At 74.3% G+C, this 57,671-nt stretch carries 43 protein-coding genes and 1 rRNA gene (1 of these 44 running past the window's edge); 25 read left to right on the top strand and 19 right to left on the bottom strand.

Annotated elements, in window-relative coordinates; genetic code table 11:
• Both BTM25_RS11655 and BTM25_RS11650 read right to left on the bottom strand, forming a co-directional pair.
• Positions 1 to 449, bottom strand: the 5' portion of a protein-coding gene (locus tag BTM25_RS11655; RefSeq protein WP_103562940.1) for a hypothetical protein. It extends 415 nt beyond the left edge of the window; only the first 449 of its 864 coding nucleotides appear in the window; the start codon lies at positions 447 to 449; its stop codon lies off the left edge, out of view.
• 130 nt (positions 450 to 579) lie between these two features.
• Positions 580 to 1,863, bottom strand: a complete 1,284-nt coding sequence (locus tag BTM25_RS11650; RefSeq protein WP_103562939.1) for a citrate synthase — start codon at positions 1,861 to 1,863, stop codon at positions 580 to 582.
• A gap of 462 nt (positions 1,864 to 2,325) precedes the next feature.
• On the opposite strand from BTM25_RS11650, the gene BTM25_RS11645 reads away from it, so the two are divergent.
• On the top strand, positions 2,326 to 3,099 hold the full coding sequence (locus tag BTM25_RS11645; RefSeq protein WP_103562938.1) for a hypothetical protein: 774 nt from the start codon (positions 2,326 to 2,328) through the stop codon (positions 3,097 to 3,099).
• Positions 3,100 to 3,910: 811 nt separating this feature from the next.
• Here the strand turns inward: BTM25_RS11645 and BTM25_RS11640 are convergent.
• Positions 3,911 to 5,035 (bottom strand): hypothetical protein, encoded by a 1,125-nt coding sequence (locus tag BTM25_RS11640; RefSeq protein ID WP_103562937.1) that lies wholly within the window; start codon positions 5,033 to 5,035, stop codon positions 3,911 to 3,913.
• A 1,914-nt stretch (positions 5,036 to 6,949) separates the two neighbouring features.
• Here BTM25_RS11640 and BTM25_RS11635 point away from each other — a divergent pair.
• Positions 6,950 to 7,162 (top strand): helix-turn-helix domain-containing protein, encoded by a 213-nt coding sequence (locus tag BTM25_RS11635; RefSeq protein WP_019630467.1) that lies wholly within the window; start codon positions 6,950 to 6,952, stop codon positions 7,160 to 7,162.
• A gap of 39 nt (positions 7,163 to 7,201) precedes the next feature.
• On the opposite strand, the gene BTM25_RS11630 is transcribed toward BTM25_RS11635, so the two are convergent.
• The 4 genes from BTM25_RS11630 to BTM25_RS11615 all read right to left on the bottom strand — a co-directional run bounded on the left by BTM25_RS11630 (position 7,202) and on the right by BTM25_RS11615 (position 11,172).
• A complete protein-coding gene (locus BTM25_RS11630) occupies positions 7,202 to 8,650 on the bottom strand; it encodes a DUF2786 domain-containing protein (RefSeq protein WP_235828373.1) in 1,449 nt (482 codons plus the stop codon).
• A gap of 51 nt (positions 8,651 to 8,701) precedes the next feature.
• On the bottom strand, positions 8,702 to 8,962 hold the full coding sequence (locus BTM25_RS11625; protein WP_103562936.1) for a hypothetical protein: 261 nt from the start codon (positions 8,960 to 8,962) through the stop codon (positions 8,702 to 8,704).
• Positions 8,963 to 9,127: 165 nt separating this feature from the next.
• On the bottom strand, positions 9,128 to 10,228 hold the full coding sequence (locus tag BTM25_RS11620) for a winged helix DNA-binding domain-containing protein (RefSeq protein WP_103562935.1): 1,101 nt from the start codon (positions 10,226 to 10,228) through the stop codon (positions 9,128 to 9,130).
• A complete protein-coding gene (locus BTM25_RS11615) occupies positions 10,225 to 11,172 on the bottom strand; it encodes a LysR substrate-binding domain-containing protein (protein ID WP_103562934.1) in 948 nt (315 codons plus the stop codon). The genes BTM25_RS11620 and BTM25_RS11615 overlap by 4 nt, the downstream gene beginning before the upstream one ends.
• A 134-nt stretch (positions 11,173 to 11,306) precedes the next feature.
• On the opposite strand from BTM25_RS11615, the gene BTM25_RS11610 reads away from it, so the two are divergent.
• The 3 genes from BTM25_RS11610 (at position 11,307) to BTM25_RS11600 (ending at position 14,551) form a co-directional block, all read left to right on the top strand.
• Complete coding sequence (locus tag BTM25_RS11610; protein ID WP_205648084.1) at positions 11,307 to 12,776, top strand: MFS transporter; 1,470 nt, start codon at positions 11,307 to 11,309, stop codon at positions 12,774 to 12,776.
• Positions 12,777 to 13,028: 252 nt separating this feature from the next.
• A complete protein-coding gene (locus tag BTM25_RS11605; protein WP_103562933.1) occupies positions 13,029 to 13,349 on the top strand; it encodes a hypothetical protein in 321 nt (106 codons plus the stop codon).
• Positions 13,350 to 13,915: 566 nt separating this feature from the next.
• Positions 13,916 to 14,551, top strand: coding sequence for an RlpA-like double-psi beta-barrel domain-containing protein (locus BTM25_RS11600; protein WP_103562932.1), 636 nt, complete (start codon positions 13,916 to 13,918; stop codon positions 14,549 to 14,551).
• Between the two features lie 50 nt (positions 14,552 to 14,601).
• Here the strand turns inward: BTM25_RS11600 and BTM25_RS11595 are convergent, their stop codons facing one another.
• Positions 14,602 to 15,561 carry an ABC transporter substrate-binding protein gene (locus BTM25_RS11595; protein WP_103562931.1) on the bottom strand — a complete coding sequence of 320 codons (960 nt, stop codon included), beginning with the start codon at positions 15,559 to 15,561 and terminating at the stop codon, positions 14,602 to 14,604.
• Between the two features lie 202 nt (positions 15,562 to 15,763).
• On the opposite strand from BTM25_RS11595, the gene BTM25_RS11590 reads away from it, so the two are divergent.
• The 6 genes from BTM25_RS11590 to BTM25_RS11565 all read left to right on the top strand — a co-directional run bounded on the left by BTM25_RS11590 (position 15,764) and on the right by BTM25_RS11565 (position 28,743).
• Complete coding sequence (locus BTM25_RS11590; RefSeq protein WP_103562930.1) at positions 15,764 to 16,393, top strand: GNAT family N-acetyltransferase; 630 nt, start codon at positions 15,764 to 15,766, stop codon at positions 16,391 to 16,393.
• Positions 16,390 to 23,268, top strand: coding sequence for an amino acid adenylation domain-containing protein (locus BTM25_RS11585; protein ID WP_103562929.1), 6,879 nt, complete (start codon positions 16,390 to 16,392; stop codon positions 23,266 to 23,268). Before BTM25_RS11590 ends, BTM25_RS11585 begins: the two co-directional genes overlap by 4 nt.
• Entirely contained in the window at positions 23,265 to 24,623 is a 1,359-nt protein-coding gene (locus tag BTM25_RS11580; RefSeq protein ID WP_103562928.1) for an MFS transporter, read from the top strand. Before BTM25_RS11585 ends, BTM25_RS11580 begins: the two co-directional genes overlap by 4 nt.
• A gap of 32 nt (positions 24,624 to 24,655) precedes the next feature.
• Positions 24,656 to 25,495, top strand: coding sequence for a siderophore-interacting protein (locus BTM25_RS11575; RefSeq protein ID WP_103562927.1), 840 nt, complete (start codon positions 24,656 to 24,658; stop codon positions 25,493 to 25,495).
• Between the two features lie 41 nt (positions 25,496 to 25,536).
• Positions 25,537 to 26,844, top strand: a complete 1,308-nt coding sequence (locus BTM25_RS11570) for a lysine N(6)-hydroxylase/L-ornithine N(5)-oxygenase family protein (RefSeq protein WP_103562926.1) — start codon at positions 25,537 to 25,539, stop codon at positions 26,842 to 26,844.
• Positions 26,845 to 27,018: 174 nt separating this feature from the next.
• Complete coding sequence (locus BTM25_RS11565) at positions 27,019 to 28,743, top strand: GMC oxidoreductase (protein WP_103562925.1); 1,725 nt, start codon at positions 27,019 to 27,021, stop codon at positions 28,741 to 28,743.
• A gap of 16 nt (positions 28,744 to 28,759) precedes the next feature.
• Here BTM25_RS11565 and BTM25_RS11560 read toward each other — a convergent pair whose 3' ends face one another.
• The 3 genes from BTM25_RS11560 to BTM25_RS11550 are packed head-to-tail and all read right to left on the bottom strand — an operon-like array spanning position 28,760 to position 32,812.
• Positions 28,760 to 29,866 carry an alpha/beta hydrolase gene (locus BTM25_RS11560; RefSeq protein WP_103562924.1) on the bottom strand — a complete coding sequence of 369 codons (1,107 nt, stop codon included), beginning with the start codon at positions 29,864 to 29,866 and terminating at the stop codon, positions 28,760 to 28,762.
• Entirely contained in the window at positions 29,863 to 30,639 is a 777-nt protein-coding gene (locus BTM25_RS11555) for an ABC transporter ATP-binding protein (RefSeq protein WP_103562923.1), read from the bottom strand. Before BTM25_RS11555 ends, BTM25_RS11560 begins: the two co-directional genes overlap by 4 nt.
• 19 nt (positions 30,640 to 30,658) lie before the next feature.
• On the bottom strand, positions 30,659 to 32,812 hold the full coding sequence (locus tag BTM25_RS11550) for an iron chelate uptake ABC transporter family permease subunit (protein ID WP_103562922.1): 2,154 nt from the start codon (positions 32,810 to 32,812) through the stop codon (positions 30,659 to 30,661).
• A gap of 132 nt (positions 32,813 to 32,944) precedes the next feature.
• Here BTM25_RS11550 and BTM25_RS11545 point away from each other — a divergent pair, with 132 nt between their 5' ends.
• From BTM25_RS11545 to BTM25_RS29955, 4 genes are read left to right on the top strand one after another with little or no spacing between them, the layout of a single operon-like run.
• A complete protein-coding gene (locus BTM25_RS11545; RefSeq protein ID WP_103562921.1) occupies positions 32,945 to 33,715 on the top strand; it encodes a 2,3-dihydro-2,3-dihydroxybenzoate dehydrogenase in 771 nt (256 codons plus the stop codon).
• 23 nt (positions 33,716 to 33,738) lie between these two features.
• Complete coding sequence (locus tag BTM25_RS11540) at positions 33,739 to 35,334, top strand: (2,3-dihydroxybenzoyl)adenylate synthase (RefSeq protein ID WP_103562920.1); 1,596 nt, start codon at positions 33,739 to 33,741, stop codon at positions 35,332 to 35,334.
• Positions 35,335 to 35,345: 11 nt separating this feature from the next.
• Positions 35,346 to 35,990 carry an isochorismatase family protein gene (locus BTM25_RS11535; protein ID WP_205648083.1) on the top strand — a complete coding sequence of 215 codons (645 nt, stop codon included), beginning with the start codon at positions 35,346 to 35,348 and terminating at the stop codon, positions 35,988 to 35,990.
• Positions 35,991 to 35,999: 9 nt separating this feature from the next.
• On the top strand, positions 36,000 to 36,230 hold the full coding sequence (locus BTM25_RS29955; protein WP_205648082.1) for a phosphopantetheine-binding protein: 231 nt from the start codon (positions 36,000 to 36,002) through the stop codon (positions 36,228 to 36,230).
• Between the two features lie 3 nt (positions 36,231 to 36,233).
• On the opposite strand, the gene BTM25_RS11530 is transcribed toward BTM25_RS29955, so the two are convergent.
• Positions 36,234 to 37,295 (bottom strand): phosphotransferase family protein, encoded by a 1,062-nt coding sequence (locus BTM25_RS11530; RefSeq protein WP_235828372.1) that lies wholly within the window; start codon positions 37,293 to 37,295, stop codon positions 36,234 to 36,236.
• 238 nt (positions 37,296 to 37,533) lie between these two features.
• Between BTM25_RS11530 and BTM25_RS11525 the strand changes: the two genes are divergently transcribed.
• Both BTM25_RS11525 and BTM25_RS11520 read left to right on the top strand, forming a co-directional pair.
• Entirely contained in the window at positions 37,534 to 38,961 is a 1,428-nt protein-coding gene (locus BTM25_RS11525; protein ID WP_103562919.1) for a hypothetical protein, read from the top strand.
• Positions 38,958 to 40,121 (top strand): ARPP-2 domain-containing protein, encoded by a 1,164-nt coding sequence (locus BTM25_RS11520; RefSeq protein WP_103562918.1) that lies wholly within the window; start codon positions 38,958 to 38,960, stop codon positions 40,119 to 40,121. The genes BTM25_RS11525 and BTM25_RS11520 overlap by 4 nt, the downstream gene beginning before the upstream one ends.
• A gap of 4 nt (positions 40,122 to 40,125) precedes the next feature.
• On the opposite strand, the gene BTM25_RS11515 is transcribed toward BTM25_RS11520, so the two are convergent.
• Positions 40,126 to 40,938 (bottom strand): PIG-L family deacetylase, encoded by an 813-nt coding sequence (locus BTM25_RS11515; RefSeq protein WP_103562917.1) that lies wholly within the window; start codon positions 40,936 to 40,938, stop codon positions 40,126 to 40,128.
• Between the two features lie 123 nt (positions 40,939 to 41,061).
• Between BTM25_RS11515 and BTM25_RS11510 the strand changes: the two genes are divergently transcribed.
• Positions 41,062 to 41,562, top strand: a complete 501-nt coding sequence (locus BTM25_RS11510; protein WP_103562916.1) for an HAD domain-containing protein — start codon at positions 41,062 to 41,064, stop codon at positions 41,560 to 41,562.
• A 41-nt stretch (positions 41,563 to 41,603) separates the two neighbouring features.
• Positions 41,604 to 43,001, top strand: a complete 1,398-nt coding sequence (gene gltX / locus BTM25_RS11505) for a glutamate--tRNA ligase (RefSeq protein WP_103562915.1) — start codon at positions 41,604 to 41,606, stop codon at positions 42,999 to 43,001.
• Here the strand turns inward: gltX and BTM25_RS29620 are convergent.
• The 3 genes from BTM25_RS29620 to BTM25_RS11490 all read right to left on the bottom strand — a co-directional run bounded on the left by BTM25_RS29620 (position 42,988) and on the right by BTM25_RS11490 (position 49,221).
• Positions 42,988 to 44,256 (bottom strand): urease accessory protein UreH domain-containing protein, encoded by a 1,269-nt coding sequence (locus BTM25_RS29620; protein WP_103562914.1) that lies wholly within the window; start codon positions 44,254 to 44,256, stop codon positions 42,988 to 42,990. The genes gltX and BTM25_RS29620 overlap by 14 nt on opposite strands.
• Positions 44,257 to 44,346: 90 nt before the next feature.
• Complete coding sequence (locus tag BTM25_RS11495) at positions 44,347 to 44,988, bottom strand: response regulator (RefSeq protein WP_103562913.1); 642 nt, start codon at positions 44,986 to 44,988, stop codon at positions 44,347 to 44,349.
• A 33-nt stretch (positions 44,989 to 45,021) separates the two neighbouring features.
• On the bottom strand, positions 45,022 to 49,221 hold the full coding sequence (locus tag BTM25_RS11490) for a HAMP domain-containing protein (protein ID WP_235828371.1): 4,200 nt from the start codon (positions 49,219 to 49,221) through the stop codon (positions 45,022 to 45,024).
• 288 nt (positions 49,222 to 49,509) lie between these two features.
• On the opposite strand from BTM25_RS11490, the gene BTM25_RS11485 reads away from it, so the two are divergent.
• Genes BTM25_RS11485 through BTM25_RS11475 form a run of 3 tightly spaced genes read left to right on the top strand, consistent with a single transcriptional unit; the run spans position 49,510 to position 52,427 of the window.
• Positions 49,510 to 51,663, top strand: coding sequence for a SpoIIE family protein phosphatase (locus BTM25_RS11485; protein WP_103562911.1), 2,154 nt, complete (start codon positions 49,510 to 49,512; stop codon positions 51,661 to 51,663).
• Positions 51,664 to 51,694: 31 nt separating this feature from the next.
• Complete coding sequence (locus tag BTM25_RS11480; protein WP_103562910.1) at positions 51,695 to 52,024, top strand: STAS domain-containing protein; 330 nt, start codon at positions 51,695 to 51,697, stop codon at positions 52,022 to 52,024.
• A gap of 34 nt (positions 52,025 to 52,058) precedes the next feature.
• Positions 52,059 to 52,427 carry an ATP-binding protein gene (locus BTM25_RS11475; protein ID WP_235828370.1) on the top strand — a complete coding sequence of 123 codons (369 nt, stop codon included), beginning with the start codon at positions 52,059 to 52,061 and terminating at the stop codon, positions 52,425 to 52,427.
• Between the two features lie 30 nt (positions 52,428 to 52,457).
• On the opposite strand, the gene BTM25_RS11470 is transcribed toward BTM25_RS11475, so the two are convergent.
• Complete coding sequence (locus BTM25_RS11470) at positions 52,458 to 53,795, bottom strand: class II 3-deoxy-7-phosphoheptulonate synthase (RefSeq protein WP_407923380.1); 1,338 nt, start codon at positions 53,793 to 53,795, stop codon at positions 52,458 to 52,460.
• An 89-nt stretch (positions 53,796 to 53,884) separates the two neighbouring features.
• The gene (locus BTM25_RS11465; protein WP_103562907.1) at positions 53,885 to 54,898 is read right to left on the bottom strand and encodes a sigma-70 family RNA polymerase sigma factor; all 1,014 of its coding nucleotides are present in this window, start codon (positions 54,896 to 54,898) and stop codon (positions 53,885 to 53,887) included.
• A gap of 132 nt (positions 54,899 to 55,030) precedes the next feature.
• Here BTM25_RS11465 and trxA point away from each other — a divergent pair, with 132 nt between their 5' ends.
• Together trxA and BTM25_RS11455 are read left to right on the top strand one after the other, a co-directional pair.
• On the top strand, positions 55,031 to 55,381 hold the full coding sequence (gene trxA / locus BTM25_RS11460) for a thioredoxin (protein WP_103562906.1): 351 nt from the start codon (positions 55,031 to 55,033) through the stop codon (positions 55,379 to 55,381).
• A gap of 7 nt (positions 55,382 to 55,388) precedes the next feature.
• The gene (locus BTM25_RS11455) at positions 55,389 to 56,201 is read left to right on the top strand and encodes a putative RNA methyltransferase (RefSeq protein WP_103562905.1); all 813 of its coding nucleotides are present in this window, start codon (positions 55,389 to 55,391) and stop codon (positions 56,199 to 56,201) included.
• Here BTM25_RS11455 and BTM25_RS11450 read toward each other — a convergent pair.
• Positions 56,148 to 56,873: a hypothetical protein gene (locus BTM25_RS11450; RefSeq protein ID WP_103562904.1), complete on the bottom strand. Its 726-nt coding sequence runs from the start codon at positions 56,871 to 56,873 to the stop codon at positions 56,148 to 56,150. The two genes, BTM25_RS11455 and BTM25_RS11450, sit on opposite strands and share 54 nt — an antisense overlap.
• A gap of 703 nt (positions 56,874 to 57,576) precedes the next feature.
• Here BTM25_RS11450 and BTM25_RS11445 point away from each other — a divergent pair.
• Positions 57,577 to 57,671, top strand: a 16S ribosomal RNA gene (locus tag BTM25_RS11445); the annotation flags it as partial.

The raw sequence follows: 57,671 nt of genomic DNA, 5'->3' as shown, positions 1-57,671 counted from the left end.
GCCGTGCAGCGGCCCGCGTCGCGGTGCGGCGGGAGCCAGACGCCGAGCCAGTCGTCCGCGAGCGCGAACACCGGGGGTTCGGGGCGCGGCGGGAGGACCTGGCCCGAGTCGGGGTCGATGACGACCCCGTCCAACGCCTCGGCCAGCGAGCGGGCGGCGGCGCGGGCGATCCACGCGCCGCGCGGCCGGTCGCCGCCGGGCAGGATCGCGGTGACCGAGACGCGGCGCGCGGCGGGCCACGCCGTGACGGGCGTCGGGTCGCACGAGACGGTGCCGGCCGCCTCGTCGGTGATCTGGAGCGCCGGCGAGCCGAGCCGCCTGGCCGCCTCCGCCGCGAACGGCGGGCCGAGCCGCAGGGCCGGGGACGGCGTCCCGTCGATCCGGTCGGTGGCGACGACGAACGCCGCGCGGGTGGTCTCGGGGACGGTCAGGGCGATGCTGCCGGACATGACGCCTCCTGGAAGCCGGTGGGCCTCCAGCGTCCGACAGCCCGGCACCGGGCCGAAAGTCGAAACCGATTCTGTGGAAAACGCGCCGCGGCCCGGCATCCTGCGATGCCGGGCCGCGGGAAGCGAGAGGTCAGCGCGACGAGATGTCGGCGTAGTGCCGCTCGGTCGGGCCGGTGTAGACCTGCCGCGGACGGCCGATCTTGGTGGCCGGGTCGGCCATCATCTCGCGCCACTGCGCGATCCAGCCGGGCAGGCGGCCGAGCGCGAACAGCACGGTGAACGCGTTCGTCGGGAACCCGAGGGCCTTGTAGATGACGCCGGTGTAGAAGTCGACGTTCGGGTAGAGCTTCCGCTCGGCGAAGTAGTCGTCGCTGAGCGCGACCTCTTCCAGCCGCATCGCCAGGTCGAGCAGCGGGTCGGACTTGCCGAGCGCCTCCAGGACCTTGCCCGTCGCCTTCTTCACCACGGCCGCGCGCGGGTCGTAGTTGCGGTAGACACGGTGCCCGAAGCCCATGAGCTTGACCCCGGGCTCCTTCTTCTTCACGCGGTTGACGAACGTCTCGATGTCGTCGCCGTTGGCGTGGATGCCCTCCAGCATCTCCAGGACGGCCTGGTTCGCGCCGCCGTGCAGCGGACCGAACAGGGCGTCCACGCCGGCCGACACGGACGAGAACAGGTTCGCCTGGCTCGACCCGACGAGCCGCACGGTGGACGTCGAGCAGTTCTGCTCGTGGTCCGCGTGCAGGATGAACAGCATGTCGAGGACCCGCACGATCTCCGGGTCGATCTCGTAAGGCTCGGTCGGCAGGCCGAACGTCATCCGCAGGAAGTTCTCGACGTAGCCGAGCGAGTTGTCCGGGTACAGCAGCGGCTGGCCGATCGACGTCTTGTACGCGTAGGCGGCGATCGTCGGGAGCTTCGCGATGAGCCGGACGCTCGACAGGTCGACCTGCTCGTCGTCGAACGGGTCCAGGCTGTCCTGGTAGAAGGTCGAGAGCGCGCTGACGGCCGACGACAGCACCGCCATCGGGTGCGCGCGGCGCGGGAACGCGGAGAAGAACGCGCGGAACTTCTCGTCCAGCAGCGTGTGTTTGCGGACCTTGTCGGTGAACTCCCACAGGGCGTCGGCGGACGGCAGCTCGCCGTAGATCAGGAGGTAGGCGACCTCCAGGAACGACGACTTCTCCGCGAGTTCCTCGATCGGGTAGCCCCGATAGCGCAGAATGCCCGCATCACCGTCGATGTAGGTGATGGCCGATGTGGTGGACGCGGTGTTGGTGAACCCCGGATCGAGCGTGACCTGGCCCGTTTCCTTGAGCAGGCTTCCGATGCCGAACCCCGAGGGTCCCTCGCTCGACTGCGTGATCTCCAGGGGCATACGGCCACCCGCGTGGTTGAGCTCGAAATCGGACATGCTCGCTCGCTCCCAACTCCGTCCACACCTGCGTAGACGTTCCGTCGTTCATCGTAACCAGCCGATCATTGCAGGTCGTTCCGGGGCCTTCGGGACAGCGGGGTCGTCCGCGCGCCATCGTGCCCCGGACGCCGCGAACACCGCCGAACGCGCGTCCACCTTGCGATCTCGTGGCCGTGGACGCGGGCCGGCCGTCCCGGGTCCATGAGATCACCGTCGTTACACGGCCGTTCGATGGGTCGTATCAAGTGACGAGGATCTCAATGGCCGTGTGTCACCTCGGGCGCGTCGCCGTCGCCGCATGGCCGATCTTCGCCGTCTTCCCTGCCCACTCGCATGATCAACGGGCTGCCCCGCGCCCGGTATTCGCCCAGAGTTTTCCCCAGAATTGGATTCGGGTTTTCTGGCGTTTCCGCGCGGCGCAGGCTGGTCCCGACGCCCTCACGCGAACGGAGAATCGAGATGACTCAGACCTACGGCCAGCGGGCTTTCGCCGTCCGGCTCGACCTCGGCGACTGGCAGTTCCGGGCGGCCCGCACGCTCGGGCTCGTGCCCGACCCGGACGCCGGACCCGGCCGGTGGTCCGCCGGCCTCGTGGACCGCTGCCGCGGCGAGGCCGACCGGATCCGCGCCGAGCTGGGGTCGGATCCGCCGGCCGGGGCCGCCCGGGCCGCGGCGCGGCTGGCGCGGCGCGCCGTGCTCGACGTGGAACGCGTCGACGTGGAGGTGCTGGCGGCCAGCGGCGTCCTCCCGGTGGCGGGCCGCTACCGCGGGCATCCGGTCTACCTGGCGCGCCACCTCGACGCGGTGCCGACGGCCACCCTCGCCGAGGTCGTCGCGGCCCGGAAGGGGCCGCTGCGCGACACGGTCGACGCGGGCGGCGCGGCGCGGGCGCTCGGCTGGCGGTCGCAGCAGTTCGGCCGTCTCGTCGCCGAACGCGGGCTGACGAAGGACCGGCTGGGCCGCTACGCCCTCGCCGACGTCCGCGCGCTCGCCGCCGACGAAGCGCTGATGGAGACGGCCGCCGCCGAGGCCGCGCAGGCGGACGTCCAGCGGGCGCGCCGGGCCGAAGAACGCTGCACCACGGCATTGCGCGGGTGGCTCGCCGCCTGCACTCGCTTCCTCGACGGCGCCGAGCCCCGCTCACCCGACCTGGCAACGGCCCGCCGTGCCCTCAGCGGCCTCACGTCCGCCCGCTACACCCTGTCCGCCATCACGGACCGAGAGGAGCGGTGAGCCCGGACCCGTCCTCCCACCCCGCAGGGCGCTCCACCGTCCGCACCGCCTACCCCAAGCGAGGAACGATGAGCGTTGGCCCCGAGTCGCCGCCCGCCGCGTGTCATCACGGGTCACGCTGCCCGCCGCTATCAAGAGAACACGCTGCTTGCCGCTATCAAGAGGAGGAGCGATCCCCGGGTTTGTCGTCGCGCCCGATGCGTGGTTCCACCGATCGCACCGCGCGCCGCGATCGGCAGGAACGATGAGTTCCGTCCTCCCATTCGATGCGCGTCGTCATGGGACGCACCACTTGCCGCAACGGTCGCCCTGCGCGCTCTCGCATCGGCTGCGCTACCGACTCGGGTACTGGTTGTCGCACCGATTGCCCTGGGAGCTCTCGCACTGGCTGCGCTACCGACTGGGGCACTGGTTGTCGCACCGGCTGGCCTGTGCGCTCTCGTTGCGCTACCGACTTCGGTACTGGCTGTCGCACCCGCTGCCGTGTCGGCTGCGGTCGTCATGCGGGCCGCTCTGCCGCTTGGGGCAGTGGTCGTCGCGGCTGCTGTCGTGCTGGTTGTCGCCATCGCCGTCGCCGTCGCCGTTGCGCTGGCGGTTGCGGCGGCAAGGTCGGTATGACGCCGGAACTGAGATCAGGCGCGCCAGAGGAACTTGCGTGCGCTCGGCGCGGGGAAGTCCGGGCTTCGGCCGATCCGGGCGCGAGGCGCGTGCTGGTGGCTGGTCCTGGGTCCACGGTGTGCTGGTGCAGAGGTGGATTCGTCCCCCTCCCAGGGGCCGAGGCGCGCGGGCCGTGCCGGGAGGGGGGCGGGGACTACTTCCGCTTGAGGAGGCCGAGGCCACGGCGGCGCGGCTCCGCCGGTTCGGGGACCATCGTGTAGAGGCGGTCGCGGGCGGCCGTGCGGGAGAGGGCGGGCAGGCGTTCCGGGAGGCGGTCGGCGAGGGTCGCGGTCGCCTGGACGGTGCCCTCGCCGTCGACCTCGGCGCGCTCGCCCGGCCAGTCGCCGAGCAGAACGGCCGCGACCTCGCCCGGGTGGGCGGTGACGAGGCGTTCGATGCGGTCGATCTCGTCCTCGCAGTCGGCGACGAGCAGGAAGCGCCGGGTGCAGGTGCCGCCCGCGTCCCGGCGGACCGCCAGTTCGGTCTCCATCGAGCCGAGCGCGGACTCCAGGTTGCCCGGAAGGAACAGCCCGTCGGGGCCGCCTTCGAGGAGTTCGTCCTCGGCGAGACCGAACAGCGCGATGGCGTCCGGGCGGGGCACGACGACGAGGGCCGTGTCCTCGAAGTCCTCCAGCGCGGCGAGGGCGAGCACGCGCGCCGTCGCGGGCGCTCCGGCCCCCGACAGGCCCATGAGCGGGACCGAGAAGGGGTCGATCGCCGGACGGTAGCTGAACCGGGTCGTCCGGCGCGGCTCCACCTCGACCGAGACCGGGGAGAACCACGGACCGGCCAGCGCCTGGATCCGCCGGCGGAGGGGATAGCCGAGGGCGATGAGCGACAGGACGAGCCCGAGCAGGACGACGGGAGGACGCATGATGCGCGGACGGCCGATCGCGCGGCCGTCGGCGACGGGAACCGGGACGGGCGCCGCGGCCTCGGCGGTCGGCGCGGCGGCGGCCGGCGGGGTCTCCGGTGGTGTCGGGACGGGCCCGCCCTTGCGCGTCCGCTTGGTGCGGACCGCCGGACGCGGCGGCGCCGCGCGGCGCTGCGGTTTCACCTGCTTGCGATGCGAGCGCCCGCCATGCCGGGCGCCGCTGACCGGCGGCCGCCCGGCACCCTGGAACGCCTCCCAGGCGGCGCACAGCCGGGAGAGCCGCCAGTCGCGGACGGGAGGGACGCGGCACATCGCGGGCGCCGACGCGCGCTCGGCCGGACGCGGAGGCGTCGCCGCACGGGCGGGGTCTGCCGTGCTGAATGCGACGGTCCCGGCCACGATCACGCAGCCCAGTACTCCGCAGGCGGAGAGGAGGGCTCCGTTGTAACTGCCATGTGGGTTCATTCACTGCCCCGGGGGGATCGCGGTGGTCACCGTAAGGGCACCGATCGTAGCCACTCCGGCTACTCAGCGTTGACCATTGGTCACACTTGATCAAGGAACAGTTCTTCGCGCACGGCAAATTCGGCCTTTCTGGCGCGTGAAAGCCGGACGCGGTGCCGGATAAGCGGCTTCCGACCGTCCAGTTCCCGGTGAACCCGCGAGATGACAACCGCGCGCCGCACACCGAAGCCGACCACCCCCAAGGAGGTGAACCCCGGCCGGAAGCCAGGGCGACTGGAAGCCGGACGTCAAGCCGGACGTCGAATCTGTGCGCAACGTTCTGCGCCTGGCAACAGCGCTGACTGGGCGAACTGGCCTCGCCCTGCCCCGCCCCGCGCCGCACCGCCCCGCACCGCCCCGCACCGCGCCGCGCCGGGCCGCGCCGCGCCGGGCCGCGCCGCGCCGCGTTGCGGCGGGTTGGGCTGCGCTGGCTGGGCCGTGCTGGGCCGGGCCGCGTTCGGCCGTGCTGGGCCGGGCTGTCCCGGGTTGCGCCGCGTCGGGCGGGCTGGGCCGCGTTGCGTTGGGCCGCGTTACGCCGGGTTGGGCCCCGCAGGGTTGGGCTGCGTTGGCTGGGCCGCGCTGGGCCGGGCCGCGCTGGGCCGGGCCGCGTTCGGCCGCGTTGCGTCGCGACGCGCTGCGTTGCGCCGCATTCGGCCGGGTTGCGCCGGGTTGCGCCGCGTCGGTTGGGCTGGGTCGCGTTGGGCTGCGCCGGGCCGCTGTCCGTGTTGAGCAGGTGGGCTGGCGCTGGGCTGGGCTGGCCGCTGTCCATGCTGATCGGGCGGGCTGGCACGGGGCCGCGTTGGGCCGCTGTCCGTGCCGACCCAGATCGGTCTTTGTTGCCCTCGGGTGCGGATGTCCGTGTTGGCGCGTGCTGGTCGGCTGGCGGCGGGGCTTCGCCGAGTTCGGGTTCGGTCTGGACTCGGGGTGCGCACCTTTGAGGTCGGGTCGAGTACGTGCCTGAGGGGCTGGCCGCGCGGTGAGCGGTGCGCGGGGGCCGAGGCGCGGCGACTATCGGGACGACGCGCCGACCATTGGCACGACGCGGGCGTTGGTTCACGCCTATGCGCCATGTCCATGTCTATGTGCCGGTCCGCGCTTCCGTTCGTCCTTGGCAGAGCCGTCCGGTTCGGGGTTGGGGATGCCTGTTTGGGGGTTTCTGTTGGTCGGGGGACTTGGGGTTGGGGGTGTGGGGGAGTGGGGGCTGTTGAACTGGAGGCGGGTGTGGGGGTGTGACGGCTTGGGGGGCTTAGTGTGCGGTGGGTGGTGGTGGGGTTTATGCGAAATATTTGGGGTGTTTTTCTGGTCGAGTGGTGTCATTGTGATGGTTTGCAGGGTGGGGTCGGGGTGGTTGTCGGTTTGCGGGCGGTCGGTGGGTGACGTGGGGGCGGGCTGTTGCGCTTCTGGTTCGGGGTGGGTGCCGTAACTGCACTTCACCGGCCTGGTAAGTCGGGAACTCTGGTCTTCGTGTGGGTTGTGGTCGGGCCGGGTTGGGTGTGTGGCTGAGTCCTAAAAAGGGTTTCGGCAGGTCGGGAGAATTCGGGCGGCCGGTGGGTCGGAGGGCGGGAACGCGACCAGGGGGCGCTTCGTCCGGCGGAGCGGGGGAGTGGCAACGGTTTCGGGTGTGCTTGCGGGTGTGGGTCATCTGTCCGGTGCTGACACGCCGTACGCCGTGAAAAAGACCGGCATCGGCCTATCTTGTGCTGTTCCGGCGGTAGCGCGGGGGGATTTGCGGGCAATGTGTACGTTGGGGGGTAGATCAACAGCGCTGTGAGCTGCGGGATCGCCCGCGCTCCGGCCCAGACGCAGGAGGTAAACGTGAGTCGCACTCTGGCGAGGGGGACCCGGGTCACCGGCGCCGAACGCACACAGCTCGCGGCGGAACTCGCGCCGCGCTACGCCGCGGGGGAGAGCATCCGCGACCTTGCCGCCGAGACCGGGCGGTCGTACGGCTTCATCTACAACGTGCTGAAGGAAGCGGGCGTCCCGCTGCGCGGACGCGGGGGGAACACGCGTCGCAAGAAGGGCTGACCGCCGTGTCCCCGCGCCCTCGGGCGGCAGGGACGGCGCTCAGCGTCCGCCGGACCGGTCGGCGACGGCGCGCCGTCCGTCCAGCCCGGCGAGGTCGGCTGCCGCGCGCCCGGCAGCCCAGCCGGCCACGTTCGAGACGGCCCGCGCCCTTCCCCGGACGAGACCGGGGAACAGCGTGTCCACGGCCCGGTCCACGGCGGCGTCGCGCGCGGCCAGTGCCGGGACCAGGTCGGCCCGTGTCCCGGCGTGCCCGGCGGCGTGCTCTGCCGCCGCGCGCAAGCGCTCTCCGATGCGCGCCGCGTAGGCGTTCAGGAAGGAGTGCCGGAACGAGCGGATCCGCGTCCGCGCGGGCGCGTCCCCGCGCGGTCCGGCGTGCGTCATCGCGGCCGTCGCCTGGACGAGCAGGGACGTGAACAACAGCTCCACGGCGGCCAGCTCGGCCGGGTGCCCGACGATGGTGGCGAGCCCGAGGTCCCGGTGCCAGACGGCCTGGCACCGGTTCGCCTCGGCCACCACGCCGAGCAGCACCGCCTTGGGCCCCTCGTACGGGCCCTCAACGACGATCCTGCGGCCGACCGGGGCGTCCCCGGCCGCGGGGGCGGATCCGGCGAGCAGCGCCCGGTCGAGGCTGTAGCGCGCCATCAGCTCCTGCGCGCGGGCGCTCAGCGCCTCGGCCTCGGCGGGGAACGCGGTGGACTCTGCCTTCGCGAGCAGCGCGCGCACGCGCCCGAGCACGCGCCGCTCCGCCTCGGGCCCCATTCCTCTTTGCGCCCGACTCGCCTCGGGCCCGTCCGGTGGCTGACTCGCCTCCGGCCCGCCCGGCGGCTGGCCTGCCTCGGCCCCGTCCGGCGGTCGGCTTGCCTCATGCCCGTCCGGTGGTTGGCTTGCCTCGCGCCCGTCCGGTGGCCGGCTTGGTTCAGACCCTGCGCCGCCCGGCGCCCGGCTTGGTTCAGGTCCCGCATCGCCTGGCGTCTGGCCCCGGGGAGGCGGGATCGTTCCAGGTGGGGGGCTGATCTGGGCGAGGGCGGGGGCTTCGGACATGAGGCGCAGGACGTCGCTCGCGCAGGAGAGCAGGGTCTCGGGGCCGGTGCGTTCGCGGGCGCACCAGGACGTTGTGTAGGAGCCTTCCGAGGGCCACCACACATGGGCGCCGAGGGCGGCGGGCTGGTCGGTCCACACCGGGTCACCGAGGGACGGGTAGGCGCGCAGTTCGGCGGCGATCGCGTCCAGAATCAGGCGGCGTGCGCGTGCGCCGTGCGTCCGTGCAGTGTAGGCGGCCAGGTCGGCGGGTTGCCAGCCGCGCGACCAGAGGGACGTGACGCCGGCGGTCAGGGCGCCGAGGAGGGCGCGGCCGGTGGCGTCCGGCCAGAGCGGGGCGAGCGCGAGCAGTGCGGCGCAGCGGCGGCGGAGGGCGGCGTCGCGGGAGCGGGCCAGTTCGCCGGCCAGTATCCGCGCGGTGGCGAGCGCGGGCGTGTGCGCAGCCGTCATGTCGCCTCCCGTGGTCGCCCCCTTGATCTTGGCACGGAGCGGCCGCGCCGGTCAGCGCGGTGAGCGGAGGCCCTCGGTGATGACGCTGCGGTACGCGCGGGTCGTGTCGGGGACGTAGGTCAGCCGGGCCAACACGCGTCCGCCGCCGCGGATCTCGAAGCTGTAGCCGCCGGCGCCGCCGTCCTCGATCTGGGCGACGGCCTGGTCGTGGCGCAAGCGGCACATCGTGTCGACCTTCTCCAGGGCCTGGTCGAGGCTGCGCGCCTCCGAGATGAGGCGGGCGGGCTCGCCGGTCTCCCAGATCTCGAACATCGGGTCAGTCCTGTCGGGGGATCGGAGCGGTCGGGGGCTTGCGTCGTGCCGACCATAGCTTGCGCCGGTTTGGTGGATCATTCAATCGTCCAAGATCTCGGATCCATCACGTTTCGGAGCCGTTCGTCATCGTAGCGTCATGACCGAAAGCCGTCGGGACGTTCGTCAGTCCGCCGAGGTGACGGTCACCACCCGCTCGGTGGCGTCCGGTTCGGTGAAGGAGAGCAGGGCCTCGCCCTCGGCGGTGAGGGCGTCCAGGGCCGAATCGGGGAGCGTCCCGAAGGGGCGCAGATTCAGGGTCGCCACCTTGCGCCTGCGGGCCGCCTCCCAGGTTCCGGCGGCGAACCCGTCCCACAGGAAGGTGGCGCGGACGCGCAGGTTCTTGCTGGTCAGCAGCGGACGGTCCGCGTCGGAGATCACGCGGGTGCGGTCGGCGTGGGCCAGGACGAGCGAGTCGAACTCGGGCAGGAACCGGGCCGGCGCGGGGACGTCCGGGCCCGGACGCGGGGCGTCCGGGACGTCGAACAGCTCGCGCCCGCGCTCGTCGGCGAAGACCCGCAGACCCGGCCGGAGGCGGTCCAGGACGGGGCCGAGCGCGGGCAGTCCGGTGAACGCCTGCGCGTCGGCGGCCGTCGCGGGGCCGAATGCGGCCAGATAGCGGAGGACGAGCGCGTCGGGCTCGGCGGCGTCCGTAGGCTCGGCCCCGAGCCAGTCCGAGGCGAGCGCGAAGCGGGCCGTGCGCGGGAAGCCCCAGCGGTCCTCGCCCGGGACCATCACCAGCGGCACGCACATCCGGACGGTGAAGCCGAGCGCGCGGTCGTTGACGTCGGGAAACCGCTCCTGGAGCAGGTCCCGCATCTCGGCGAATGTGCGCGGGCCCGCGTGCAGCAGCTCGCGCGCGACCGGCAGCACCCGGGCGGTGTCGAGCCCGGCGGCGCGGTCGCCGAGGGCCTTGCGGCCCGCGTCCAGGACCGGTTGCAGCGGCGTCCGGAACGCGGCGTAGTCGGCGGCCGTCACCAGGTGCAGCGTGCCGCGCATCAGCGTCGCGCGGACGACGTCGCGGGAGTGCAGCGCGCCGGTCAGGTCGGACGGCGCGAAGCCCGCGAGGCGGCTCCACAGCCCGACGAACGGCGGCCGCGCCTCCTGCGCCTGGAGGCCGCCGAACCGTTCCACGGCCGCCGCCACGCCGAGCGGCTCCCGGGCCAGGAGGCCCTGCCGGGCGAGGGTCGCGCGGTTCAGCGCCCGGACGGTCAGGACTTCGGTCATCGTTCTCCCCGCTCGGCGATGTCCGAAATTCTGCCATCGGGGGCGACGCCGGCCGCGTCGAGGACGGCGTCCCGGACGATCCCGCGCAGCCACGCGTGCGCCGCGTCCGCGTCATAGCGGACGTGCCATGCCATCTCCAGCACGCACGGCGGCAGCTCCAGCGGCGGCACGACGGCGACGAGCCCGAGCCGGTCGACCAGCCGCCGGTGCAGCCGCTCCAGCGCGAAGGCCACCAGATCGGACCCGGCGACGACGGCCAGCGCTGTGTGCGCGTCCGGCACCGAGCAGACCAGCCGCCGCCGCAGCCCCTCGGCGGCCAGCGCGTCGTCGATCGGGCCGTGCGTCCGGCCCCGGCGGCTCGTGGCGAGCTGCGCCGCCGCGGCCCAGGCGGTGAGCGGCGCGTCGCCGGCGAGCGGGTGGCCCGGCCGCATGACGGCCACGAACCGCTCCTCCAGCAGCGGCCGGGTGCTCGTCTCGGGCGTCCCGTTGATCACGCCGACCTCCAGGTCGACCGTGTCGCGGCGGAGCCGGTGCGTGTCGCGCGGGCCCTCGCCGAGGAACCGCAGCGTGACGCCGGGCGCCTCGCGCGCGAGCCGTTCCAGCAGCGGCCCGGCGACGACCGCGATCGTCCCCTCCTCGGCCTGGACGGTGAAGCTCGCCTCCAGCGTGCCCGGATCGACCCGTTCGTCCGAGCCGAAGATCCCGGCGGCGCGCCGCACGACGTCGCGGACCTCGGCGCGCATCGCCAGGGCGCGCGGCGTCGGGACCATGCCGCGCCCGGACCGGACGAGCACGGGATCGCCGAGCGCCCGCCGGATCCGGCCGAGCGTGCGGCTCATCGCCGGACCGGACAGGTGCAGCCGGGCGGCGGCGCCGGTGACGCTCTCCTCCTCCAGCAGGACGTCGAGCGCGACGAGCAGATTGAAGTCCAGTCTGGATTGCATTCCGTGCACTCCTCGCCTGCAAAAGTTGCATTTGAACGCAAGACACCGTTGAGCCTACGGTCGGTTGCGGAGGCCGCGCGCGTTCCCGGGATCCCGCCTCCGTTCCTTGTTCCTTTTCTCGAAGGAGAGCCCCCATGACGGTGAACGCCGTCCGGAAATCCGCGCCGCCGGTCCCGGGACCGGGCCGCGCGCGGCTGATGCCGACGCTCATGTCCGCGTGCGTGGTTCTCGTCGTGGCGATGGTCGCCGCGACGAATCTCGCCCTCCCCGACCTCGCCCGCAGCGATCTGCACCCGTCCGGTTCGCAACTCCTGTGGATCGTCGACACCTACGTCCTCGTGTTCGGCTGCCTGCTCATCCCGGCGGGCGCGATCGGGGACCGGCGCGGACGCAAGGGCGCCCTGCTCGCGGGCCTCGCCGCCTTCGCCGCCGGCTGCCTGGTCTCCGCGCTCGCGCCCGGCGTCACGGTCATGCTCGCCGGACGGCTCGTCACCGGCGCCGGCGCGGCGCTGATCATGCCCGCGACGCTGTCCCTCCTTCTCCAGGTCACCGAGCCCGCGCGGCGTCCGCAGGCCATCGCGGGCTGGACGGCCGCGACCGGCGTCGCCGGGGCGGTCGGCAACGTCGGCGGCGGCGCGATCCTGCGCTGGCTTCCCTGGCAGGGACTCTTCTACGTCGGCGCGCCCGCGGCGCTGCTGCTCGCGGCGGCGGTCGCGTGGGCGGCCCCGCGCGGCGAACGGCACGACGCGGACCTGGACGTCACCGGCGCCGCCCTGCTCACCCTCGGCCTGTTCGCGCTGCTGTTCGGGATCATCGAAGGCCCCGGGCACGGCTGGTCGTCGGGCGTCGTGCTCGGCGGGTTCGCGTGCGCGGCCGTCCTGCTGGCGGTGTTCACCGTCCACGCGCTGCGCGCCGCCCACCCGCTGCTTGACCCCCGGATCTTCGCCGTGGCACGGCTTCGCGGCGGGGTCGTCGGCGTCGGGGCGGTGTTCTTCGGCCTCTTCGCGCTGTTCTTCGTCAACGCGCAGTACCTCCAGTACGCCAAGGGCTACGACACGCTGAAGACCGGTGTCGCGATCGTCCCGCTCATCCTCGGCATGATCGTCGTGTCGCGGCGGTCGGTGGCGCTGGCGGCGCGCTGGGGCGAGCGGACGGTCGTCGCCGCGGGCCTGGCGTGCGTCGGCGCGGGCCTGCTCCTGCTGTCGTTCGCGGACGCCGCCACGCCCTACCCCTGGTACGCGGCGTTCCTGCTGCTCCTGTCCTGCGGGACGGGCCTGTGCCTCCCGACCCTCTCGGTCGGGGTGATGACGTCGCTGCCGCACGGCCGCGCGGGCCTCGGCTCCGGGCTGAACGGCGCGGCGCGCGAGATCGGGAGCGCGCTCGGCGTCGCGGTCGCCGGGACGGTCCTGGCGGCGCGGCTCGCCGCCGGGCTGCCGCCGGGGGAGCGCGCCCGCTCGGCGGGGGAGGCCCTCGCCCACGCGGCGCCGGGCCTGCACGACCAGGTCGTGGGCGCTTTCACGGACGGGATGTCGGCGGGACTGCGCGTCGTCGGGGTGGTCGTTCTGGCCTCGGCGGTGCTCGCGGTGGCCGGTCGGCGCCCCTGAGAGTGTGGCGAATGTCGCTGTAGCGGCCTTGACGGGGCGGACGCCGGTCGCGGCGCCGCCCCGCGCGCCGGGCGCGGCAACGCGCTGACGAGCAGGAATCGTCCTGATTGCCAGGAGATGACCGAGGGGCCAGATCTGCGGGAAATCAGGTGAGATGCACGTGCATCGGCTCTTGCACCTGCACGCCATCTTTAGCAGGATTGCTCCCGGACCACGCACCTCCCGCACTGCGAACGCCCCCCGGAGATCGCGATGACCGCACATCTGAGCGACAGTGACCGACAGGCGCTGCGCCTCGCCCACGACCTCCGCGAAGAGCTGCGCCGTGCGCTACCGCACGTGCCGGCGGCGCCGTCGATCTCCCCGTTCGTCGACCCGGGCGGCCGCCCGAGCGTCCTCGTGCGCATGGACTCCGACACGGCCCGCGCGCTGATGGCCCTTCTCGGCGAGCCCCGCTCCGTCCAGACCGGCCCCACCCCGCTTCCCCAGCAGCTTCCCCAGCCGCTCCCGCAGCAGCGCCGTGCCGACGGCACCGTGCCGCCGCCGGTGCCGGAGCTGTTCGTCCAGCGCTGAGCCCCGACGTCTCGTCCGGCCCTGCCCGCCTCGGGGGCGCGCAGGGCTCGTCCGCGCGACCCCCTTTCTCCTAGGGGCTTTCGCGTTCTCCGCCGCCCCGCGCCGGTCCGGCGCGGCGGGCCGCCGAGAAAAAGATCTACCTACGCCTAGGTCAAAAAAATGGCGATCTGGGTGGAACGTGACAATTCTGCCTATACTCATCGTCAGATCAGGGTCAAGAGCCTCTTGACCTGGTCGAACCTTCCGGCGTCGTGTCCCGCCCTCCAGGCGGGTCCTCCCCAGCCGAACCGCGACCGGCCATGCAGCGGTCGCACCGGAGCCGCGCCGAGCTGAGGCGCGCCCGGTCGGCGATCCTTCCCGTTTCCGCCGCACGCCCGTTCCGCCCTGCCCTTTTTCGGCCGGGGCCCGGGCGCATCCCGTGCTGCCCGCAAACACGGGCGCATGACGGCGGAATCCCACGGGCTCATTTCGCGGCGCCAGCGCCGGGCCATGCCCGGCGCGCCGTTCCCGACGCGCGCGACAGCGGCGCAGGGACGGCAGCTCTGTCCGCCGAACGAAGGATTCTCATGCAGAAGCGTGCGACGAACGCCCTCCTGGCCGGGGTCACCGGCTCCGCGCTCGCCGGGATGCTGGTCGCCGGCGTGGCCGTCGCGAGCGGCGACGACCGGGCCCCCAAGGAGACCGCGGGCGCACCGGTCGCGGCGCAGGAGCTGGCCCGGGACCGGGCGCGCGTGCCGAGCGCGGCCTCCGCCGACACCGCCAAGCCGTCGCCCAAGCCGTCCGCCAAGAAGCGCGGACGCGGACCGAAGGCCCTGCTCAGCGGCCGGACGACCGCGTCCTACTTCTGGGACGACGGGTCGGGCGTCAACGGCGACACCGGCGCTCCCGCCAGCGGGAAGTCGATGCAGAAGGGCCTGTTCGCCAGTCCGAGCTGGCCGATGAACACCAAGGTCCGCGTGTCCTACAACGGGCGCAGCGTCACCGGCTTCGTCGGCGACCGGGGGCCGGGCGCCCCCTCGCACAACGGGGTCATGCTCGACCTCGACACCTACACCTTCCGCTACCTGCTGGACGGCGAGAAGCCCGCCAGCAAGTACGAGGCCGGGACCGGCGAAGGCCACCTCCAGGGTCTGCGGTGGGAGGTCCTGCAGTGGGGCGGCGGCGCGGGCACCCGGGGTGAACCGCAGCCGTTCGGTTCCTGACGCAAGAGAAAAGGCCCCGGCGGCCAGGACGTCGCCGGGGCCTTTCGCGTCTACTTGGCGAGGGCCTTCGCGATGTCGTCCAGCACCGTGGACGCGGCGGCCGGCCCGCCGCGCGAGGTCCAGATCGCGCCGTCCACGTTGACGACGTGCCCGGCCCGGACGACCGGCAGGTCCTTGAACGCCGGGATCTTCGCGGCGTCCTTCAGCGCGGCGGCGGCGTCGGGGTTGAGCGTGCCGAGGAACATCCAGTCGCCGTCCAGGATCTTGAGGTTCTCCAGGCTGAGCGCGTCGCTCGGCGAGAACCCGGCCGGGGTGAGCTGGCCCTTCGGACGCTCGAAGCCGAGGTCGCGGACGACCAGGCTGGAGAAGGCGTCCTTCAGCATGTAGCTCGGCCCTGTCGCGTTCCACCGGACGATGCTGATCGACGCTCCCGCGTTGCCGCCGAGCCCGCCCTTCACGTCCGCGACGTGCTTGTCATAGGCGGCGAGGACGCTCTTGCCCTCCGCCTGCTTGCCGAGGATGTCGGCGGTGCGGGTGAACGTCGCCTTCCAGTCCTCGGCCATCTTCGTGGTCAGCACGGTCGCCGGGGTGATCTTCTTGAGCTGCGCGATGACCTTCTCGTCCGGGATGAACCCGGCGAGGATCAGGTCGGGCCGGGCCTCGGCCACCTTCTCCAGGACGGGCGTGCCGAGGTCCCCGACCACCGTGTACCGGCCGGTGAGCTTGGACTTCAGGTAGCCGGGGACGTCCTTGGCGAACCGCCCGTTGGTGACGCCGACCGGCTGCACGCCGAGCGCGAGCGCCGAGTCCAGGTCGGTCTCGGTGAGCGCCACGACGCGCTGCGGACGCGCGGGGACCTCGACGGTCGCGCCGGTCGCGTCCACGACGTCGCGCGTGGCGCCGCCGGATCCCGCGTCGGAGTCGCCGCCGCCGCAGGCGGTGAGGCCCAGCGTGAGGGCGAGAAGGCCGGCGACGAGACCGGTCGCGCGGTGCCGGACGGTGAGGGGCATGGGTGTCTCCAGACGCGGGGGTGGGGCTCCGTTCGGCGGCAAACATTAGGTTAGGCTCACCTTATTTGTCACCTTCTGTGGCCTAGATCGCTCTTCGGGCGGTCGCGGCGGTCGTGCGTTGACCGCGCCGCGCGGCCGGTGCTTAGCTGTGCACGTTCAACTTAGCTAAGCCTTACCTAACTTGATCTCCCGTGGAGGCGACGTGAGCAGCGATCCCGGCACCTACACCAGGCGGCTGGCGGCCGGACTCGCCCCGGAGGTCCTCGCCGCCGGGCCGCCGCCCGTCCCGGAGCTGGCACCGCCGTTCGCCGCGCACGTCGCCCGGCCGGACGGCGCCGACCTCGACCTCGTCCACCGCTGGATGAACCTGCCGCACGTCGCGGCGCACTACGACCAGGCATGGCCGCGCGAGCGCTGGGCCGAGGAGATCGCGGGACACCTCGCCGGGGACTACGCGCGGCCGTTCATCGTGTCGCTCGACGGACGTCCGATCGCCTACGTCGAGCTGTACCGGGCCGCGCGCGACGTGGTCGGCCGCGTGTACCCGTCCCGTCCGCACGACGTCGGGTTCCACCTCGCGATCGGCGAGACCGAGGCCGTCGGGCGGGGCATCGGCGTCCGGCTGTTCGGCGCGTTCATCGACGGGATCTTCGCCGCCGAGCCCGCCTGCACCCGGATCGTGTCGGAGCCGGACGCGTCCAACACCGCCGCGCGGCGCACCGACGAGAAGCTCGGCCTGCGGTTCCTCGGCGAGGTCGACCTGCCGCACAAGCGCGCCGCGCTGTTCATCGCCGCGCGGACCGAGGCCGACGTCCCGGTGCTGCCCGCATGAGCGACCTCCCGCCGGACGCGTTCGCGCTGACCGGGGCGCAGGAGGGCATCTGGTTCGCCCAGCGCCTGGACCCCGCGAACCCCGCCCACAACACCGCCGAGTACGTCGAGATCCACGGCGCCGTCGACGCGGGCCTGTTCGAGCGGGCGCTGCGCGCGACCCTCGCCGAGACCGACGCGCTGAACGTCCGGTTCGGCGGGGACGACGCGCACCCCTGGCAGCTCGTCGCGCCCGGCGACTGGCCGCTGCACCGGCCCGACGTCGCCGCCGAGGCCGACCCGCGCGCCGCCGCGCTGCGCTGGATGCGCGCCGACCTGGCCCGCGCCGTCGCGCCCGAGACCGGGCCGCTGTTCACCCAGGCGCTGATCACGGTCGGTCCTGGCTGCGCGCTCTGGTACCAGCGGTGCCACCACATCGTGCTGGACGGCTACGGGTTCTCGCAGGTCGCGCGGCGTGTCGCCGAGCTTTACACCGCGCTCGCGCAGGACCGCGCCTACCCGGGCGGCCGGTTCCTGCCGCTGCGCGACGTCGTCGCCGAGGAGGCCGCCTACCGGCGCTCGGAGCGGCGCGCGGCCGACCGGGCGTACTGGACGGGCCTGCTCGCCGACGCCCCCGAGATCGCCGCGTTCACGACCGGCGTGCCGCGCCCCGCGCCGGGCTTCCTGCGCCGGACGGGCACCCTGACGGTCCCGCACGCGCTCGCCGGGGCGGCGGGGGCCACCTGGCCGGAGGCCGTGATCGCCGGGGTCGCCGCCTACGCGCACCGCCGGACGGGAGCGCGCACGGTCGTCCTCGGACTGCCGCTGATGGGACGGCTCGGCACGGCGGCGGCGCGGGTCCCGTCGATGGTGACCAACGTCGTCCCGCTGCGCCTCGACCTGCGGCCCGCCACGACGGCCGGGGAACTGGTCGGGCAGGTCGCCGCGCGGCTGCGCGAGGCCCGCCGGCACGGGCGGTACCGGTCCGAGGACCTGCGCCGCGACCTGCGGCTGCTCGGCGAGGGACGGCGGCTCACCGGCCCGCTCGTCAACGTCAAGCCGTTCACGCCCGAGCTGCGGTTCGGCGGCGTGCCCGCGACGACGCACTACCTGTCGGCGGGGCCGGTGGACGACCTGACCGTCACCGTCCACGGCGCCGGGCCGCGCGACGGCGCGCTGCCGCTGGAGGTCGACGCCAACCCCGACCTCTACTCCGCAGCCGATCTGGACGGGCACGCCGCCGGGCTGACCGGGCTGCTCGCCGCGTTCGCGGCCGGTGGGCCGGACCTGCCGGTCGGGCGGCTGGACACCGTCCGGACCTTGCCGCGCCCGGCGGCCGTCGCCGCGCCGCCCGACGACGCGACGCTCGTCGGGCTGTTCGAGGAGCGCGCCGCGAAGACGCCCGAAGCGGTCGCGGTCAGCGACGGCGCGGCCCACCTCACCTACGCCGAGCTGGACGCCGCCGCCGACCGGCTCGCCGGGCTGCTCGCCGAGCGCGGCGCCCGTCCCGGCGCGTTCGTCGCGCTCGCGCTGCCCCGCTCGGCCGACCTCGTCGTCGCGGTGCTGGCGGTGCTGAAGACCGGCGCGGCGTACGTGCCGATCGACCCGGCGTACCCGGCGGCGCGCGTGGCCGCGACGCTGGCGGACGCCCGCCCCGTCGCAACCGTCACGCCGGACACGCTCGCCGAGGCCGCGCGGTACCCGGCCGTCCCGCTCGACCGCGCGCTGCACCCGGACCTGCCCGCCTACGTGATCTACACGTCCGGGTCGACCGGCGCGCCGAAGGGCGTCGTCGTGCCGCACCGCAACGTCGTCCGGCTGTTCACGGCCACGCGGCACTGGTTCGGCTTCGGCGCGGACGACGTCTGGACCCTCTTCCACTCCTACGCGTTCGACTTCTCCGTCTGGGAGCTGTGGGGCGCGCTGCTGCACGGCGGACGGCTGGTGATCGTCGCGCAGGACGTCGCCCGCTCCCCGGAGGCGTTCGCCGGGCTGCTCGCCGCCGAGGGCGTGACCGTCCTGAACCAGACGCCGTCGGCGTTCTACCAGCTCGTCGCGGCCGACCCCGGCGCCGGACCGGCGCTGCGCCACGTGATCTTCGGCGGCGAGGCGCTCGACCCCGGACGGCTCGCCCCGTGGTACGCGAAGCACGGCACCGAGGCGCCGCGCCTGGTGAACATGTACGGGATCACCGAGACGACCGTCCACGTGACCCACCGCGCGCTCGGCCCGGCCGACCGCGCGGGCAGCCCGATCGGCGGCCCGATCCCGGACCTGCGCGTCCACCTGCTGGACGACGCGCTGCGTCCCGTCGCGCCCGGACGCGCCGCCGAGATGTACGTCGGCGGCGCGGGCCTCGCCCACGGCTACCTGCGCCGGCCCGGCCTCACCGCCGGACGGTTCGTCGCCGACCCCTTCGGCCCGCCCGGCGCCCGCATGTACCGCACCGGCGACCTCGCCCGCGCGCTGCCGGACGGCACGCTGGAGTTCCTCGGCCGCGCCGACGACCAGGTGAAGGTCCGGGGGTTCCGCATCGAGCCCGCCGAGATCGAGACCGCGCTGCTCGACCATCCGGACGTCGCGCAGGCGGCGGTCGTCGTCCGCGAGGACCGGCCGGGCGACCGGCGGCTCGTCGGCTACGCGGTGACCGGCGGCGGGCGCGGCGTCCGCGCCGACCTGCGCGCCCACCTGGCCGGACGGCTGCCCGCGCACATGGTCCCGGCCGCCGTCGTCGGGCTCGGCGCGCTGCCGCTGACCGTGAACGGCAAGCTGGACCGGGCCGCGCTGCCCGTCCCGCTGCTCGCCGGAGCGGGCACGGCGCCGGCGAGCGCCCGCGAGGCCGCGCTGTGCGCGCTGTTCGCCGAGGTGCTCGGCGTCCCGTCGGTCGGCGTGGACGACGGGTTCTTCGACCTCGGCGGGGACTCGCTGCTCGCCGCGCGCCTCACCGCCCGCGTCCGCGCCGTGCTGGGCGCCGAACTGGGCATCCGCGCGATCTTCGAGACTCCGACCGTCGCCGGGATCGCCGCCGCGCTCGGCGCCGGAGCCGACCGGCCGCCGCTCGTCCCGCTGCCGCGCCCGGCGCGCATCCCGCTGTCGCCCGTGCAGCGCGGCCTGTGGTTCCTGCACCGGACGGGCGAGAGCGCCGCCTACAACGTCCCGATCGCGCTGCGCCTCACCGGCCCGCTCGACCCGGCCGCGCTGACCGCCGCGCTCGGCGACCTCACGGCCCGGCACGAGATCCTGCGCACCCGCTTCCCCGCCGACGACGGCGAACCGCGCCAGGAGATCGCGCCCGCCGCGCCGCCCGTCCTGCACCGGGCCGCGACCGGGGACGACCTGACCGCCGCGGCGCGGCACGTCTTCGACCTCGCCGCCGAGCCGCCGTTGCGCGCCGCACTGCACGCGGCCGGGCCGGACGAGCACGAGCTGCTGCTCGTCCTGCACCACGTCGCGGGCGACGAGTGGTCGGCGGGCCGGCTCGTCGGCGACCTCGCCGCCGCGTACGCCGCCCGCCGCGCCGGACGCGTCCCGGACTGGGCGCCGCTGCCCGTCCAGTACGCCGACTACACGCTCTGGCAGCGCGACCTCCTCGGCGCCGAGGACGACCCGGACGCGATCGCGGGCCGCCAACTCGCCCACTGGCGCGACGCGCTGCGCGGCCTGCCCGCCGAACTGGACCTGCCCGCCGACCGGCCCCGCCCCGCCGCCGGCACCGGACGCGGCGGCGTCGTGGCGTTCGCGCTCGGCGCCGACCTGCACCGGACGCTCGCCGCCCTCGCCCGCGACGCGCGCGCCAGCCTGTTCATGACCGTCCAGGCCGGGGTCGCGGCGCTGCTGACCCGGCTCGGCGCGGGCACCGACGTCCCGCTCGGCACCCCGGCGGCGGGCCGCGCCGACGACGCCCTCGACGCTCTCGTCGGCTGCTTCGTCAACGCGCTCGTGCTGCGCACCGACACGTCCGGGAACCCGGCGTTCCGCGACCTCCTCGACCGGGTCCGCGCCGCCGACCTGGCCGCGTTCGAGCACCAGGACGTCCCGTTCGACCGGGTGGTGGAGGCGCTGGCGCCGCCGCGCGCCCTCACCCGGCACCCGCTGTTCCAGGTCATGGTCACCTACGCCGCCGACCCGCCGGCGAGCCCGGACCTGCCCGGCCTGACGGCGTCGGTGCGCATGGTCGCGACCGGCGGCGCCAAGTTCGACCTCGCGTTCCGGTTCACCGAGCGGCCCGGCGGCGCGGGCATCGACGGCGCCGTCGAGTACAGCGCCGACCTGTTCGACCATGCGACCGTCGAGGCGCTGGCCGGACGGCTCGTGCGGCTGCTCGGGCAGGCCGCCGCCGACCCCGGCCGCCGGATCGGCGACCTGGACGTGCTCAGCGCCGACGAACGCCGCACGATCCTCACCGCGTGGAACGCCACCGGGCACGACCGTCGCGCCGCGACGCTGCCCGCGCTGTTCGAGGACCAGGTGCGGCGGTCGCCGGACGCCGTCGCGCTCGTCTTCGCGGGCGAGGAGTTCACCTACGCGGAGCTGAACGCCCGCGCGAACCGGCTCGCGCACCGGCTGCTCGGCGCGGGGACCGGCCCGGAGGACCTGGTCGGCGTGCGGATGCCCCGGACGCCCGACATGGTCGTCGCGGTGCTCGGCGTCCTCAAGGCCGGGGCCGCCTACCTGCCGCTCGACCCGTCCTACCCCGCCGAACGGCTCGCGGCCATGACCGAGGACGCGCGGCCCGCGCACGTCGTCACCCCGGCCGACTTCACCGGCCTGGAGGAGTTCCCGGCCACGGACCCGCCCGGGCCGCCGTCGGTGGACCACGCCGCGTACGTGATCTACACGTCCGGGTCCACCGGACGGCCCAAGGGCGTCGTCGTCACGCACGCCGGGATCGCGGACCTGGTCGAGACCCAGGAGACGCGGCTCGGCGCCGGGCCGGACGCGCGCGTCCTGCACTTCGCCTCGCTCAGCTTCGACGCCGCGCTCTGGCAGCTCTGCATCCCGCTGCTGTCGGGCGGGACGCTCGTCCTGTGCCCGGACGACCTGCGCGTCCCCGGCGCGCCGCTCGCCGAGTACGCCGCGCGGCACGGCGTGAACCTGCTCGGGCTGCCGCCGTCGCTGCTGGCGATGTTTCCCGCCGACGTGGACCTGCCCGACGGCGCGACGCTCGCGATCGGCGCGGAGAAGGTGCCGCCCGAACTCGTCGCGCGGTGGGGGAGAAGGCACCGCGTCGTCAACGCCTACGGGCCGACCGAGGCGACCGTCAACGCCACGCTCTGGGACTGCGACCCCGACGACACCGGACCCGTACCGATCGGACGGCCTGACCCCGGAACCCGCGCCTACGTTCTGGACGACGCGCTGCGTCCCGTCCCGCCAGGTGTCACCGGCGAGCTGTACCTCGCAGGGGCGGGCCTGGCGCGCGGGTACCTGAACCGTCCGGGCGTCACCGCCGAACGGTTCGTCGCGAACCCCTTCGGCCCGCCCGGCTCGCGCCTCTACCGCACCGGGGACCTGGCTCGCTGGAGCGCCGGCGGCGTCCTGCGCTTCGCCGGACGCGCCGACGACCAGGTCAAGATCCGCGGCTTCCGGATCGAGCCCGGCGAGGTCCAGAGCGCCCTCGCCGAACTGCCCGGCGTCGCGGCGGCGGCCGTGGTCGTCCGCGAGGACCGGCCCGGCGACCCCCGGCTCGTCGGCTACGTCACCGGCACGCCGGCCGGGGACCCGCGCCGCGCCCTGGCCGCCGTGCTGCCCGCGCATCTGGTGCCGTCCGCGGTCGTCGTGCTGGACGCGCTGCCGCTCGGCCCGAACGGCAAGCTCGACCGCCGCGCGCTGCCCGCGCCCGGCCCCGCCGCGACCGCCGGACGCGGCCCCCGCACCCGCCAGGAGGAGATGCTCTGCGCGCTGTTCGCCGAGGTCCTGGATTTGGAGCGGGTCGGGATCGACGACTCCTTCTTCGACCTCGGCGGCCACTCGCTGCTGGCCGCGCGGCTCATCGGACGCGTCCAGGCCGAGTTCGGCGTGCGGCTGAGCGTCGGGCAGATCTTCGCCGCGCCGACCGTCGCGGAGCTGGCCGGACGGCTGGAGAGCGGCGGGGACGACGAGGCGCTGGAGATCATCCTGCCGTTCCGGACGTCCGGCGACGGCGTCCCGCTGTTCTGCTTCCACCCGGCGGGCGGGATCGCCTGGTGCTTCTCGGGGCTGCTCAAGCACGTCCGCGACGTCCCGCTGTACGGCGTCCAGGCCCGCAACCTCGCCCGCCGCACCCGGCCCGCCGACTCGCTGGAGGAGATGACCGCCGAGTACGTCGCGGCGATGCGCGAGGTCGTCCCGCACGGCCCGTACGCGCTGCTCGGCTGGTCGTTCGGCGGCGTCATCGCCCACCACGTCGCGGTCGCGCTCCGCGCCCAGGGCGAGGAGGTCGCGGTGCTGGCGATGCTCGACTCCTATCCGAGCGGCGTGTGGGACGTCCTGCCGTCGGAGGAGGACGCCCTGCGCGCCCTCCTCTACATGGTCGGCCACGACATGACCGGCGAGGACGGCCCCCTCGACCGGGACCGCGTCATGGCGATCCTGCGCGCCGAGGGCAGCGCGCTCGCCAACCTCCGCGAGTTCACCCCCGCCGCGATGATCGACAACTTCGCGACGAGCGCGCGGCTGGAGAAGGACGCCGCGTTCGGCCGGTTCGACGGCGACCTGCTGTTCTTCACCGCCGCGCTGAACCCCGCCGAACTCGGCAAGGGCACCGCGTCGCCGACCTGCGACCTGTGGCGGCCCTACATCGGCGGGACGATCGCCGACCACTCCATCGCGTGCGAGCACAAGGACATGACCCAGCCCGGCCCGATCGCCGAGATCGGCGCCGTCGTGGACGCCGCGCTGCGCGGGACGGTCGCGTGAACGCCCGGACGACCGTCGCCGCCGTCTACGTGACCGTCGTGTTCCTCGTCAGCATGGACATGACGATCGCGAACGTCGCGCTGCCCGCCATCGCCCGCGACTTCGCCGTCCCGGCGAGCGCGACCGGGGCCGTGGACGCCGCGTACCTGGTGAGCGTCGCGGTGTGCATCCCCGCGTCGGGCTGGGTGAGCGACCGGGTCGGGCCAAAGGCGGCGTTCCTCGGCGCTCTCGTCCTGTTCGCGGCGGCGTCGCTGGCGTGCTGCCTGGCGGGCGGGCTCGGCGCGCTCGTCGCGGCCCGCGCGGCGCAGGGCGCGGCGGGCGCGCTGCTGCTGTCGGTCGGGCTGACCGTCCTCTACCTCGCCTACCCGCCCGAGGAGCGGATGCGGCTCGCGCGGGCGATCGTGCTGCCGGGCGCGCTCGCGCCGACGCTCGGGCCGGTCGTCGGCGGGCTGCTCGTGGACCACCTGTCCTGGCGGTGGGGCTTCGCGCTGAACCTCCCGGTCGGGCTGGTCGCGCTCGTCGCGGGCGCGGTCGCGCTGGACGGCGGCGGGGAGCGGCGCCGCCGCCGCTTCGACCTGCGCGGCTTCCTGCTCGTCGCGCCCGGCGCGGGACTGCTGACCGCCGGGCTCAATCTCGGCGCCACGCGCGGCTTCGGGCCGGTCGCGCTCGGGCTGGCGGCGGCCGGGCTGGGGCTCGCCGCCGCGTTCGCGGTCCTGGAACCCCGCACCCGCGACCCGCTGGTGGACCTCGGCGTGTTCCGGGACGCGGCGTTCCGGCTGTCCGGCGGCGCGATGGTGTTCCTCGTCGCCGGGTTCATGGCCGCCGGGTACACCTTCACGCTGCTGTTCCAGCGCGGGCTCGGGCACTCGGCGGCGCTGACCGGGCTCGCCGTCCTGCCGAAGGCGGTCGGGCTGATGGCCGCCTCGCAGGTCGCCGCGCGGCTGCGGGACCGGTTCGGCCCCGGACGGGTCGTCACCGCCTGCATGACCGGCGCCGCCGCCACGATCGCGCTGACCGTCCTCATCGGCGCGGGCACGCCGGTCGCGCTCGTCATGATCCTGCACCTGGTGATGGGCTTCTGCGTCGGGCAGTCCTCGATCCAGCTCCAGATCACCGCGTTCGCGACGGTCGGGACGGCCGCGACCGCCGCCGCCTCCACCGTCTACAACGCCGAACGGCAGATGGCGTCCGCGCTCGGCGTCTCGATGGGCGCGGGCGTCCTCGCCGCCGTGTCCGCCGGGGGGCTCGCGTCCTACCACGCGGCGCTGCTGGCGTCGGCGGGCTGCGCGCTCGCCGCCGCGTTCGTCGCCGTCCGCCTCGGGCGGGCCGCCGTGCCCGTCCCCGCCGCCCGTTGAACCCCACCGAACCGTCGATCGAGGAGACCGCCATGTCCGTTCCGTCCGACCGCGTGCCGGGGCTGCGCGTGCTGACCGTCCTGCGCGCCGCCGCGCTCACCCCCCGGATGCGCCGCATCACCCTCGGGGGGCCCGAACTCGCCGGGTTCGGGACGGGCCCGAACGTCAAGCTGCTGTTCCCGCCGCCGGGGGACCCCGATCCGCAGTGGCCGGCCGCCGGAGCCGACGGACGCCCGGTCTGGCCGCCCGCCGACCGCCGTCCCGTCATGCGGACCTACACCGTCCGCCGCCACGACCCCGCCGCCGGGGAGGTCGACGTCGACTTCGTCCTGCACGGGGACGACGGCGCCGCGTCCCGGTGGGCGGCGGCGGCCCGGCCCGGCGACGTCGTCGGCGCGCTCGGGCCGGGCGGGCGCGTCCTCGGCCCGGCCGACCACTACGTCATCGCGGGCGACCAGACGGCCCTGCCCGCCATCGCCGCGATGATCGAGAACCTGCCCGCCGGGACGCGCGGCCAGGTCGTCGTGGAGGTGCCCGGCCCGGCCGAGGTGCAGCACCTCATGCCGCCGCCCGGCGTCGAGCTGACCTGGCTGTTCGGCGACGGCGCCGGGCCGGGCGCGCTCGCCGAGGCCGTCCGCGCGCTGCCCTGGCCGGACGGCGACGTCTTCGCCTGGATCGCGGGCGAGTCCGCGTCGGTCCGCGCGATCCGCTCCTACGTCCGCGAGGAGCGCGGCGTCCCGCGCGGCCGGGTCCTCGCGATCGGCTACTGGAAGCGCGGCCTCACCGAGACCGCCTACCACGACGCGCACGACAACGACCGCGACGCGGACTACTACGCGGCGGGCCGGGAGGAGGCCGCCGCCCGCGCGTGACCAGCCCGTCCACCGCCCGTCCCGCACCCGAAGGAGCCGCCGTGTCCCGAGAGGGAACCTACGATCTCGTCGGCGTGGGCTTCGGCCCCGCCAACCTCGCCCTCGCCGTCGCGATCGAGGAGCACAACGCCGCCGCCCCGCCCGGCCGCCGCATCACCGCCCTGTTCGCCGAACGCCAGCCCCGCTTCGGCTGGCACCGGGGAATGCTCATCGAGGGCGCGACCCTCCAGGTGTCGTTCCTCAAGGACCTCGTCACGATGCGGAACCCGGGGAGCGACTTCTCGTTCCTGGCGTATCTGCGGGACCGGGGCCGGCTGGTCGACTTCATCAACCACAAGACCTTCTTCCCGACGCGCGTCGAATTCCACGACTACTTCGACTGGGCCGCTGCGCGGCTCGCCCACCACGTCGCCTACGACAGCGAGGTCACGGGCATCGCGCCCGTCCCCGACGGCCGCGGCGAGGTCGCCGCGTTCGACGTCGCGCTGTCCGGCGGCCGGACGGTCCGCGCCCGCGACGTCGTCGTCAGCGGCGGCCTGCAACCGTGCATGCCCGACGGCGTCGAGCAATCGGCCCGGATCTGGCACAACCAGACGCTGCTGACCCGGCTCGCCGAGCACACCGGGCCGACCGGGAGCTGGACGGTCGTCGGCGCGGGCCAGAGCGCCGCCGAGGTCACCGACCACCTGCACCGGACGTTCCCCGACGCCGAGGTCACCTCGGTGTTCGCCCGCTACGGCTACAGCCCGGCCGACGACAGCCCGTTCGCGAACCGGATCTTCGACCCCGACGCCGTCGACCTGTTCCACGGCGCGCCCGAGGAGGTGAAGCGGCGCCTGTTCGACTACCACCGGGGCACCAACTACTCCGTCGTGGACCTCGACCTCATCGAGGAGCTGTACCGGCGCGCCTACCAGGAGAAGGTGCAAGGACGGGAACGGCTACGGATCCGCAATGCGACGGCCGTCCTCGACATCCGCGAGATCCCCGGCGGCGCCCGCACGACCTGCGAGTTCCTGCCCACGGGGGAGCGCGCGGTGCTGGACTCCGACGTCGTCGTGTGCGCCACCGGGTACCGTCCGTTCGACGCGCTCGCGCTGCTCGGCCCGGCCGCCGGACTGTGCCTGCGCGACGACCTCGGCCGCGTCCGGGTGGAACGCGACTACCGCGTCGCGACCGAGCCCGGCGTGACGGCGGGCCTCTATCTCCAGGGCGGCACTGAGCACACGCACGGAATCACTTCGTCGCTGCTGTCGAACGCGGCGGTCCGGGCGGGTGAGATCCTGGCGTCGGTGCTCCGCGCGGACCGGGACGCGGCCCGCCCCGCCGAGGAGGTCGCCGCCACCTGACCCCGTGGCCGGAAGCGGACAGCGGCCGGATCGGCGGACGACCTCGCTCCGGGCTCGTGTTTTATCACGTCCCTGACAACGCGGGGCTCCGATTGCACGGCCGGATATCTTGCGGTCGCTGTCCGTTCTCCCCATAGTCGAAAGGCTTTCCTGACGACGAGGTAGAGGTGGCCAATGACCGGAACGTCCGAGACGGACTTCGACGTCATCGTGATCGGTTCGGGTTTCGGCGGCAGCGTCTCGGCACTGCGGCTGGCCGAGAAGGGGTACCGCGTCGCGGTCCTGGAGGCCGGCCGCCGCTACACCGAGGACAACCTGCCGAAGACGAACTGGCGGGTCCGCAAGTACCTGTGGGCGCCGCGGCTCGGGCTGCGCGGGATCCAGCGCGTCCACCTCGTCCGGGGCGAGGCGGGCGTGCTCGTCCTCGCCGGCGCCGGGGTCGGCGGCGGCTCGCTCGTCTACGCCAACACGCTCTACCAGCCGCCGCGCCCGTTCTTCACCGACCGCCAGTGGGGCCACATCACCGACTGGCAGGCCGAGCTGGAGCCGTTCTACGACCAGGCCAAGCGCATGCTCGGGGTCGTCACCAACCCGATCGTCACGCCCGCCGACGAGGCGATGGAGCGCGTCGCCAAGCAGATGGGCGTCGGCGACACCTACCACGCGACGCCGGTCGGGGTGTTCTTCGGCGACGGCGAGCCCGGCAAGAAGGCCGCCGACCCCTACTTCGGCGGCGCCGGCCCGGAGCGGACGAGCTGCACCGCGTGCGGCTCCTGCATGGTCGGGTGCCGCGTCGGCGCGAAGAACACGCTCGTCAAGAACTACCTCTACCTCGCCGAGAAGGCGGGCGTCCAGGTCATCCCGGACACCACCGTCACGGCGGTGACGCCGCGCGCGGGCGGCGGCTACGACATCGACACCGCGCGGGGCGGCGTCCTGCCGTTCGGGAAGAAGCGGTACACCGCCGGGCAGGTCGTCTTCGCCGCCGGGACGTACGGGACGCAGCGCCTCCTGCACCGGATGCGCGACGCCGGGAACCTCCCCGAGCTGTCGCCCCGGCTCGGCGAGCTGACCCGCACCAACTCCGAGGCGCTGCTCGGGGTCGAGCGGATGTCCGGCTGGCACCGCAAGGGTGACGCCGACCACAGCGCGGGCCTCGCGATCACCTCCTCGTTCCACCCCGACGACAAGACCCACATCGAGCCGACCCGCTACGGCGCCGGGCAGAACGCGATGGGCGTCATCCGGACGCTGCTCATCGACGGCGGCGGGAAGCCGCGCTGGCTGAAGTTCTTCGGCGCGGCGGTGCGGCAGCCCGGCACGATCATCCGCGGCCTGTCGCTGAAGGACTGGGCGAAGCGCACGGTCATCGCGCTCGTCATGCAGACCGCCGACAACTCGATCACGGTCGGCGAGAAGCGCGGGCTGTTCGGACGGCGGCTCATCGCGCGCAACGGCGAGGGCGAGCCCAACCCCAAGTGGATCCCGGTCGCGCACGACGCCGTCCGCAAGCTCGCCGACGAGCTGGACGCGACGGCGGGCGGCACCTGGTTCGACCTGTTCGACATCCCGACGACCGCGCACTTCATCGGCGGCTGCGTCATCGGCGAGTCCCCGAAGTCCGGCGTCGTGGACCCCTACCACCGCGTGTTCGGGCACGCGGGCCTGCACATCGTGGACGGGTCGTCGGTCACCGCGAACCTGGGCGTGAACCCGTCGCTGACGATCACCGCGCAGGCCGAGCGGGCGATGGCGTTCTGGCCGAACAAGGGCGAGCAGGACCCGCGTCCCGCTCTCGGCGACGGCTACCAGCGGCTGGAGCCGGTGGCGCCGCACAGCCCGGCCGTGCCCGCGTCCGCCCCGGCGGTCCTGCGGCTCGGCCCGACGCGCACGGCCTGACGTACGGCCTGACGCGTCAGGGGCGGGCGAGCGCTTCGGCGAGCCCGCCCCGCCAGCAGGCGAGGTCGTGCCCGCCGGTGTACTCGGCGAGGTCCGCGTCGTAGCCCCGGTCGCGCAGGACGGCGTGGAACCGGCGGACGGCGGGCCGCAGCCGCCACTCGTGCGTCCCGACCTGGAGCCGGAACCGGACGGGCTGCCGGGGGCTCGCCGCGTACGCGGCCGTCAGCGCCTCGCCGTCGGTCCAGAACGCGCCGGACTGGGCGATGACGGTCCCGAAGGCGTCCGGGTGCCGGAGCGCGGCGGCAGCGGCGGCGTACCCGCCGAGGCTCTGCCCGGCGATCGTCCGCCGTCCGGTCGGCGTGCGCAGCCGCGCGGCGAGCGCGGGCAGGTCCTCGGCGAGGAACCGGGCGTGGGCGGGGCCGCCGAGGTCGGCGTCGCGGGAGCCGCCGGACTCGGGCAGCAGCGCCAGCGTCGGCCCGATCCGCCCGTCGGCGAGCAGATTGTCCAGTGTCGGCGCGATCGGGACGAGCCCGGACCACAGTTCCCCGTCCAGCAGGACGAGCAGGTCGGCGGGCCCGTCGCCGGGCGGCAGGTAGGCGTGGACGGTCCGTCCGGCGACGTCCAGGGTGCGCAGTGAACCCCCCGGGACGCCCGGACGCGGGTCGCGCCATGGCTGCGGCGGCGCGCCCGGCAGCTCCAGCAGCGACGTCACCGCGCCGGGGATCCACGACGGCAGCCGGTGCGGGTTGAGCGGATCGGGCACCGCCGCGCGCCGCACCCGCGCCCACGCCGCGTCGTCGGCGGCGTCAAGCGGCCCGTCGCACGGGTGGAACTGGTAGGTGGCGCGCAGGTCGGACGGGCAGCGGAACGTCCGGTGCCACAGATCCGACCCCGGCACGCGGTCCATGAGGATGGGTGCCAGATCCCCGCGATGCCCCTCCGACACCGTGTTGACCAGCACGAGAACCCGCTCGGCCGCGCCGCGCCAGGCGAACGTCACGAGATGCGTGCCGTCCCCGAGGTCGCGCACGACCGGCGACCGGACGGGATCGACCGGTGGCGGCGCCGCCACGGCCTCCAGCGGCCGGAACGGCTCGGTCTGCGCGGGCGCGGGCGCGCTCACGCCGTCGCCGCCGGGACGATCACCGGGGCCCCGTCGCCGGGCGCCGCGAGCACGTCCGCCTCGATGCCGTAGAGCGTCCGGACGAGCCCGGCGTCCACCACGTCGCGCGGCGGCCCGGCGGCGACGATCCGGCCGTCGCGCAGCGCGACGAGCAGGTCGGCGTACCGGGCGGCGGCGGCGATGTCGTGCAGGACCATGACGATCGTCCGGCCGTCGCGCGCGACCGACCGCACGAGGTCCAGCACCTCGACCTGGTGGCCGAGGTCGAGTGCGCTCGTCGGCTCGTCCAGCAGCGTGACGGGCGTCTGCTGCGCGAGGACCATCGCGAGCCAGCAGCGCTGCCGCTGCCCGCCCGACAGCCGGTCCACGCGGCGTCCGGCGAGGGCGGCGACGCCGGTCGCGTCCATCGCGTCGGCGACGACGCGCTCGTCCTCGGCCGACCACTGCCGGAACAGGCCCTGGTGCGGGTGGCGGCCGTAGGCGACGAGCCCGGCGACCGTGACGCCCTCGGGCGCGACCGGATGCTGGGGGAGCAGCGTGACGCGGTGCGCGGCCTGCCGGGGCCGCAGCGCCCACAGGTCCGCGCCGCCGACGGTGATCCGCCCGGCGAGGGGCCGGTGGACGCGCGCGACCGACCGCAGCAGCGTCGACTTCCCGCAGCCGTTGGGCCCGACGATCGCCACGACCTGGCCGGGCGGGACGCGCAGGTCGACGCCGTCCACGGCGACGAGCCCGGGATAGCCCGCCCGGACGCCCTCCAGCACGAGTTCCACGACGTTGTCCTCCAGCGGTTCAGCCCCGCCGCTCGCGCAGCAGGACGGTCAACAGGAACGGCCCGGCCACCAGCCCGGCGACGGCGCCGACGGGGATCTCCGACTCCCCGCCCGCGACCCGGCCGAACGTGTCGGCGAGCGCGACGAACACGGCCCCGGCCAGCCCGGACGCGACCAGCGGCACCCGCGCGGGCCCGCTGATCCAGGTCGCGACGACGGGGGCGCTGAGCGCGACGAACCCGATCGGCCCGCCCACCCCGACCGCGAGCCCGGCCAGGCAGGCGGCGACGACGAGCGCGAGCAGCCGGGTGCGGCGGGCGTCGGAGCCGAGCACGCCCGCGACGTCCGGGCCGAACCGCAGGAGCGCCAGCCGCCGTCCGGCGAGCAGCGCGAGCGGCAGCAGCACGGCCAGCCCGGCGCACAGCGGCCCGGCGGACGCGTAGTCGCGGCCGTTGAGGCTGCCGACGCTCCAGGCGAACATCGCGTAGGCGAAGTCCAGGTCCTTGCGGGCGAGCAGCAGTTCGACGAGCGCGCGCAGCACGGCCGCGACGGCGAACCCGGTGACGAGGACGCGGTGGCCGCCGGTGCCCGTCCCACCCGCGACGAGCAGGACGAGCGCGGCGGCCAGCAGCCCGCCGAGCGGCCCGGCCCACCACGCGCCGAGCGTTCCGCCGCCGATCAGCGTCAGCAGGACGGCGAGCGTCGCGCCCTCGTTGACGCCGAGGAAGTCGGGGGAGGCGAGCCGGTTGCGGGCCATCGTCTGGGTGAGGCAGCCCGCGACGCCGAGCGCGCCGCCGACGAGCATCGCGACGGCGATCCGCGGCAGCCCGAACTCCCGGACCATGAGGACGTCGCCGGGCGGAGCGTCCCCGAGCAGGGCCCGCAGAGCCTCCCCGGGCGACAGCACGGTCGAACCGAACACCGCGCACCCGGCGAGGACGAGCGCGGCGAGCGCGCCGAGCCCGAGCGCGGCGAGCGCGCCCCGGCGCGGGACGAGCACCGACCGGTTCCCGGCGCGCAGCACCAGGCTGTCGTCGGGACGCGGCACGCCCGGCCGGGCGTGCTCCCGGCCGCGTCCGGCGTCCGGCGCGGCGGGCGCGCCGAACAGCAGCACGTTCCGGGACCGGACGAGCAGGATCAGCAGCGGAGCTCCGAACACCGCCAGCACCAGCGCGACGGACGTCTCGTACGGCTTGATGACGACGCGGGCGGCCAGGTCGGCGGCCAGCAGGACGGCCGCGCCGGTGAGCGCGGCGGCGGCGAGCTGGCCGCCGGTGCGCGGCCCGGCCAGGCGCCGCGCGGCGTAGCCCGCGACGAGGCCGAGGAACGTCAGCGGCCCGGCGAGCGCGACGGATCCGGCGGCCAGCAGCGTCACGGCGACGGCGACGAGCACGCGGGTCGCGCCGGGCCGGTGGCCGAGCGCGCGGGCGGTGTCGTCGCCGAGCGCGAGGGCCGCGAGCGGGCGCACGGCGGGCACGGCCAGGACGGCGCCGACCGCGAGCACGGGCAGCACGCCGAGCAGGGCGTGCGCGGTGACGCCGGCGAGCGAGCCGAGCACCCAGAACCGGTACTCGTCGTAGGTCCTGCCCGTCCCGAGGACGATGAGGTTGATCGCCCCGGACGCGCTCGTGGTGATCGCCGCCCCGGCCAGGACGAGCCGCAGCGGCGACGCGCCCGTCCGTCCGGCGCCCGCCACCAGCAGGACGAGCACGCTCGCGGCCAGCGCCCCGCCGAGCGCCCACGGCAGGTAGCCCGCGCCCGACCCCGCCCCGAAGAACGTCAGCCCGGTGACGACGCCGAGCGCCGCGCCGCCGTTCACGCCGAGCAGCCCGGTCTCGGCGAGCGGGTTGCGCGTGGCGGCCTGCAACAGCGCGCCGGCCAGGCCGAGCGCCGCGCCGACCGCGAGCCCGGCGAGCGTGCGCGGGACGCGCAGCGTCGTCACGACCGTGCGCAGGTCGCCGTCGGCGCGTGCGCCGTGCCGGTCCAGCAGGAAGTCCAGGACGCGTCCGGGCGGGGTGGCGCCGCCGCCGACGAACAGCGACGCGACCGCCAGCAGCGCGACGGCCGCGCCGAGCACGGCCAGCGGGCCGAGGACGCGCCCGGCGCGGGGGCGCGGGGACGCCGGACCGGCGGCGGCGCGCGGCGCGGCGGAGACGGCGGACGGGGGAGACATGAAGGCAAGGCTAACCTAACTGATGACGCCCGGCCGTGCGTGATCACCGTCACCCGGAGTCCGGACTTGACGGCACCGGCCCGATTCGGGAACTTAGGTAAGGCATTCCTAACTTTCGATCGAGGGGGTCGTGTGGACGGCATCGACGGCACGACCGCCCTGGTGACCGGCGCGGGCGGCGGGATAGGCGCGGCCGTCGCCCGCGCCCTCGCGGCGGCGGGCGCGTCCGTCGCCGCGCTCGACCGCGACGCCGACGCCGCCGAGCGGACCGCCGCGGACCTGCCCGGCCCCGCGCTGGCCCTGCCCGCCGACGTCGCCGACCCCGCCGCCGTCGAGGCCGCCGTGGACCGCGCCGAACGCGACCTCGGGCCGCTCGGCGTGCTCGTCAACACCGCCGGAATCCTGCGGCCCGCGCCCGTCCTGGACCTCGCCGACGCCGACTGGGCCGCGACGTTCGCGGTCAACGCCACCGGCGTGCTGCTGGCGTCCCGCGCGGTCGCGCGCCGCATGGTCCCGCGCCGTGCCGGAGCGATCGTCACGGTCGGCTCCAACGCGGCGCGGGTCCCCCGCGCCCGCATCGCCGCCTACGCCGCAGCCAAGGCCGCCGCCGTCCAGTTCACCAAGTGCCTCGGCCTGGAACTGGCCGCGCACGGCATCCGCTGCAACGTCGTCTCGCCCGGCTCGACCGGCACCGCGATGCAGCGCGACCTGTGGCCCGACCCCGCCGCCGGGGAGCGCGCGGCCGTGCGCGGCGACCTCGCCGAGCACCGCACCGGGATCCCGCTCGGCCGGATCGCCGACCCCGCCGACGTCGCCGACGCCGTGGTGTTCCTCGCCTCCGACCGCGCCCGCCACATCACCCTGCACGACCTGTACGTGGACGGCGGCGCGTCCCTGCGCTGACCGCCCGGAAGAAGGAGACCCCGATGCTCCCCGGAGCCGTGCCGTGGCCCGCCGACGCCGCCGCGCACTACCGCGCCGCCGGATACTGGCGCGGCGAGACGTTCGGCGCGCTGCTGCGCTCGGTCGCGTCCCGCCACGCCGGACGGACGGCCGTCGTCGGCGGCGACCACCGCTGGACCTACGCCGAGCTGGACCGCCGCGCCGACCGCGCCGCCGCCGGGCTGCGCGCGCTCGGCGTCGCGCCCCGCGACCGCGTCGTCGTGCAGCTCCCGAACGTCCCGGAGTTCGCCGAGGTCGTGTTCGGGCTGCTGCGGCTCGGCGCGATCCCGGTGTTCGCGCTGCCCGCGCACCGCCGCGCCGAGATCGGGCACTTCCTCGACCACACCGAGGCCGCCGCCTACGTGATCCCCGACCGGCACGCCGGGTTCGACCACCGCGCCCTCGCCCGCGAGGTCGGAGCGCGCAACGTCGTCGTGGTGGGGGACGCCGAGGAGTTCGTCCCCTACGCCGAGGTGCCCGCCGAACCGGTCGAGTTGCCCGGCCCCGACCCGTCCGACGTCGCGCTGATGCAGCTCTCCGGCGGCACCACCGGCACGCCGAAGCTGATCCCGCGCACCCACGACGACTACCTCTACAGTTGCCGTGCCAGCGCCGAGATCTGCGGCCTCACCCCGGGCAGCGCCTACCTGTGCGCGCTGCCCGCCGCGCACAACTTCGCGCTCAGCTCGCCGGGCGTGCTCGGCGCGCTCACCGCCGGGGCGAAGGTCGTCTTCGCGCCGCTGCCGAGCCCGGACGTCGCGTTCCCGCTCATCGAACGCGAGCGCGTCACGATCACCGGGCTCGTGCCGCCGCTCGCGCTCGTCTGGCTCGCCGCCGCGCCCGCGACCCGCCACGACCTGTCCAGCCTGGAGGTCCTCCAGGTCGGCGGGGCCAAGTTCGCCGCCGAGGCCGCCGCCCGCGTCGGGCCGGTGCTCGGCTGCGAGGTCCAGCAGGTGTTCGGGATGGCGGAGGGGCTCGTCAACTACACGCGGCCCGGCGATCCCGAGGACGTCCGCGTCGCGACGCAGGGCCGTCCGATCTCGCCCGCCGACGAGGTCCGCGTCGTGGACGACGACGACCGCGACGTCCCGTCCGGCACCGTCGGGCACCTGCTCACGCGCGGCCCCTACACGATTCGGGGCTACTACCGATCGCCCGAGCACAACACCCGCGCGTTCACCGCCGACGGTTATTACCGCACCGGTGATCTCGTCCGCCGCACCCCGGACGGGAACCTCGTCGTGGAGGGACGCGCCAAGGACCAGATCAACCGGGGCGGCGAGAAGATCGCCGCCGAAGAGGTCGAGAACCACCTGCTCGCCCACCCCGCCGTCCACGACGCCGCCGTCGTGGCCGTCCCCGACCCGGTGCTCGGCGAGCGGACCTGCGCGTTCCTCGTCCCCGTCGGCGACCCGCCGACCCTCGCCGCCGTGCGCGCGTTCCTGCGCGGCCGGGGCCTGGCCGACTACAAGATCCCCGACCGCGTCGTGCCCGTCGCGGTGTTCCCGTCCACCGGCGTCGGCAAGACCAGCCGCCGCGACCTGCGCGCCGCCCTGCGGGCCGGCCTGACCACCCGCTGAGGAGAACCCCCGTGGCCCTGCCCGAGATCGCCCCCTACCCGATGCCGGGCGCGGACGAGATCCCGCCGCCCCGCGTGGGCTGGCGCCCCGACCCCCGGCGCGCCGTCCTGCTCGTCCACGACATGCAGAACTACTTCCTGGACGCCTTCGCCGGCGACCCGATCCCGACGCTGATCGCGAACATCGACGCGCTGCGCCGGGCGGCCCGCGCGGCGGGCGTCCCGGTCGTCTACACCGCGCAGCCCGGCGGCCAGACCCCCGACCAGCGCGGCCTCCAGCTCGACTTCTGGGGCGCCGGGGTCGGCGCCGCCGCCCGCGAGCCCGCCATCGTGGACGCCCTCGCCCCGCAGGACGGCGACATTCTCCTCACCAAGTGGCGCTACAGCGCTTTCCTGCGCACCGACCTCGCCGACCTGCTGCTTCCGCGCGGGCGCGACCAGCTCATCGTCACCGGCGTCTACGCTCACATCGGCTGCCAGGCGACGGCCGTGGAGGCGTTCATGCGCGACGTCCAGCCGTTCTTCGTCGCCGACGCGCTCGCCGACTTCTCCGCCGCCGACCACCGCGCGGCCGTGTCGTTCGCCGCGCGCCGCTGCGCGGTCGTCACCGCGACCGCTCCGCTCGTCCGCGCGCTCGCCGCCGTCCCCGCCCGCTGAGGAGAACCGATGGACATCACCCTGGACGGCCTGCGGGCCGAGGTCGCCGCCGTGCTCGGCGTCGACGCCGCCGAACTGGAGCCCGAGGGCGACCTCATGGACGCGGGCCTGGACTCCATCCGCGTCATGATGCTGATCGAGCGCTGGCGGGCCGACGGCGCCGCCGTCGGGTTCGCCGAACTCGCCGAGATCCCGACGCTCGCTGGCTGGCACGCCGTCCTCACCGGCGCGCGGGAGTGACCATCAGGCCGCGATGAACGCGTGCGCCCGGCGGAACAGCCCGAGCGTGATCGCGTGCAGCAGGTCGCCGGTGCTCTTGGACGCCTTGCCCGCGCACGCCCGCGCGTGCGTGCCCTCCAGGACGATCCCGAGCTTGAAGCAGGCGAACGCCGCGTACCAGGTGATCGCCGACAGGTCCCGCCCGGCGGTCGCGGCGGGCCGCTCGGCGTACGCGGCGACCAGCTCGTCCGGCGCCGGGAGCCCGCCCGCCGCGCCGAGCGGGCCGGCCAGCAGCGCGCTCTCGTCGTCCTCGCCGGGCCAGGTCGCCAGCAGCCAGCCGAGGTCCACCAGCGGGTCGCCGATCGTGGACATCTCCCAGTCCACGATCGCGGCGACGTCCGGTCCGGCGGGGGAGTACATCAGGTTCGCCAGGTGGTAGTCGCCGTGCATGACGCCCGGCCGCCACGTCGTGGGACGGTTGTCCTCCAGCCACCGCGCGACGTGGGCGAAGCCGGGGATCTCCGGGCCGGGGTAGCCGTCCAGCTCGGAGTAGGACTCCAGCTCCGCCGTCCACCGGCCGACCTGCCGCTCCAGGAACCCGTCCGGACGGCCGTAGTCGCCGAGCCCGGCGGCCTCGTGGTCCACCGAGCCGAGCGCGGCGAGCGCGCGGGCCGCGTTCAGGCCCATCTCCCGCCGGACCTTCGGGTCGGACGCGTGCGGCTCGGGCAGCGTCACCGAGGCGTTGAACCCGTCCACCGGCGTCATCAGGTAGAACACCGCGCCGTTCATGACCGTCTCGTCCGGGCACGCGGCGATGAGGCGCGGCGCGGGCACGTCGGTGTCGTTCAGCGCGGTCAGCACGCGCGCCTCGCGGCGCAGCACCTCGTTGGTCCGGGCGCGCAGGTGCCGGGGGCCGCGCCGCAGCACGTAGTCGCCGCCGCCGCGCCGGAACCGGACGAGGACGTTCTGGGTCCCGCCGGTGAGCGGCGCGACGTCCTCGAACGGCCCGCCGGGCAGGCCGCGCCCGTCCATCCATGCGGCCAGGACGTCGAAGTCGACGAGTTCCGGGTCGATTCCCTCGGGCACCGGGTTCCTCCTCGCAGCGTCGGCGGGTACCGCTGGGTAACCCTAGAACACCGCTCGGGTCACGGGCGCGCGGGCCACGAAAAACCACCAGAGACCCGGACGTACCCGGTGCTACGGTGCGGGAGCCGGCCGCGGGACTCGGGTGCGACTTCCGGAACCCGCCTGTGAAGCGATGCTTCGACGTTCGTTCCCTCCGACCCCGGCCGGCCCTCGACCATCCGCCCACCGGGGGACCCGCATGACCGAGACCCTCGCCGACCTCGTCGCGTGCGAGGACGCGCTCATGTTCGTCAACGCCGCGATGACCTCCACCGGGCAGCGCGAGCACTACGACGACGCCGCCGGGCAGCGCCTCTCGCTGGACTTCCTGCACGCCTACATGCGGGAGAACTACCGCGAGGTCTACGCCGCCGCGCTCGCGCTGGACGTCAACGACCACAACGCCGCGCTGATCGCCCGGTCGCTGCTCGTCCACACCGCGGGCGTCCCCAGTGACCGCCGCCGCGCCGAGGGCGCCCTCATCGCCCGGCGGCTGCGGCTGCTGCCCGCGCCGCGCGTCTACCGGCTGTTCCGCGACCTGCGCGCCGCGCGCGTCAACAACCGCCGCACGCGCGCGATCATCCGCGACTGGCTGGCGGCCCGGCCCGATCCGGCGTTCGACGCCGTCAAGTACCGGACGGCGCTGAAGATCGCGCTGCGCCACGCGGGCCTGCGCCCCGACGGCGAACTCGGCGACTTCCTCTTCGCCCCCTTCTCCCGGCCGCGCTACGAGACGCCGATCCTGGAGACGTGGCGGCGCGCCCACTTCGAGAAGCGGGCCGTCTACGAGCTGCCCTACACCGTCGCGGAAGGCTTCGCGGCCCGGCACGGCATCCCGCGCGCCCTGTTCCTGGAGCGCATCGAGCCGAACCTGACCCGGCTGGAGCGGCTGCGGCTCCAGGAGAGCGCCCGCCGCCTCGGCGCGCGGTCCGTCGCCGCCGACCTGACCACGATGCCGCTGACCCGGCTCGCGAGCTACGTCCTGTCGCTGCCGTTCGCCGACCGCGCGGACCGCCGCGCCGAGCTGACCGGCGCGCTGCGCGCCGCCGCGCTGCGGGCCGCCGGACGCGACGCGGGCACGTGGGGGACCGTGGCGGCCGTCCTGGACGACAGCTACTCCAGCCGCGGGTCCGGGCAGAAGCCGCGCCGCCCCCTCGCCGTCGCGCTCGCGTCGTCGTTCCTGCTCGCCGCGCTGGCCGCGCCGGGCCGGTACCGCGCGCACTGGCTGTCGGGGCGGACGGACGAGCTGATGGCCCACCCGAACGGCCCGACGCCGCTCGGCGACCGCGTCCTCGACGCCCTGGACGACGCGCCGGACCGGCTCGTCCTCGTCACCGACGGCCGGGACAACGCGCCCGACGGGCTCGCCGCCGACGTCCTGCGCGTCTGGCGGACCCGGCTCGACCCCGGCGGCGCCGTCCAGATCACGCACCTCAACCCCGTCTACGACGCGGGCGGCTACGACGTGCGCCGCCTCGCGCCCGGCGTCCCCACCGCCGGGCTCCGCGACGCCGAGAACCTGCCGTCGCTGGTCGAGCTGGCGCGGTTCGCCGAGGGCCGCGTCGGGCTCGCCGACCTGCGCGCCCACCTCGACGCCCGCGTCGCCCGCTTCCTGGAGGAGCGATGACCCTCGACCTCACCGGCCTCACCACCGGGCCCGCGCAGACGCGGGGTTCGCTGCGGCTCGTGCCGCTGCTGCGCGACAAGCCCGTCCACGGCCTGCGGCTGGACCGCCGCGCGCACCACGAGGACATCGTGGACGTCGGCGACGGCACCTACTACGCCAGCTACATCCCGCACGCCTACGTCCTGCGCTGGACGGGCGACGACCAGGCCAGCGCCGCCTACGGCACCCGGCTCGCCGCCGCGAAGGCCGACCGGGAGCGGCCCGCCCGGATCCCGGTGCGCGCGACCCGCCGCATGGCGCGGCGCACCGGCCGCGACCGGCTGCGCTTCCTGCCGCTGCACCTGGCCGTCGAGGGCTACCTCGCGCTGCACTTCGGCGGCCCGGAGATTCTGTGGGACGAGTGGTCGCGGCGGGCGGTCGCGCGCGGCCTGTCGCCGCGCGAGGAGGCCGCCTACCTCGGCCGGTCCGTCCCCGGCCTGGACGACGCGCTGCGCGTCTTCGAGATCCACCCCGGCCAGTGCGGCGTCGCGGTGTACGTCGCGGACGCGCTCGCGAGCGTGTTCGTCGTCCCGCACCCGCACGACTACCGCGCCCTGCACCCGACGCTCGTCGAGGACCTGTACGGCGAACTGGTCCACCGCTACGCCGCCGCGGGCCTGCCCGCCGCCGCGCTCACCGACCCGATCGACCCCGCGTCGGTGTCCTCCCTCGCGGACCTGCGGGCGCAGGCGGGGCTGCGGCGGCGCCGGTGGGCGGAGTTCCACGACGAGACGATGGCCGCCGGGCTCCTCGACCAGGACGGCCTGACGTGGGAGACCGTCCAGCACCTCGACGTCCGGGGCGTCCCGGAGGCGCCGTCGTACTCCCTCGCCCGGTTCCTGCCGCCGTTCGTCCCGCGCCGCGAGAACCACATCGGCGAGGCGATCCTGGACCGGGACGGCCGCGTCGCCTACCTCAAGACGTTCCGGCTCTCGGAGACCCAGGTGCGGCGCGGCTTCCTGCTGCGGACGCTCGCCGCGCACGGCTGGCGGCTCGCCGACGCCGCCGCCGCGCTCGGGCAGCGCGAGAGCGAGCTGGCGATGCGGCTGAACTCGCTCGGGTTCGGGACGCTGCTGCACCAGCACGTCCTGGACCACCACCGCGCGGCGCTGCGCCGCTGAGCGCTCAGCCGCGCAGGCCCGCGAACAGGTCGTCCTCGACGTCGGGGACCGGGACGGAGCTGGCAACGCGGGTGAACATCTCCGTCCCGAACACGCGGGCGCGGATGTCGGGCGGCAGGCTCAGCAGGAACGCGCCGTCGCCCTGGCTGGCGTGCGCCTCCAGGGCCTTGCGCTTGACGTCCGCGTGCGCCGACACGTCCACCCGGGTGGTGATCACGTCGTCGGCGACGCCGAAGTCGTCGGGCGGGCCGTCGCCGAGGTCCAGCCCGAGGTCGGCGGCCAGGGAGAACAGCTCCTGGATCGCCGAGCGCTGCACGGCGGTGTAGTAGAACTTCGCCGGGATCCCCGTCGCGTCGGCCGCGGCCCGGGCCACCCGGTGCGCCTGGATGTGGTCGGGGTGCCCGTAGCCGCCGTTCTCGTCGTAGGTCACGACGACCTGCGGCCGGTACCGTTCCATCAGCTCGGCGACGCGCGCCGCCGCGTCCGCGACCGGGACGTTCGCGAACGCCTCGGTGCGGGCGTTGCCGTCCCAGCCCGCCATGCCCGAGTCGTGGTAGCCGAGCGTCTCCACGTGCGTGATCGCGAGCAGCCGCGCCGACTCGGCCAGCTCCCCGCGCCGCAGCCGCGCCACGTCGGCCGGGTCGTGCCCGGGCTCGCCCGGCTTGACGCCGCCGGGCGCGTCGCCCAGCTCGCCGCCGGTGCAGGTGACGAGGACGGTCCGGATCCCCTCCGCCGCGGCGGCGGCCAGCACGCCGCCGGTCCCGATCACCTCGTCGTCGGGATGGGCGTGCACCGCCATCAGGGTCAGGTCGGACATCGCGGGAGGGCTCCTCGGGCAGGGGACGGCCGGTGCGTCCACTCTACGGCGGACCGGAACCGGCCGGTCCGGACGCACGAAAAACCCTGCCGCACCGGACATTCCTGTCATACGGTCGCGACTATGGGCTCTCCTCTGCTCCTGGTGGACGTCGACGGGGTGCTCAACCCCCGCAAGCGCCCCAGCCGCCGGTTCAGACGGCACAAGTGCGCCCCCGAGGGCATCGCGTTCAAGCTGTGGCTGAACCGCGCGCACGGCCCGCTGCTGCTCGACCTCGCCGAGCGCACCGGGGCCGAGCTGGCCTGGGCGAGCTACTGGTGCGCCACCGCCAACGAGTGGATCGCGCCGCGCGTCGGGCTGCCCGAACTGCCGCACGTCCCGATCCCGAGGTTCCCCGGCACGGTCGAGGGCGGCACGCTCGGCGCCTGGAAGGCCCGGCACGTCGCCGCCTACACCGGCGGCCGCCCGTTCGTGTGGTTCGAGGACGAGCCGGACGCCACCGAGCGCATCGCCGCCGAGGACGGCGTCGGCCCGCACCTGCTCGTCGCCGTCGACCCCGTCCACGGCCTCACCGACGACCACTTCGCCCGCGCCGCCGACTGGCTCGCCGCGCTGGAGCGGTAACCGGGGCGCGACCGGGGCCGCGCGCGTTCTACGCTTGGGGCATGTCTTCCACGTCTTCGATCCGTGTGCGCTTCGCGCCGTCGCCGACCGGCATGTTCCACGTCGGCGGCGCCCGCTCCGCCCTGTTCAACTGGGCGATGGCCCGCCAGACCGGCGGGACGTTCGTGCTGCGCATCGAGGACACCGACGCGTCCCGCAACAGTCCCGAATGGACCGAGGGCATCGTCAGCGCGCTGGCCTGGCTCGGCATGGACGGCGGCGAGTACGAAGGCCCCCACTTCCAGTCCGCCAACGCCGGGAAGCACACCGAGGCCGCCGAGCGGCTGCGCGCCGACGGCCGCGCCTACTACTGCGACTGCACCCGCGACGCGATCGTCGCCCGCACCGGCGACTCCCACAAGGGCTACGACGGGCACTGCCGCGACCGCGGCCTGGAGCCCGGCCCCGGCCGCGCGCTGCGCTTCCGCACCCCCGACGAAGGCCAGACCACCGTCGTGGACCTGCTGCGCGGCAAGCCGGTGTTCGAGAACGCCCTGCTCGAGGACTTCGTCATCGCCCGCGCGGACGGGTCGGTGACGTTCCTGCTCGCCAACGCCGTCGACGACATCTCCCAGGGCATCACCCACGTCGTGCGCGGCGAGGAACACCTGTCCAACGCGCCCAAGCAGCAGCTCCTGTGGGACGCGCTCGGCGCCGAGCCCCCGGTGTGGGCGCACGTCCCGGTGATCGTCAACGAGAAGCGGCAGAAGCTGTCCAAGCGCCGCGACAAGGTCGCGCTGGAGGACTACCGCGCCGAGGGCTACCTCGCCGAGGCGATGCGCAACTACCTGATGCTGCTCGGCTGGGCGCCCGCGGGGGACCGGGAGATCGTCCCCTGGGACGAGATCGTGTCCGAGTTCCGGATCGAGGAGGTTAACAGCTCCCCGGCGTTCTTCGACGTCAAGAAGCTCCGCGCGATCAACGGCGACTACATCCGGATGCTCGCGCCCGACGCGTTCGCCGCCGCCTGCGTCCCGTTCCTGGACGCCGCGCCCTTCGACTACGACCCGGCGGTGTTCGCGCAGCTCGCGCCGCTCGCCCAGACCCGCGTCGCGGTGCTGTCGGAGATCGTCCCGATGGTGGACTTCGCGTTCCTGCCCGCGCCAGCCGAGGACGAGGCGTCCTGGGCCAAGGCGATGAAAGAGCCCGCCGCCGCCGTCCTCGCCGGCGCCGAGGACGCCTACCGGGACGCGCCGTGGAACGCCGAGGAGCTGAAGACCCGGCTGGAGGCCGTCGGCGCCGCGCACGGGCTGAAGCTCGGCAAGACCCAGGCGCCGGTGCGCGTCGCCGTCACCGGCCGGACGGTCGGGCTCCCGCTGTTCGAGTCCCTGGAGATCCTCGGCCGCGAGACCGTCCTCGCCCGCATCGCCGCCGCCCGCGCCCGCCTCAGCGGAACGTGACCGCGCCGGGGTAGTGGCCGGACGCGCACACGAACCGCATCCGGCCGCGCCCCGGCACGCCGAGGTCGACGCGCGTCGTACCGGTCTCGGGCAGCGCGACGTCCCGGTTCCGCGCCGGGATCGTCAGCACCCTGGTGTGGCCGTGCGTGTTCCGCGTCCGGACCTCCAGGACGGTCGGCACCCCGGCCCGCGCGGTGAGCAGCGCGGGCCGGTACCCGTTCGTCAGCGCCCACAGCGTGACGACCTGCACGCCGGACGGGTCCGTCCGCACGAACCGCGCCGCGTCCGCCGCCGCCGTCCCGCCGTCCGGCAGCCACCCGCCGAGCCGGAGCCCCGACAGCAGCGTCCAGCCCGCGACCAGCACGAGCGCCGCCGTGAGCAGCGCCGTCAGCCGCCCGCGCAGCAGCGTCATCACGCGCCCGGCCGCAAGGCCCGCGAGCGCGAACACCGGAACCGTGCCGAGCACGAACCCCGCCATCACCGCCGCCCCGCCCACCGGCGACCGCGACGTGACGGCCAGCAGCTCCGCCGACAACGTCAGCCCGCACGGCACCAGCAGGGTCGCCGCCCCGGCCACGACCGGCCGCCGCCACCGCCGCCCCCCACCACCGGCACCGCCCGGTTCCTCCGCCGTGCCCTCCGCGGCGCCGTCCGCGGCGCCGTCCGCGGCGCCGTCCGCCGTGCCGTCCGCCGTGCCGTCCGCCGTGCCGTCCGCCGTGCCGTCCGCCGTGCCGTCCGTCGTGCCGTCCGGCGTGTCCGGCCCGCGTTCGGCCGCGCCGCCTGGCGCGTGTGGAGCGCATTCGTGGGCGCTGCCCGGCCGGTCCGGCGTGCGTCCGTCCGTGCGCGGACGGACGGGTGCGCACGCAGGCCGCGCCCTAGCCGCGCGATCAAGGTTCAGATCGGCGCCGGGTGCGCACGCGTGCGCGGGCCGCGCGTCCGGGCGGCGGCGCCGGGACGGGCGGCGGACGCCCGCCATGTCGAGGGCGAACAGCAGCAGCACGACGGCCGCGCCGACCAGGAACGCGCCGCGCCAGCGCGGGCCCGGCTGGACGCCGGCGCCCGCCACGCCCAGCAGCGCGCCGAGCGCCGTGTGCGCGGCCAGCTTCGCGCCCAGGAACGCGGTGACCGGCGCCGCGGGCCGCCGGGCGTCCCGTACGGCGCCCGCCAGCAGTCCGAGCTGCACGGCCGCGCAGGACGTCGCCCCGGCGAGCAGCCCGCCGCCGGCGCCTGCGAGGAAAAGTGCGGTGGCGTCCATGTCCCACCTCCGCCGCGAAACAGTCCCCATCGGGACGAATCGCCAAGCGTGGCGCGACGGTGACGTTTCAGCGACCGTCCGGCGCGGGCGTCACTCCCGGGCGCCGCCGAGCGCCGCGTCCAGCTCGTCGAGCCGGCGCCGCAGCTCGGCGATCTCCGTCTCGGCGCCGTCGCCCGTCCGCTTGACGACCGCGTCCACCTGGTCCCGGACGGCCTGAAGCCGCTCGCGCGCGCCGCCGTCGGGCGCCGCCGCCTCGCCGCCCGCCCGCGCCGCCAGCAGCGCCGACTGGTCCCGCAGTTGCGCGGCCTGCTCGCGCAGCCGCGCCGTCTGCTCGCGGAGCTGCTTGTTCTTGGCGTGCAGCTCCACGAACACCGACACCTTCGCGCGCAGCACCCACGGGTCGAACGGCTTGGAGATGAAGTCCACCGCGCCCGCCGCGTACCCCCGGAACGCGTAGTCGGGGTCGCTGTTCACCGCCGTCAGGAAGATGATCGGCAGGTCGCGCGTCTTGCGGCGGCGCTTGATGTCGCGGGCCGTCTCGAACCCGTCCATCCCGGGCATCACGACGTCCAGCAGGATCACCGCGTACTCGCCGGTGAGCAGCGCCTTCAGCGCCTCCTCGCCGGACCGGGCGCGGACCAGCTCCTGGTCGAGCGAGCTGAGGATCGCCTCCAGCGCGATGAGGTTCTCCTCCCGGTCGTCCACGAGAAGGATCTTCGCCCTGTCGTCCACGCCCCGCCCCCTCCCGCTCGGTCCGGCTCCCGTCTATCGAACCACGGACGGTTGCAGCCAGTTGCGCATCACGTCCAGCAGGTGATCGACGTCCACCGGCTTCGGCACATAGTCCGACGCCCCCGACTCAAGGCTCCGCTCCCGGTCGCCCTTCATCACCTTCGCCGTGATCACGATGATCGGCAGGTCGGCGAACTGCGGCATGTCGCGGATCGCCGCCGTCGTCGCGTACCCGTCGAGGCCGGGCATCATCACGTCCATCAGGACCAGCGAGATGTCCGGGTGGCGGTGCAGGACGTTGATGCCCGCCTGCCCGTCCTCGGCGTACAGCACGTCCATGCCGTACCCCTCCAGCACGCTGGTCAGGGCGAACACGTTGCGGACGTCGTCGTCCACGATCAGCACCTTGCGGCCCGACAGGACCGTGTCGAGGTAGTCGGCGGGCGGCTCGGCGAACGTCCCGGTCAGTGCGGGCTCGCCCGCGTCCTCCTCGCCGCCGGGCGCCTCGGCCACCGGCTCGGCGCCGCCGGAGGACGGCTCGGCCGGCGCGGCGATCTGCTCCTCGGCGGGGGGCAGCGTGCGCCGCCGCCCGTCCGGCTCGGTGTACTGAGCCGGGAGGTACAGCGTGAACACGCTGCCGCGCCCCGGCTCGCTCTCGGCGTGGATCTCGCCGCCGAGCAGCCGCGCGATGTTCCGGCTGATCGAGAGGCCGAGGCCGGTGCCGCCGTAGCGGCGGCTGGTCGTCCCGTCCGCCTGCTGGAACGCCTCGAAGATCACCTGGAGCTTGTCGGCGCTGACGCCGATGCCGGTGTCGATCACGCGGAACGCCAGGACGTCCGGGGTCGTCCACAGGGTCGGCAGCGTGAACTCGATGTCCCCGGCGCGCTCGATCCGCAGCCGCACCTCGCCCTCGGCGGTGAACTTCACCGCGTTGGACAGCAGGTTGCGCAGCACCTGCTGGAGCCGCTGCTCGTCGGTCAGCAGGACGGCCGGGACGTCCGGCGCGACCTCCACCCCGAACCGCAGCCCCTTGTCGGTCGACAGCGGACGGAACGTCGCCTCCACGTAGTCCACCAGCGCCGCCACCGAGAGCCGCTGCGGATGCAGCTCCATCTTGCCCGCCTCGACCTTCGCCAGGTCGAGGATGTCGTTGATCAGCTCCAGCAGGTCGGTGCCCGAACCGTAGATCGTCCGCGCGAACTCGACCTGCTTGTCGGTGAGGTTCCCGCCGGGGTTCTCCGACAGCAGCTTGGCCAGCACCAGCAGGCTGTTCAGCGGCGTCCGCAGCTCGTGCGACATGTTCGCCAGGAACTCCGACTTGTACCGCGACGACACCGCGAGCTGCTGCGCGCGCTCCTCCAGCGTCCGCCGTGCCTGCTCGATCTGGAAGTTCTGGATCTCGATCGCGCGGTTCTGCTGGGCCAGCAGCGCCGCCTTCTCCTCCAGCTCGGTGTTGGAGTGCCGCAGCTCGCCCTGCTGGCGCTGCAACTCGTCGGAGCGTTCCTGCAGCTCCTGGGCGAGCCGCTGGGACTCGCCGAGCAGCGCCTCGGTGCGGGTGTTGGCGCTGATCGCGTTGAGCGTCACGCCGATCGTCTCGATGAGCTGGCTGAAGAACGCCAGGTGGACGTCGGTGAACCGGCTGAACGCCGCCAGCTCGATCGCGCCGAGCACCGTGTCCTCGAAGACGATCGGCAGGACGATGATGTTCACCGGCACGGACTCGCCGAGGCCCGACCGGATCTTGACATGGTCGGCGGGGGCGTCGGAGATGAGGATCGTCCGGCGCTCCTGCGCGGCCTGCCCGACCAGGCCCTCGCCGAGCCCGAACGACACCGACCCGGCCAGGCCGCGCTTCACCCCGTACCCGGCGAGCAGCACCAGCTCGGTCTCGTCGCCGTCCTCCTCGGCCAGGTAGAACGCGCCGTACTGCGCGCTCGCCGTCGGCGTCAGCTCCCGCATGATCAGCTCGGCGACCTGCATCATGTCCCGGTGGCCCTGCATGAGGCCGCCGATCCGCGCCAGGTTCGTCTTCAGCCAGTCCTGCTCCTCGTTGGCGCGCGTGCTCTCCCGCAGCGTCGCGACCATGAGGTTGACGTTGTCCTTCAGCTCCGCGACCTCGCCGCGCGCCGCGACGGTGATCGTCCGGGTCAGGTCGCCGGTCGCGACCGCGCTCGCGACCTCGCCGATCGCGCGGACCTGCGTGGTCAGGTTGGACGCCAGCTCGTTCACGCTCTCGGTGAGGCGCTTCCACGTCCCCGAGACGCCCTCGACCTCGGCCTGGCCGCCGAGCCGTCCCTCGCTGCCGACCTCCTTGGCCACGCGGGTGACCTCGGACGCGAACGACGACAGCGTGTCCACCATCGTGTTCAGCGTCGTCTTCAGCTCCAGGATCTCGCCCTGCGCGTCCACGTCGATGCGGCGGGTCAGGTCGCCGTGGGCGACCGCCGTCGCGACCTGGGCGATGTTGCGGACCTGGTAGGTCAGGTTGGACGCCATCCGGTTGACGTTCTCGGTGAGGTCCCGCCACATGCCGCCCGCGCCGGGCACGATCGCCTGGCCGCCGAGGCGTCCCTCGGTGCCGACCTCGCGGGCGACGCGGCTGACCTCGTCGGCGAAGGCGGACAGGGTGTCGACCATCGTGTTGATGGTGTCCTTGAGCTGGAGGATCTCGCCCTGTGCGTCCACCGAGATCTTCTTGCCGAGGTCGCCCTGCGCGACGGCCGTCGTGACCTGCGCGATCCCGCGGACCTGCGTGGTCAGGTTGTTGGCCATCGAGTTGACGTTGTCGGTGAGGTCCTTCCAGACGCCGCTTACGCCCGGGACCCGCGCCTGGCCGCCGAGCCGTCCTTCGGTGCCGACCTCGCGGGCCACACGGGTTACTTCGTCGGCGAAGGCGGACAGGGTGTCGACCATCGTGTTGATGGTGTCCTTGAGCTGGAGGATCTCGCCCTGGGCGTCGACGGTGATCTTCTTGCCGAGGTCGCCCTCGGCCACGGCCGTGGTGACCTGCGCGATGTTGCGGACCTGGTACGTCAGGTTGGACGCCATGCCGTTGACGTTGTTCGTCAGGTCCTTCCAGACGCCGCTGACGCCCGGGACCCGCGCCTGCCCGCCGAGCCGTCCCTCGGTGCCGACCTCGCGGGCGACACGGGTGACCTCGTCGGCGAAGGCGGACAGCGTGTCCACCATCTGGTTGATCGTGTTCTTGAGCTGGAGGATCTCGCCCTGGGCGTCGACAGTGATCTTCTTGCCGAGGTCGCCCTCCGCTACGGCCGTGGTGACCTGGGCGATGTTGCGGACCTGGTACGTCAGGTTGTTCGCCATCGCGTTGACGTTGTCGGTGAGGTCCTTCCAGACCCCGCTGACGCCCCGCACGTTGGCCTGCCCGCCGAGCTGCCCCTCGGTGCCGACCTCGCGGGCGACACGGGTGACCTCGTCGGCGAACCCGGAGAGCTGGTCCACCATCGTGTTCACGGTGAGCTTCAGCTCCTGCAGCTCACCGGTCGCCTCCACGGTGACCTTGCGGGTCAGGTCCCCGGACGCCACCGCCGTGGTCACCTCGGCGATGTCGCGGACCTGCGCCGTCAGCCGGCTCGCCATGACGTTCACCGCGGCCGTCGCGTCCCGCCAGCGGCCCGTCATGCCCTTCGCCGACGCCTTCCCGCCGAGGCGCCCCTCGGTGCCGACCTCGCGGGAGAACTGCGTGACCTCCCAGGTGAACTGGTCCAGCAGCTCCACCATCGAGTTCACCGACCGCGCCATCCGCAGCAGCTCGCCGCGCATCGGCCGCCCGTTCACCCGCAGGTCCACCCGCTGCGTCAGGTCGCCCTTGGCGACGGCCTCGACCACGCGGTGCATCCCGGTCGCCAGCTCCGTCAGCTTCCCGACGATCGCGTTGGTGTCCTCGGCGGCCGACGCCCACTGCCCGCGCATCTGCGCGGTGCGGACGCGGCCGAGCAGCCGCCCGTCGCGGCCGATCTCCTGGCGCACCCGGCCCAGCTCGGCGGACAGATGGTGGCCGTTCTCGCGGATCTCGTCGAGGATCGCGGCGGCCTGCGCCACCGCTCCCTCGCCGGGCACGTCGACGTCGGCGCGCAGCCGGCCGTCGCGCACCGCCGCGAGGGCGCGCAGCAGCGGTTGCAGGTCGGCGTCGCTGTACCGCGGCGTCGTGTCCTTCGGCGACGCGCCCGCGGCACGGACGCCCTGACCGGTACGGGACGCGGTTCGGGGCATGCTCTCCATCCTCCTCACCCGCGATGCGGGAGGCCCGGAAAGGACGGGCGCCTCGTCCGGGCCGCATCTTTCACTCTACGTCGCGGCGGCGGTGGAACCCGACCGTACGGTGCCCGGACGCCCTAAGGCACCGAACTTCGTAATGCTTGTGTTACGGTCTGTACGTATTGTGGCGGCAAGATCGCGCCGCGCTGCCACCGCGCCTCGCGCCATCCGCTGGCCGGGCGGTCGGCCCGTCTGCCACGATAGCCAGGACCGCGGGAATCGTCGCATGTGAGGAAACGACTGGTGGATGGGCAGACGGTTTCGGCCACCTTCCCGTCCGCCGCCGAGTCCGTCGCCGACGCCCGGCGGTTCGTCCGCACCGTCCTCACCGACTGGGGCATGCCCGCCGCCGTGGACGACGCCGTCCTCGCCACCAGCGAACTCGCCACCAACGCCGTGACCTACGCGGGCACGTCCTTCGAGGTCTGCTGCGCCCGCCAGGGCGACGAGGTCCGGATCGAGGTCCGCGACCTGCACCCCACCCGCGCCCCCGAGATGCCCGGCATCAACGCCACCAGCGGACGCGGGCTGCCGTCCATCGCGCGGCTCGCCACCGCGTGGGGCGTCACCTACGACCGCCGCACCAAGGGCATCTGGTTCCGCATCCCGGCGGGCGGCGGCCAGGACCTGCCCGTCCCGCGCCTCAAGGACGCCGGACGGTCCCGCCGCCGCGCCGCCCCCAAGCCCGCCGAGACCGACCCGGCCGCGCCCGCGACGGCGCTCACCATCGCCGGGGACCGGCTGCTGCGCTCGCCCGCCGCCCGCGAGGCCCTGGAGGACGCCGCCGCGTCCGCCCGCGAGGCGCTCAAGGCCGACGCCGCCGCCGTCCTGCTCACCGAACGCGACGGCACGCTCGTCGTCGGCGCCGCGACCGGCCTCCCGCTGGACGCGCCCGCCGGAGCCCCGTCCGTCGTCGACCTCGGACCCGAGGCCCGCGCCGGCCGCGCCTGGATCACCGCCGACGCCGCCGACCCGCTCGCCGCCGCCCTGCACGCCCGGTCCCTGGCCGCCGCGCCGCTGGACGCCGAAGGGCGCCTCACCGGCTTCCTCGTCGCGACCGCCGCCGTCCCCGACCGCTTCTCCGACGCCGACGGCGTCCGGCTCGGCCGCCTCGCGGGCGAGCTGTCGCTCGCGCTGGAGAAGGCCAGGATCGGCGAGCTGGAACGGTCCTGGCGGGGCTGGCTCAGCTTCGTCGCCGAGGCCAGCGACCTCCTCGCCGGAACCCTCGACCAGGAGCGCACGATGGCGCTCGTGGCGCAGCTCGTCGTGCCGCGCCTCGCCACCTGGTGCGCCATCTACAGCGCCGGCGACGGCGATCCCGGCCGCCTCGCCTACGTGTGGCACGCCGACGAGAACCGCGCCGACGCCCTGCGCGACCTGCTCACCCGCGCCGGAACGGTCCCCGAACCCGAGGCGCCGGGCCCGTGGAACGCGCTCGCCGACGCTCCCGACGCCGTCCGCGCCGCCGCCCGCGAGACCGCCGACGACGTCGCCCACGCGTTCCCGCTCATCGCGCGCGGCCGGCGCATCGGCTCGCTCGTCATCGGCCGTCCGCCCGGCGACCGGTTCCCGCGCAGCGCCATCGAACTCGCCGAGGAACTGAGCCGCCGCGCCGCCCTCGCCGTCGACAACGCCCGCCTCTACTCCGAGCAGACCACGATGAGCAGCGCCCTGCAGCGCAGCCTGCTCCCGCCCGGCATCCCCGACATCCCGGGCCTGGAGGTCGCCGTCGTGTACGAGCCGGCGGGGGAGGGGCACGAGGTGGGCGGCGACTTCTACGACGTGTTCCCGTCCGGCGACCAGCCCGCCGTCCCGGCCCGCTGGCGGTTCGCGATCGGCGACGTCTGCGGCACCGGGCCCGAGGCCGCCGCCGTCACCGGCCTCGCCCGGCACGCGCTGCGCATCCTCGCCGCCGAGGACATGACCGTCCCCGACGTCCTGACGCGCCTCAACCGCCTCATCCTCGGCGAGGGCGAACGCGCCCGGCTGCTCACCCTCCTGCACGGCGAGATCACGCCCCGGCCGCGCCGCGACGGCGTCAGCATCACCCTGACCAGCGCCGGCCACCCGCCGCCGCTCGTCCTCGACCCCGACGGCAACGTCCACGAGGCCGCCGGGCCGCAACCGCTCCTCGGCGTCTTCGACGGCGTCGACTTCCACACCGACGCCGTAGAGTTGCGCAGCGGGCAGGTCCTGCTCTGCGTCACCGACGGCGTCACCGAGCGCCGTTCCGGCGCCCGGCTCCTCGGCGACGGGCAGGGCCTGGAACGGCTCCTGGCCGGCTGCACGGGACTCAGCGCGGGCGCCGTCGCCGCACGGATCCAGCGGGCCGTCCGCGACTTCGGCCCGGAGCCGTCCAACGACGACGTTGCCCTCATCGTTCTCCGGGCGTCATGATGAAGCCCGACAATCGGTAAGGTGTGGTGGCGTGGGGCTGGCCTTGCAGACGACGCGGCAGGACGGCCGTGCGACCATCGCGGCGCGCGGTTCTATCGACCTGCACTCCTCCGACGAGCTGCGCTCGCGGCTGACCGAACTGGTCGACGCGGGCGAACGCGACGTCGTGGTGGATCTGACCGCGGTCGACTTCTGCGACTCCTCGGGACTGAACGTGCTCGTCCGCGCGTACAAGCACGCGCGGGCACAGAACGCCACCCTCACCGTCACCGGCGCCTACGGCCGCGTTGAGAACGTCCTGCGCACCACGGGCCTCGACCGCTTTCTCATCGCCGAGGCCGGGGACGGCGCGGCACCATGAACGTGACGGCGAGCGAGGCTGAGTGACCGACCCGATGACCGAGACGACCCTGCGCGCCGCGCCCCAGACCGAGGCGGTCGAGTACGCCCGGCGCCTCGCGACCCGCACCATGCGCACCTGGGCGCTCATGGACCGCGAGGAACTGGTGACCGCGATCGTCGCCGAACTCGTCGCCAACGCCGTCCGGCACGCCGGGACGGCCCTCGAACTGCGGCTGCTGCGCGGCACCGGCCGCGTCCGCGTCGAAGTCCGCGACCGCGCCGCGCAGATGCCGCGCATGACCGTCCCCGGACCGCTGGACGAGTCCCACCGCGGCCTTTTCATCGTCGACCGCTTCGCCAGCACGTGGGGCGCCGAGGCCGTCACCGGCGGCAAGGTCGTCTGGGCCGAAGTGACGCTGTGATCCGGCCCGGGTCGCCCCGGGCCGGACGCGTCAGCTCTTGCGGTACAGCTCGGCGACCATGAACGCCAGGTCGAGGGACTGGCCGCGGTTCAGACGCGGGTCGCAGGCCGTCTCGTAGCGCTGGTGCAGGTCGCCCTCCACGATCGGGTGGCCGCCGCCCACGCACTCGGTGACGTCGTCGCCGGTGAACTCGATGTGGATGCCGCCCGGATGCGTCCCGAGCGCCCGGTGGACCTCGAAGAAGCCCGCCACCTCGTCCAGCACGTCGTCCACCCGGCGGGTCTTGTGCCCGCTCGGCGCCTCGAACGTGTTCCCGTGCATCGGGTCGCAGATCCACGCCACCGGCGCGCCGCTCTGCCGCACCTTCTCGATCAGCGGCGGCAGCGCGTCCCGGACCCGGCCCGCGCCCATCCGCGTCACGAACGTCAGCCGGCCCGGCTCGCCGGCCGGGTTCAGCTTCTCGATCAGCGCGAGCGCGTCGTCCGGCGACGTCGTCGGGCCGAGCTTCACGCCGATCGGGTTGCGGATGCGGCTCAGGAAGTCCACGTGCGCGCCGTCGAGCTGCCGCGTCCGCTCACCGATCCACAGGAAGTGCGCGGACACGTCGTAGGGGAGCCCGCTCAGGCTGTCCACCCGCGTCAGCGCCCGCTCGTACTCCAGCAGCAGCGCCTCATGGCTGGAGTAGAACTCCACGCCGTGGAACTCGTCGGGGTTCGCGCCGCACGCCTTCATGAACGTCAGCGCCCGGTCGATCTCCCCGGCCAGCCGCTCGTACCGGCGCCCCGCCGGGCTCTGCGCCACGAAGTCCTGGTTCCAGCGGTGGACCTGGCGCAGGTCCGCGTAGCCGCCCTTGGTGAACGCCCGGCACAGGTTCAGCGTCACCGCCGACGCGTGGTAGGCCCGCAGCAGCCGCCGCGGATCGTTGCGCCGCGCCTCGGGCGTGAACTCCAGCCCGTTGACCATGTCGCCCCGGTAGGCGGGCAGCTCCACGCCGTCGCGCGCCTCGCCGGGCTTGGACCGCGGCTTGGCGAACTGCCCCGCCATGCGGCCGATCTTCACGACGGGGACGCTCGCCGCGTACGTGAGCACCACCGCCATCTGCAGCAGCGTCTTCAGCTTGTTGCGCACCGCGTCCGCGTTGGACCCGGCGAACGTCTCCGCGCAGTCCCCGCCCTGGAGCACGAACGCCTCGCCCCGCGCCACGTCCGCCAGACGTTCGCGGAGCTGGTCGCACTCACCCGCGAAGACCAGCGGCGGAAGCTGCGCCAGTTCCTCCACCACGGCCCGCACCTCGGCGGGGTCGTCCCACTGCGGCTGCTGGAGGGCGGGCAGGCCGCGCCAGACGTCGAGCTCGTTGGTTGTGCTCACGGATGTCAAGGCTAAGGCACCCGCACCAGTGCCGGAAGCGCGGAGCGGCCCGGACGTTCCCGGCTCGTCCGGGCCGCTCCCCGCACCGCTCAGGCCGCGCGCCCCGGCACGGCCACCGCCAGCTCCGCCGGGGGCTCGCCGCCGACCTGCACCGGCACCGGGCGGCGGCCCGACAGGTCCCCGTCCACCGCGAGCTGCCGCAGCCGCCGCAGCGACCGGTCGGTGATCTGCCGCACCCGGTTGTGGCTCAGCCCGTACCGCGCGCCGATCTGCGCGTACGACAGCGGCTGCCCGCTCTCCATCCCGAACCTCGCCCGCACGATCGCCGCCTCCCGCTCGGGAAGCCGCTCCAGCAGGCGCACCAGGCCCTCGATGTCGTCCAGCGCGAGCACCTCCGCCTCGGGCGTCACCGCCTCCGGGTCCTCCAGCAGATCGCCCATCGGCGTCTCGCCGGCGTCGTCGACGGTCGCGTCCAGGCTCGCCGGGTCCCGCCGCCAGCGCAGCAACTCGTCCACGTGCTCGGGCGCGGCGCCCACCGCGTCCGCCAGCTCGTCCCGGTTCGGCTCCCGGCCCAGCTCACGGCCGAGCTGGCGCTCCGCCCTGCGCAGCCGCGACAGCTCCTCCTCCACGTGGACGGGCAGCCGGATCGTCCGCGCGGTGTGGCTGAGCCCGCGCCCGATCGCCTGCCGGATCCACCACGTGGCGTAGGTCGAGAACTTGAACCCCCGCCGGTAGTCGAACTTCTCCACCGCGCGCATCAGCCCGAGGTTGCCCTCCTGGATGAGGTCGATGAGCGGGAGCGCGTCGGTCGGGTACTTGCGGGCGATCGAGACCACGAGACGAAGGTTGGCCTCGACGAAGCGCTGCTTGGCGCGCAGCCCGGCCGCCACCAGCTCCTCCAGCTCGGCGGAACGGACGCCGTCCGGCACCCTGCCCTCGTCGAGCAACTGTTCCGCGTACAGGCCCCCCTCGATCGCCTTCGCCAGATCGACCTCCTCCTCCGCGTCCAGCAGGGGGGTACGGCCGATCCGGTCGAGGTACGCCCCGACCAGGTCCTTGTCGGGGGCATCGACCCTGTCCGCCTTGGTTCGGGTTGCAGCCATCCTGACCCTTCTCTGGTTCGATCTCCCTAAGAGAGGAACGTGATTTACCGCTCTGAGATTCCCAGTTCCGGAATACTGCGGAGTAAGGCAAGGCCCTACCCTGATCTGATACCCCGGAAGAGGAGAGACCACATGGCGACCGTCACACTCACCGCCGGGAACTTCGACGCCACCGCCCAAGGGGGCGGCATCGTCCTCATCGACTTCTGGGCGGCCTGGTGCGGGCCGTGCCGACGGTTCGCGCCCGTCTTCGAGAAGGCGGCCGAGACCCACTCCGACATCACGTTCGGCAAGGTCGACACCGAGGCCGAGCCCGACCTGTCACAACGTTTCGGGATCACGTCCATTCCCACGCTGATGGCCGTCCGCGACGGCGTCATCGTGTACGCCGAGCCCGGCGCCGTCCCGGCCGCGTCCCTGGAGAAGATCATCGAGGCGGTGCGGGACCTCGACATGGACGAGGTCCGCAGCCGCATGGCGTGACGGGCCGATGCTCGCCGACGTCCTCGACGCGCTCCGCTGCCCGCTCTGCGCGGAGGCCCTCACCCTCGGTGGCCGCTCCCTGACCTGCCCCGGCGGCCACTCCTTCGACGTCGCGCGGCAGGGGTACGCCAACCTGCTGCCGGGCGGAGCGCGCCCCGGCACCGCCGACACGCCCGAAATGGTCCGGGCACGGGACGCGTTCCTCGGCGCCGGGCACTTCGCGCCGCTCGCCGCCGCCCTCGCCGGACGGCTGAGCGGAGCCGGTCGGATCCTCGACGCGGGCGCCGGAACGGGCCACTACCTCGCGGCCGCGCTGGCACCCGGATCCACCGGCATAGCGCTCGACCTCTCCAAGCACGCCGCCCGCCGCGCCGCGCGCGCCCATCCCCGGATCGGCGCGGTCGTCGCCGACCTCTGGCAGGACCTTCCGCTCCGCGCCGCATCGGTGGACGCGATCCTCAACGTCTTCGCGCCCCGGAACGCCGTCGAGTACCGCCGGGTCCTGCGTCCCGACGGCGCCCTGCACACCGTGACACCGTCGTCCCGGCACCTCGGGCCCCTCATCGCCGAACTCGGGCTCCTGACGGTCGACGACCGCAAGAACGAGCGGACCGACGACACTCTCGCGGGCTCCTTCACGCTCGCGTCCCGCGACACCCTCGACCTGACCGCCGACCTCGGGCACGCCGAGATCGCCACGCTGGTCGGCATGGGGCCGAGCGCGCACCACGTCCCGGCGGACGACCTCGCCGAGCGGATCGGGAAGCTACCCGACCCGTTCCCGGTGCCGCTGTCGTTCGTCCTGTCCGTCTACCGGTAGCGCGGCGCGCGACAGCTCCAGGACGACCTGCGGTACGTCGCCCGGCACGCCCAGAGCGGGGACGTCCACGATCTCGTAAAGGAACGAGACGGCGACGGACCGGATCGTCGCGGCGAGCAGGACCGCCTGCAACGCCCGTCCGGCGCGCATCCACGCCTGCGGGGTGTCGCCTCCCGTGGTCAGGACGGCCCGGCACGTTCCAGCGCCCGGCAGGACGTGCATCGTCGCCCCTTCGAGCCGCGCCGTGTCGGCGAGCTCCTGGACGGCCCGGACGTCCGGCGCGCTCCTGCCGCCCGCGACCGCCCTCGGCGGGGTGGCGCGCAACGTGGCCGCATAGAGCAGCCGCTCCTCACGCGTGACGCGCCGCCGTCGCGTAAGGCGCACGGAGGCGAGGATCCTCGGGTCCCCGGCGTCCGGCAGCAGCCGGATCACCGCCTCACGGCCGAGCTGGGCAGCCGCCAGCCGCAGGTTGACGAGGACGGCGCCACAGCTCAGATGCAGGCTCCGGCCGGACGGGTCGTCCATCGGACGGAACCGCGTCGGATCGGCGTGCACCTCGATGCGTCCGCCGGCCACCGCGAGACGCCACGCGTGGACGTCATGAATCGTCGGGGCGATCGTCCCCGCGACGACCAGACGTTCCGTCGAGTTGCGGACGACGGGTGCGCTCACGGGCGCTCCTCTCTGACCCCGGCTGGCGCGCCGAAGCACTCCGGCTGGCCGGCATCGCACGTGGACGGCTCGGTCCGGTGTCCTTCGCGCGGCACGATGTGTGCGAACCGTACCGCATTGTGACCTGTCGCACATAGCGGGTGATCTGCGGGAATAGACGCCGTCCGGGCGTCGTTACGGATCAATGTCCGGGTAGCGGACCGTGTTCGCCGTCCCGGGATTGCGACGGATGTGCGAAGCACTGTTCCGGCGGTGTTAAAGTTATGGACACAGCCCAGCGCGGGATGCGGGACGCCTTCGAGGCGGACGGCCCGGTGGGACTCCTCTGATCGACCGTGGTGGCGGTTTCGGCCGTCTGGTTTGGTGTGGGGTGGGCTGGTCTCTTGTTCAGGTTCGGTCCGGTGGGTCGGGTTTGACAGGGGGGAAGTTCCCGGTAAGTTAGAAGGGTTGCCCCGGAGCGAGCATCACGGAAGTGGTGGGAGCGCGGTGGGTGTCCGTTTCTTGAGAACTCAACAGCGTGTTAAAAGCCAGTGCCTTTATAACGGCCCGATTTGGTTCGGGTCGTCCCCGAGGCCACTGCGTTCGCGTGGTGGTCTGGGATTTCTTTGAGGCAAGCCGGTTTTTGGACCGGCATGCTGGGATTTCGATCCCTTCATGAGGTTTGGCATGTTCGGGGTTCGCCCCCTGGGTGTGTCGTTGGACCTTGATGGAGAGTTTGATCCTGGCTCAGGACGAACGCTGGCGGCGTGCTTAACACATGCAAGTCGAGCGGAAAGGCCCTTCGGGGTACTCGAGCGG

Origin of the sequence: Actinomadura rubteroloni, from assembly GCF_002911665.1 — a bacterium.
In the GTDB taxonomy this organism is placed as follows: domain Bacteria; phylum Actinomycetota; class Actinomycetes; order Streptosporangiales; family Streptosporangiaceae; genus Spirillospora; species Spirillospora rubteroloni.
The sequence above is the reverse complement of the archived record's forward strand: the minus strand, read 5'-3'. Positions and strand labels throughout refer to the sequence as shown.

Excerpts from the sequence above, each read along its gene's own strand:
- BTM25_RS11650 (WP_103562939.1), bottom strand. The coding sequence starts at position 1,863 with ATGTCCGATTTCGAGCTCAACCACGCGGGTGGCCGTATGCCCCTGGAG.
- BTM25_RS11645 (WP_103562938.1), top strand. The coding sequence starts at position 2,326 with ATGACTCAGACCTACGGCCAGCGGGCTTTCGCCGTCCGGCTCGACCTC.
- BTM25_RS11630 (WP_235828373.1), bottom strand. The coding sequence starts at position 8,650 with ATGACGGCTGCGCACACGCCCGCGCTCGCCACCGCGCGGATACTGGCC.
- BTM25_RS11625 (WP_103562936.1), bottom strand. The coding sequence starts at position 8,962 with ATGTTCGAGATCTGGGAGACCGGCGAGCCCGCCCGCCTCATCTCGGAG.
- BTM25_RS11620 (WP_103562935.1), bottom strand. The coding sequence starts at position 10,228 with ATGACCGAAGTCCTGACCGTCCGGGCGCTGAACCGCGCGACCCTCGCC.
- BTM25_RS11615 (WP_103562934.1), bottom strand. The coding sequence starts at position 11,172 with ATGCAATCCAGACTGGACTTCAATCTGCTCGTCGCGCTCGACGTCCTG.
- BTM25_RS11610 (WP_205648084.1), top strand. The coding sequence starts at position 11,307 with ATGACGGTGAACGCCGTCCGGAAATCCGCGCCGCCGGTCCCGGGACCG.
- BTM25_RS11605 (WP_103562933.1), top strand. The coding sequence starts at position 13,029 with ATGACCGCACATCTGAGCGACAGTGACCGACAGGCGCTGCGCCTCGCC.
- BTM25_RS11600 (WP_103562932.1), top strand. The coding sequence starts at position 13,916 with ATGCAGAAGCGTGCGACGAACGCCCTCCTGGCCGGGGTCACCGGCTCC.
- BTM25_RS11595 (WP_103562931.1), bottom strand. The coding sequence starts at position 15,561 with ATGCCCCTCACCGTCCGGCACCGCGCGACCGGTCTCGTCGCCGGCCTT.
- BTM25_RS11585 (WP_103562929.1), top strand. The coding sequence starts at position 16,390 with ATGAGCGACCTCCCGCCGGACGCGTTCGCGCTGACCGGGGCGCAGGAG.
- BTM25_RS11575 (WP_103562927.1), top strand. The coding sequence starts at position 24,656 with ATGTCCGTTCCGTCCGACCGCGTGCCGGGGCTGCGCGTGCTGACCGTC.
- BTM25_RS11565 (WP_103562925.1), top strand. The coding sequence starts at position 27,019 with ATGACCGGAACGTCCGAGACGGACTTCGACGTCATCGTGATCGGTTCG.
- BTM25_RS11550 (WP_103562922.1), bottom strand. The coding sequence starts at position 32,812 with ATGTCTCCCCCGTCCGCCGTCTCCGCCGCGCCGCGCGCCGCCGCCGGT.
- BTM25_RS11540 (WP_103562920.1), top strand. The coding sequence starts at position 33,739 with ATGCTCCCCGGAGCCGTGCCGTGGCCCGCCGACGCCGCCGCGCACTAC.
- BTM25_RS29955 (WP_205648082.1), top strand. The coding sequence starts at position 36,000 with ATGGACATCACCCTGGACGGCCTGCGGGCCGAGGTCGCCGCCGTGCTC.
- BTM25_RS11525 (WP_103562919.1), top strand. The coding sequence starts at position 37,534 with ATGACCGAGACCCTCGCCGACCTCGTCGCGTGCGAGGACGCGCTCATG.
- BTM25_RS11520 (WP_103562918.1), top strand. The coding sequence starts at position 38,958 with ATGACCCTCGACCTCACCGGCCTCACCACCGGGCCCGCGCAGACGCGG.
- BTM25_RS11515 (WP_103562917.1), bottom strand. The coding sequence starts at position 40,938 with ATGTCCGACCTGACCCTGATGGCGGTGCACGCCCATCCCGACGACGAG.
- BTM25_RS11510 (WP_103562916.1), top strand. The coding sequence starts at position 41,062 with ATGGGCTCTCCTCTGCTCCTGGTGGACGTCGACGGGGTGCTCAACCCC.
- gltX (WP_103562915.1), top strand. The coding sequence starts at position 41,604 with ATGTCTTCCACGTCTTCGATCCGTGTGCGCTTCGCGCCGTCGCCGACC.
- BTM25_RS29620 (WP_103562914.1), bottom strand. The coding sequence starts at position 44,256 with ATGGACGCCACCGCACTTTTCCTCGCAGGCGCCGGCGGCGGGCTGCTC.
- BTM25_RS11490 (WP_235828371.1), bottom strand. The coding sequence starts at position 49,221 with ATGCCCCGAACCGCGTCCCGTACCGGTCAGGGCGTCCGTGCCGCGGGC.
- BTM25_RS11475 (WP_235828370.1), top strand. The coding sequence starts at position 52,059 with ATGACCGAGACGACCCTGCGCGCCGCGCCCCAGACCGAGGCGGTCGAG.
- BTM25_RS11465 (WP_103562907.1), bottom strand. The coding sequence starts at position 54,898 with ATGGCTGCAACCCGAACCAAGGCGGACAGGGTCGATGCCCCCGACAAG.
- trxA (WP_103562906.1), top strand. The coding sequence starts at position 55,031 with ATGGCGACCGTCACACTCACCGCCGGGAACTTCGACGCCACCGCCCAA.
- BTM25_RS11455 (WP_103562905.1), top strand. The coding sequence starts at position 55,389 with ATGCTCGCCGACGTCCTCGACGCGCTCCGCTGCCCGCTCTGCGCGGAG.